Source organism: Bacteroides salyersiae (genome assembly GCF_031172035.1).
Classification (GTDB): Bacteria; Bacteroidota; Bacteroidia; order Bacteroidales; family Bacteroidaceae; genus Bacteroides; species Bacteroides salyersiae.
The window spans coordinates 576,714-634,384 of record NZ_CP133452.1 but is presented as its reverse complement, the minus strand read 5'-3'; the positions used below and the strand labels follow the sequence as shown (position 1 = coordinate 634,384).

Annotated in this window: 46 protein-coding genes and 1 pseudogene (2 of these 47 cut by a window edge); 22 read left to right on the top strand and 25 right to left on the bottom strand. The window is 42.3% G+C overall.

Translation table 11 applies throughout. The features are described from left to right. The 6 genes from RB604_RS02560 to RB604_RS02535 form a co-directional block, all read right to left on the bottom strand. Positions 1 to 1,297: the 5' portion of a coiled-coil domain-containing protein gene (locus RB604_RS02560; protein WP_055293708.1), read on the bottom strand. Its footprint begins 107 nt before the window's first position; 1,297 of the gene's 1,404 nt are visible here — the first part of the coding sequence; its start codon is at positions 1,295 to 1,297; the stop codon falls past the left edge of the window. Positions 1,298 to 1,507: 210 nt separating this feature from the next. Further along, positions 1,508 to 2,464 (bottom strand): DUF8464 domain-containing protein, encoded by a 957-nt coding sequence (locus RB604_RS02555; RefSeq protein WP_055293706.1) that lies wholly within the window; start codon positions 2,462 to 2,464, stop codon positions 1,508 to 1,510. A gap of 232 nt (positions 2,465 to 2,696) precedes the next feature. Further along, a complete protein-coding gene (locus RB604_RS02550; RefSeq protein WP_004291344.1) occupies positions 2,697 to 3,887 on the bottom strand; it encodes a primase-helicase family protein in 1,191 nt (396 codons plus the stop codon). A 4-nt stretch (positions 3,888 to 3,891) separates the two neighbouring features. Continuing rightward, positions 3,892 to 4,206: a helix-turn-helix transcriptional regulator gene (locus RB604_RS02545; protein WP_007763424.1), complete on the bottom strand. Its 315-nt coding sequence runs from the start codon at positions 4,204 to 4,206 to the stop codon at positions 3,892 to 3,894. 169 nt (positions 4,207 to 4,375) lie between these two features. Next, positions 4,376 to 5,317, bottom strand: a complete 942-nt coding sequence (locus RB604_RS02540; RefSeq protein ID WP_055293704.1) for a DUF6043 family protein — start codon at positions 5,315 to 5,317, stop codon at positions 4,376 to 4,378. A gap of 7 nt (positions 5,318 to 5,324) precedes the next feature. Then, positions 5,325 to 6,662 carry a site-specific integrase gene (locus RB604_RS02535; protein WP_004291332.1) on the bottom strand — a complete coding sequence of 446 codons (1,338 nt, stop codon included), beginning with the start codon at positions 6,660 to 6,662 and terminating at the stop codon, positions 5,325 to 5,327. A gap of 450 nt (positions 6,663 to 7,112) precedes the next feature. Here RB604_RS02535 and RB604_RS02530 point away from each other — a divergent pair, with 450 nt between their 5' ends. The 7 genes from RB604_RS02530 to RB604_RS02500 all read left to right on the top strand — a co-directional run bounded on the left by RB604_RS02530 (position 7,113) and on the right by RB604_RS02500 (position 12,791). After that, on the top strand, positions 7,113 to 8,027 hold the full coding sequence (locus RB604_RS02530; RefSeq protein WP_055293702.1) for a hypothetical protein: 915 nt from the start codon (positions 7,113 to 7,115) through the stop codon (positions 8,025 to 8,027). A gap of 125 nt (positions 8,028 to 8,152) precedes the next feature. Further along, entirely contained in the window at positions 8,153 to 8,440 is a 288-nt protein-coding gene (locus tag RB604_RS02525; protein WP_055293700.1) for a helix-turn-helix domain-containing protein, read from the top strand. A 5-nt stretch (positions 8,441 to 8,445) separates the two neighbouring features. After that, complete coding sequence (locus RB604_RS02520) at positions 8,446 to 9,519, top strand: AAA family ATPase (protein ID WP_055293699.1); 1,074 nt, start codon at positions 8,446 to 8,448, stop codon at positions 9,517 to 9,519. 163 nt (positions 9,520 to 9,682) lie between these two features. Beyond that, positions 9,683 to 10,648, top strand: a complete 966-nt coding sequence (locus tag RB604_RS02515) for a toprim domain-containing protein (RefSeq protein ID WP_055293697.1) — start codon at positions 9,683 to 9,685, stop codon at positions 10,646 to 10,648. Between the two features lie 146 nt (positions 10,649 to 10,794). After that, positions 10,795 to 11,178: a MobC family plasmid mobilization relaxosome protein gene (locus RB604_RS02510; protein ID WP_055293695.1), complete on the top strand. Its 384-nt coding sequence runs from the start codon at positions 10,795 to 10,797 to the stop codon at positions 11,176 to 11,178. Next, on the top strand, positions 11,144 to 12,067 hold the full coding sequence (locus RB604_RS02505; RefSeq protein WP_055293693.1) for a relaxase/mobilization nuclease domain-containing protein: 924 nt from the start codon (positions 11,144 to 11,146) through the stop codon (positions 12,065 to 12,067). Before RB604_RS02510 ends, RB604_RS02505 begins: the two co-directional genes overlap by 35 nt. A 4-nt stretch (positions 12,068 to 12,071) precedes the next feature. Continuing rightward, positions 12,072 to 12,791, top strand: a complete 720-nt coding sequence (locus RB604_RS02500; protein WP_007479988.1) for a hypothetical protein — start codon at positions 12,072 to 12,074, stop codon at positions 12,789 to 12,791. A gap of 52 nt (positions 12,792 to 12,843) precedes the next feature. Here the strand turns inward: RB604_RS02500 and RB604_RS02495 are convergent, their stop codons facing one another. The 10 genes and pseudogenes from RB604_RS02495 to RB604_RS02450 form a co-directional block, all read right to left on the bottom strand. Further along, positions 12,844 to 13,176: a helix-turn-helix domain-containing protein gene (locus RB604_RS02495; RefSeq protein WP_005802205.1), complete on the bottom strand. Its 333-nt coding sequence runs from the start codon at positions 13,174 to 13,176 to the stop codon at positions 12,844 to 12,846. 130 nt (positions 13,177 to 13,306) lie between these two features. Further along, positions 13,307 to 13,726 carry an RteC domain-containing protein gene (locus tag RB604_RS02490; protein WP_007479996.1) on the bottom strand — a complete coding sequence of 140 codons (420 nt, stop codon included), beginning with the start codon at positions 13,724 to 13,726 and terminating at the stop codon, positions 13,307 to 13,309. Then, the gene (locus RB604_RS02485) at positions 13,680 to 13,919 is read right to left on the bottom strand and encodes a hypothetical protein (protein ID WP_044093700.1); all 240 of its coding nucleotides are present in this window, start codon (positions 13,917 to 13,919) and stop codon (positions 13,680 to 13,682) included. Before RB604_RS02485 ends, RB604_RS02490 begins: the two co-directional genes overlap by 47 nt. 20 nt (positions 13,920 to 13,939) lie before the next feature. Then, positions 13,940 to 14,935, bottom strand: a complete 996-nt coding sequence (locus tag RB604_RS02480) for a sensor histidine kinase (protein ID WP_007480000.1) — start codon at positions 14,933 to 14,935, stop codon at positions 13,940 to 13,942. A 61-nt stretch (positions 14,936 to 14,996) separates the two neighbouring features. Continuing rightward, entirely contained in the window at positions 14,997 to 15,758 is a 762-nt protein-coding gene (locus RB604_RS02475) for a LytR/AlgR family response regulator transcription factor (RefSeq protein WP_007480001.1), read from the bottom strand. Positions 15,759 to 15,815: 57 nt separating this feature from the next. Next, positions 15,816 to 16,034, bottom strand: coding sequence for a hypothetical protein (locus RB604_RS02470; RefSeq protein WP_044093701.1), 219 nt, complete (start codon positions 16,032 to 16,034; stop codon positions 15,816 to 15,818). A gap of 2 nt (positions 16,035 to 16,036) precedes the next feature. After that, on the bottom strand, positions 16,037 to 16,978 hold the full coding sequence (locus RB604_RS02465) for a DUF6268 family outer membrane beta-barrel protein (RefSeq protein ID WP_007480002.1): 942 nt from the start codon (positions 16,976 to 16,978) through the stop codon (positions 16,037 to 16,039). A gap of 262 nt (positions 16,979 to 17,240) precedes the next feature. Further along, entirely contained in the window at positions 17,241 to 18,380 is a 1,140-nt protein-coding gene (locus tag RB604_RS02460) for a PDDEXK nuclease domain-containing protein (protein ID WP_007480003.1), read from the bottom strand. A 25-nt stretch (positions 18,381 to 18,405) separates the two neighbouring features. After that, the gene (locus RB604_RS02455) at positions 18,406 to 19,629 is read right to left on the bottom strand and encodes a site-specific integrase (RefSeq protein WP_007480004.1); all 1,224 of its coding nucleotides are present in this window, start codon (positions 19,627 to 19,629) and stop codon (positions 18,406 to 18,408) included. Positions 19,630 to 20,002: 373 nt separating this feature from the next. Then, positions 20,003 to 20,176: pseudogene (locus RB604_RS02450) on the bottom strand (transposase); the annotation flags it as partial. Positions 20,177 to 20,221: 45 nt separating this feature from the next. On the opposite strand from RB604_RS02450, the gene RB604_RS02445 reads away from it, so the two are divergent. Beyond that, complete coding sequence (locus RB604_RS02445; protein WP_244881808.1) at positions 20,222 to 20,758, top strand: CPBP family intramembrane glutamic endopeptidase; 537 nt, start codon at positions 20,222 to 20,224, stop codon at positions 20,756 to 20,758. 927 nt (positions 20,759 to 21,685) lie between these two features. Here the strand turns inward: RB604_RS02445 and RB604_RS02440 are convergent. Then, the gene (locus RB604_RS02440; protein WP_055293690.1) at positions 21,686 to 22,174 is read right to left on the bottom strand and encodes a prolyl-tRNA synthetase associated domain-containing protein; all 489 of its coding nucleotides are present in this window, start codon (positions 22,172 to 22,174) and stop codon (positions 21,686 to 21,688) included. Between the two features lie 335 nt (positions 22,175 to 22,509). Here RB604_RS02440 and RB604_RS02435 point away from each other — a divergent pair, with 335 nt between their 5' ends. Next, positions 22,510 to 24,048: a hypothetical protein gene (locus tag RB604_RS02435; protein WP_007480006.1), complete on the top strand. Its 1,539-nt coding sequence runs from the start codon at positions 22,510 to 22,512 to the stop codon at positions 24,046 to 24,048. Positions 24,049 to 24,303: 255 nt separating this feature from the next. Then, positions 24,304 to 24,723: a DUF3836 domain-containing protein gene (locus RB604_RS02430; RefSeq protein ID WP_129647627.1), complete on the top strand. Its 420-nt coding sequence runs from the start codon at positions 24,304 to 24,306 to the stop codon at positions 24,721 to 24,723. 96 nt (positions 24,724 to 24,819) lie between these two features. On the opposite strand, the gene RB604_RS02425 is transcribed toward RB604_RS02430, so the two are convergent. The 6 genes from RB604_RS02425 to RB604_RS02400 all read right to left on the bottom strand — a co-directional run bounded on the left by RB604_RS02425 (position 24,820) and on the right by RB604_RS02400 (position 31,792). Next, the gene (locus tag RB604_RS02425) at positions 24,820 to 25,335 is read right to left on the bottom strand and encodes a DUF3836 domain-containing protein (protein WP_373133404.1); all 516 of its coding nucleotides are present in this window, start codon (positions 25,333 to 25,335) and stop codon (positions 24,820 to 24,822) included. A gap of 125 nt (positions 25,336 to 25,460) precedes the next feature. Continuing rightward, positions 25,461 to 26,816 carry a glycosyltransferase family 39 protein gene (locus RB604_RS02420; protein WP_005928890.1) on the bottom strand — a complete coding sequence of 452 codons (1,356 nt, stop codon included), beginning with the start codon at positions 26,814 to 26,816 and terminating at the stop codon, positions 25,461 to 25,463. Between the two features lie 6 nt (positions 26,817 to 26,822). Beyond that, positions 26,823 to 28,118, bottom strand: coding sequence for a glycosyltransferase family 2 protein (locus RB604_RS02415; protein ID WP_224203505.1), 1,296 nt, complete (start codon positions 28,116 to 28,118; stop codon positions 26,823 to 26,825). Positions 28,119 to 28,229: 111 nt separating this feature from the next. Beyond that, positions 28,230 to 29,858 carry a sigma-70 family RNA polymerase sigma factor gene (locus RB604_RS02410; RefSeq protein ID WP_055293685.1) on the bottom strand — a complete coding sequence of 543 codons (1,629 nt, stop codon included), beginning with the start codon at positions 29,856 to 29,858 and terminating at the stop codon, positions 28,230 to 28,232. A gap of 334 nt (positions 29,859 to 30,192) precedes the next feature. Continuing rightward, positions 30,193 to 31,212 carry an energy transducer TonB gene (locus tag RB604_RS02405; protein WP_055293683.1) on the bottom strand — a complete coding sequence of 340 codons (1,020 nt, stop codon included), beginning with the start codon at positions 31,210 to 31,212 and terminating at the stop codon, positions 30,193 to 30,195. A gap of 22 nt (positions 31,213 to 31,234) precedes the next feature. After that, positions 31,235 to 31,792, bottom strand: a complete 558-nt coding sequence (locus tag RB604_RS02400) for an NUDIX hydrolase (protein WP_044097459.1) — start codon at positions 31,790 to 31,792, stop codon at positions 31,235 to 31,237. Positions 31,793 to 32,010: 218 nt separating this feature from the next. On the opposite strand from RB604_RS02400, the gene RB604_RS02395 reads away from it, so the two are divergent. After that, complete coding sequence (locus RB604_RS02395) at positions 32,011 to 32,697, top strand: energy transducer TonB (protein ID WP_005928904.1); 687 nt, start codon at positions 32,011 to 32,013, stop codon at positions 32,695 to 32,697. A 105-nt stretch (positions 32,698 to 32,802) separates the two neighbouring features. On the opposite strand, the gene RB604_RS02390 is transcribed toward RB604_RS02395, so the two are convergent. Both RB604_RS02390 and RB604_RS02385 read right to left on the bottom strand, forming a co-directional pair. Then, the gene (locus tag RB604_RS02390) at positions 32,803 to 35,400 is read right to left on the bottom strand and encodes a family 43 glycosylhydrolase (RefSeq protein WP_007480012.1); all 2,598 of its coding nucleotides are present in this window, start codon (positions 35,398 to 35,400) and stop codon (positions 32,803 to 32,805) included. Positions 35,401 to 35,697: 297 nt separating this feature from the next. Continuing rightward, positions 35,698 to 36,012, bottom strand: coding sequence for a hypothetical protein (locus RB604_RS02385; protein WP_129647621.1), 315 nt, complete (start codon positions 36,010 to 36,012; stop codon positions 35,698 to 35,700). 88 nt (positions 36,013 to 36,100) lie between these two features. Here RB604_RS02385 and RB604_RS02380 point away from each other — a divergent pair, with 88 nt between their 5' ends. From RB604_RS02380 to RB604_RS02330, 11 genes are all read left to right on the top strand, one after another. After that, positions 36,101 to 37,915: a glycoside hydrolase family 2 protein gene (locus RB604_RS02380; protein WP_007480015.1), complete on the top strand. Its 1,815-nt coding sequence runs from the start codon at positions 36,101 to 36,103 to the stop codon at positions 37,913 to 37,915. 245 nt (positions 37,916 to 38,160) lie between these two features. Next, the gene (locus tag RB604_RS02375; protein ID WP_007480017.1) at positions 38,161 to 40,575 is read left to right on the top strand and encodes a glycoside hydrolase family 2 TIM barrel-domain containing protein; all 2,415 of its coding nucleotides are present in this window, start codon (positions 38,161 to 38,163) and stop codon (positions 40,573 to 40,575) included. 35 nt (positions 40,576 to 40,610) lie between these two features. Continuing rightward, a complete protein-coding gene (locus RB604_RS02370; protein ID WP_007480018.1) occupies positions 40,611 to 42,452 on the top strand; it encodes a glycoside hydrolase family 2 protein in 1,842 nt (613 codons plus the stop codon). A gap of 152 nt (positions 42,453 to 42,604) precedes the next feature. After that, entirely contained in the window at positions 42,605 to 46,765 is a 4,161-nt protein-coding gene (locus RB604_RS02365; RefSeq protein ID WP_007480020.1) for a hybrid sensor histidine kinase/response regulator transcription factor, read from the top strand. Positions 46,766 to 47,148: 383 nt separating this feature from the next. After that, entirely contained in the window at positions 47,149 to 47,685 is a 537-nt protein-coding gene (locus RB604_RS02360; RefSeq protein WP_007480022.1) for an RNA polymerase sigma factor, read from the top strand. A 118-nt stretch (positions 47,686 to 47,803) separates the two neighbouring features. After that, positions 47,804 to 49,285 carry an alpha-L-arabinofuranosidase family protein gene (locus tag RB604_RS02355; RefSeq protein WP_007480024.1) on the top strand — a complete coding sequence of 494 codons (1,482 nt, stop codon included), beginning with the start codon at positions 47,804 to 47,806 and terminating at the stop codon, positions 49,283 to 49,285. Beyond that, positions 49,282 to 50,871 carry a hypothetical protein gene (locus RB604_RS02350; RefSeq protein ID WP_007480025.1) on the top strand — a complete coding sequence of 530 codons (1,590 nt, stop codon included), beginning with the start codon at positions 49,282 to 49,284 and terminating at the stop codon, positions 50,869 to 50,871. Before RB604_RS02355 ends, RB604_RS02350 begins: the two co-directional genes overlap by 4 nt. 7 nt (positions 50,872 to 50,878) lie before the next feature. Beyond that, on the top strand, positions 50,879 to 52,651 hold the full coding sequence (locus RB604_RS02345) for a hypothetical protein (RefSeq protein WP_055293679.1): 1,773 nt from the start codon (positions 50,879 to 50,881) through the stop codon (positions 52,649 to 52,651). A 106-nt stretch (positions 52,652 to 52,757) separates the two neighbouring features. Further along, positions 52,758 to 55,808: a SusC/RagA family TonB-linked outer membrane protein gene (locus RB604_RS02340; RefSeq protein WP_055293677.1), complete on the top strand. Its 3,051-nt coding sequence runs from the start codon at positions 52,758 to 52,760 to the stop codon at positions 55,806 to 55,808. Positions 55,809 to 55,822: 14 nt separating this feature from the next. Further along, the gene (locus RB604_RS02335; RefSeq protein ID WP_007480031.1) at positions 55,823 to 57,364 is read left to right on the top strand and encodes a RagB/SusD family nutrient uptake outer membrane protein; all 1,542 of its coding nucleotides are present in this window, start codon (positions 55,823 to 55,825) and stop codon (positions 57,362 to 57,364) included. A gap of 35 nt (positions 57,365 to 57,399) precedes the next feature. Continuing rightward, positions 57,400 to 57,671, top strand: the 5' portion of a protein-coding gene (locus RB604_RS02330; protein WP_007480033.1) for a glycosyl hydrolase 53 family protein. The gene runs 940 nt beyond the window's last position; 272 of the gene's 1,212 nt are visible here — the first part of the coding sequence; its start codon is at positions 57,400 to 57,402; the stop codon falls past the right edge of the window.

The following is a 57,671-nucleotide window of genomic DNA, read 5'->3' as shown; positions in this document are numbered from 1 at the left end:
TTATAGTTAGCACTAATTTGTTTTCATCAACCGAACTCTTCTCTATCTTGAAAATATCGTTCTTGATTTCAAATCTTCGTTTATGTTCTTCGGAATAGATTTTTCCATTGCATCTGATAGCTTCTTTTTTTGCCAAAAGGCTGTTTACCATATCTTTGGTAAATCCGATGGCATAGCATAGTTTTTCCATTCTCAACATTTCTTTGAGTAATGGAAACCAGTTGAACGCTTTTTCAAGAATGGTGTTCAATCGTGATATTTCCTTGTCTTTGGTTTCAAGCTCTTGATTATGTATTCCTTGCAGGTTACGAATCTGCTTGCCGTGCTGTTCCTGCATTTGTTGCATCTTGGCTCTTAATTCATCAATGCCCTTGTCACGTTTGGCAATTTCATGCCGTAAACTTTCATTGGTTTGTTCCAAATCTTTTAATTTACCACTTCCGAAAAGAGAACCTACACTGCTGGTTATGGCAGTGGCTACATCGGTAGCTGCACTTTTGAGTTTGTCCGTGCGTATCTCTGCTTTTACCTGTTTGAGTTCCTGCTCGGCAAGGCTTACTTGTTGTTCCTTGTGTCGCTTGGTTTCCTCTATACGTTGCAGTTCAGCTTTCTGCTTCTCAATGATGAAGTCGTTTCGTTCCAGATGCTCTTTACCTGTAACAACTTTTGCCTGCCCACGTTCCATCAGGAGAATATCGGAAGCAAGGGTCTGCATGGTTGCCATATCCTCGTCATTGAGCTTTCGGCTCTTTCCGGTTTCATGGTTCATCCAGTCGAAAACGACATGGGCATGATAGTTTGGTTTGAACCATCTGCTCCCGACTTGAAAGCTCTCTTTGTCTTCCGTTTTCGGCTGACCGTTCAGCCAATGCCCTTCGTCTTTGTGCAGGAAAATTTGTAGTGGAGTGATACCCCAGCGTCTTTGACACTCTTTACCGAATTTGCGTACATCAGCCAGTGTGGTATCCGGTCTGATGAGCAATACTCCTTCACGGATGGGTGAACATCCCGCCACCTTGATAATCTTTCCATTCTTTCCCTTGCGTTCCCTTTCCTTTTCCTGCATGGCACGTCCGGTCTTTTCCTTGACCATCCGTTTGATGTTGTCATAGTGCGTCCGCAGTTCGTGAGTGCCGAAGTCGGGATTTGTCCACTGTTCGTTATCGGTGGAAAGTTCGGGAACGACATAGATTCTGGACTCCCCGATATTACACATATACTCGGCAGTCCTTCGGTTGTGTGCCTCGCTCGATGCGATGTTGCAAGGCTTGATATGTATGCTTGATTTTGTTGCCATAGCTTCTTTTCTTTGTTTACGATTGATTATTTTGCTCGCTTTCGCAGAGGGGTTCTTAGGGGTAACCCATAAGCGGAGATTGCAAAGAGAGGGTCACTCTTTGCTCGGGGTTCTCAGGGGTGAAACGCCCTGAGTGGGTTATTAGGGCAAAGCCCTAATCCCCTCGGGAGAGCCCACAACTACGAAAGCGGAGCGTGTAGTTATAGTGGGCTATAACCGAAAGCCGTTTTTCTTTTTCGGTGACTGGTTGCTCACTCCTTTGACGGATTGGACTTGCCTTTTTCTTTCAACCTGTTTCTGTAAGTATTCGTTCAAGTCCTTGCATCCGCTGTAAATCTGTGAAGCGTCATGGATGTATCGGTCTCTGCCGTATTCCTTGCGGATTTGTTGGAGGGCTTCCATGCCTGCATGGTCGTTGTCGAAAAAGCAGTGGATGCGTTCGTAATTGCCCAACGGATAGAGAGCCTTGTTTACATTCGATACTGAGTTCAATACAATGTAGTCCTGCCCGTCCAATTCCGGATAATTCGGGCAGCTCTCTTGTCTCAATGTCAAAAAGGAGAGGTAGTCCATAAATCCCTCGAATATATAACAGGTATTCCTCACTTTTCCCGACTGTCTGATGTGGGAGATTTCCTTTGGGGCGATGCAACCCTTAAAATAGCGGTTGCGAACCTCAAACCCACCCGAACCATTGGGAAAGGCGATGGCAAAGTACCGCTTGCCGTTGTGGGTGAAACGGGCTTCACTACATTCTCTTTTCGCCAGTTCTGTATTTATTCCTCTACCTTGCAAGTAGGCAAGCAGGGCAGGAGATGACAGCGGAACAATCTCCAGATGTTGGAAGCTCGGCTTGGAAGAGCTTTGCTTGCCAAAAGAGAAAGATATCGGGCGCACGTGCGGTGTCTGCTCCGCTATCCGTTTCAAGATGTAAGGTACATGGTCGGTAGCGTACAGATGTGCAGCCAGTGCAATGATGTTTCCGCCCTTTCCCAAACCGAAATCATACCATTGTTCACGTTCGGTATTCACTTTGAACGATGCTTCACTCTCTTCCCTAAACGGAGATTTGTACCAAAGGTTGATACCTTGTTGTTTTACTGGTGAATAACCCAAGCTGTGCAGGTAGTCGGCTATTCGTATGCTTTTAGCTTCTTCTATTGTCATTTTCTTACGGATTTGTAGGTGAATGAAAAAATGATGATTTGATGAATTTGAAATGTAATACGCTGTTAAACAGGATTATATCGATTCATCTTTTTCTCATCAGATTGCTTGCCAAAAGAAAAATGATGTTTTCTTTTTTCATCAGCAATCGTTGTTGATGAGTGTTTGATGAATACATATCTATCTGTAAGGCAATATGTTACTTCCCTTATTCATCATTTCATCAAAATAATTAGATAGCGGTCAGTTGTTCTTTCGTTACCGTATAAAACCGACCAGTTTTCCTTTTCGGCTCATAGTGGCACTCACGATGGGGTGCGAACTCATAAGCGGTGTAGGATAGCGAATTGTGTGCGGAAGTAAGTTTCCATACTTCCTGCACAACTTTCCTCACTTGATACTTTTCAACCTTGACCTGTGAATAGAGTAGCAAGGTTACAAGGTCGTTCAGGCAGAATGATACGCTTTCCACGTTCATGTTCGACATGATGTCAAGCAACAACTCGGTCATTTCTATTTCCAGTCGGTTGCGGTTGCTTCGGATTATTTTCTGCAAGGCTGCGGTATGTGTCAGTCTTGGGTTGAACCACATACGGCTTTCCTGTGTTGTGGATAGTTCCCTTTGGGTCAGGAAATAAAGAAATGCGGGTATTTCTGCTTTTAGCTTTTGCAGAAAGTTGGTATCATCACTCTGCAACGGCATTATCTTCCGCACCCAGTAGCGTGTTTCTCCTGCGTCTATGAGTATGGGCAGATATTCGTTGTTGGAACATAGCACGAACTTGGCAAAGAAAGCAATCTCCGTTCGGTCTTTGCCTTTGGCTTCCACCTTGTAGGTGAAAGTGGTGCTCAGGTTTTTCAATCGTTCGCTGTCTTCCCTGCGGTTGAGCAAAACTTCGTCCACAACGATTAGCAGCTTTCCTGCCCAGTCGGAATTGAACTGGCTGCGGAAATCCTCGTTGGTGTTGAAAGTCACATTATTCTCAAACACGGCTTTCAGAAAGTTCAAGAACGTGCTTTTGCCAGTGTTGCGTTCCTCTGAAACAAGTAGGACAATGGGCAGCTTCTGTGTCGGCTGTAGATACAGCAGTTGCATATAGTCCATACCCAGCTCGTATTGTTCCCCGAAGATGTGCCGCATCAAGGATTGGATGTGGGAGAAGTCCCCCTGTTGCGGTTTATGCTCTATCGGTTCGTAAAGGTTCAGAAACCCCTCAATCTCCTTTTGGTAGTTCAGATGATTGGGAACAGTGCAAAAGCCGTCATACTTGGGGACGGTGGCAAGATAATTCTTTCCATAGTCCTGCCGTAATGTGCTGTTGTTCCATACGACACGTTTCTTCTCATAACCGCCATTGGCGCATGGCTGATTGACTACCTTGTACAAAGTTGTTCCTACGCGCATATATTCTTCCTCCTTCATAGGCTTAGATTAAAGGGTTGTGTTCACCTAAGATTCTCTGAATGTCGGATTGTCGGTATCTGACCTTGTTTCCAACCTTTACAGGCTTCAGATAGTTTTTCTTAGACCAGTGCCAGAGTGTGGTATCACAAACACCGCACATCTTTTTCACTTCCTCTTTGGTTAGATACTTCTCCTTTCTTGCTTCCGCAATGGCGGTAGAAAGTTCATGTTTCGCACGGCTGATTAACTGGTTGGAGAATAATAGCAAATCTTCTCCTGTTACTTCCAACTTGATGTTGCCGTTCCCGTTTTGGATAATTGCCAATAAATCTGTCATAGGCTTCTTGAAACTGCCGGTTGTAAGACTTCCCGTTTCGGCAGTATTATAAACGAAAAGCCACTACCCCGATTAGGATAGTGGCGCAAATATATAATGAAAATCAATCGTAAAACAATGATATTCAATTCGTTAAATTCGTAAAAACGAAAAGCGAATTAAACGAGTTTCAATTGGATAGATAGGCTTTCAATTCCTCGATGGCTTCATGGTCTTCACCAATGTCTTTTACCAGTTTCTTGCTGTTTCCAAGTGGTGAAATGAGATTTCTGTATGCTTTTTGAATGCCTCTTTCGTGGACGATTTCTTGTTCATTGAATTGCTCGTGCAGTGCGTTTCTGAAAGTCTTGATGGGACACTTCCGCATGAAGCGGTATTCCACCAGTGCGATAAACAGCCGTGCTATATCTGTTTCCGTAGCATGGGTTTTTAATCGTGTGCCAATTCTTTCAGTCAGTATGTCATGCCTTTCTATCAGAAGTTCGGGCAACGTGCGTGTGTCGGCTTTGCGCCCTGCGGTCTTTGGCTGTTCTTCCTGCAACATATCTGTTTCTTCCTCGTCCATGTCTTCATCTTCTTCTATTGCCCATTCCACAAGAGAGTTTTCCTCAATGGCTTTCTGTTGCTTCCTGAACACTTGCCAGTCCTCTTTGGTTCTCATGCCATTGGCGATGCTTTTTCTGATAATGAATTTGACCATGCCGGAAACAAGCCATTTGTATAAGGTGGGAATATCCTTTCTTTTGGTCAGTTCCTCACCCTGTTCCACCATGCACTCATAGCTTCGTCCGTAATAGAGCCATGCGAGCATGGCAGGGACAATGCTTCTCTTGTTCTGGGTATGAAACTCATTCACTATCTTCTCGGCAAGGTCTGATTGTAAAAGAACATTTTCCAGTTCCTCGAAATCAGGGTTTCTATCATCGCCTATTCTCTTGCGTGCTGCTTCTTTATATTTCGGTACAAGCCTTACAGCCGTATTGAAAATATTGAAGAACCCTTTGAACTTCTTGTCGTTCATTTCTTCTACAAAATCAGCATATTCATTCGGATGGCTGTCGAGCCATTCCTTTATCAGTCTTTTAAAATTGTCATATTCCTGTTGTCCCATACAAGTATCAGTCTAATAGTTTTACAAGGTCTTTCTTCATTTCTTCGTCAATATCCCTGTATCGTCTGAAAGCTTTGCTTCCCTCCTTGTGTCCCGACAGTGCGGAAACAAGGTTCGGGTCTTTCACTTTTTTATAGATATTGCCGATAAACGTACGTCTTGCCAGATGGCTGCTTGCCACTTCATAAATAGGTCGTTTGATTTCGTTGTGTGTCAACGGGTCTAAGATTGTTACGATGCGGTCAACTCCAGCCAACTTGAATATCTTTTTTATGGCATCATTGTACTTTTGCTCGGATATGAACGGCAACAGTTTTCCCTCATATTCTTTGTAGCGTTCAAGGATTTCTTTCGCTTTGTCGTTAAGTGGAACACGTACCGTAACCGGATTCCCCTCTTTGGTTTTCTTGGGAATATATTCTATGGCTTCATTGACCACATTTAGTTTGGTCATTCGGTACAGGTCGCTCACCCTGCATCCTATCAGTGTCTGAAATATGAATATATCCCTCTGTATTGCCAGTTGTGGGGTGGCAGAAAGGTCTGCATTAAAAATCCTGTCCCTTTCTTCGAGTGTTATATAATAAGGTGTGCCGTATGTACACTCCTCTATCGGAAACTTGTCGAAAGGTCTGTTTGTGGTGCGTTTGTTATCGAAGCACCACAGGAAGAATGTGCGTATTCTTGAAAAACAGTCTATCAGCGTGTTCTTGCTTCTGGGCTGTGGTGTCCTCTTTTCGGGAATGGCTTCATAAATGCTCGGGTAAAGTTCATAATACTGGTATTCGTTCTGAAAGAAATCCCACATATCCCGAAGCGTGTCAGGTGTTACCAAATCCACGTCAAGGATAAAGCCCTTTTGTCCTCTCTTTGTTGCCCTTACATATAGTTCATAACGCAGTAAGGCTCTTTTGACAACCCGGAAATTTTTCTTTCGTACTTCCGACAAAGGGTGTTTGTTTAGAAATTCATCGAATAGTTCTCCAATGGTAGGCTTGATAACCACTTCCTCCGGCAAAAAATATTTTTCAGGATGGTAAAATTTATCAAGTGTTGTTTTTAGCCATTCTTTGTCTATTGCTTCCTTTTCTTGTTGATATACCTTCTCGATATAGGTTTTCAACTGGCGTATCTCTTCATTTATATGGGTACGCATTTCTTCATTGCAGACAGCTTTCGTTTTTACACATTCGTCTTTATCATCCCATAGATTGGGATTGATGGCTAACTGAGTAGGAGCAACGGAGTCTAACTGCCTTCCGTTTCTAAAACGGACATAGATTGTAGCCATGGATTCTGTATCATATCGCTTGGCTGCTTTTTTAATGATAAAGGTTACTTTCATAGACTTTCAGGTTGAATTTTACTCTGCTGCAAATATAGATATTTTCCCCACATTTTCCCCACATCTGCTAAATATTTTGCAATTCGATTAACTTGGATTAAAATTTAATAGGATTGTAACATATTAAAATACAGTGTAATTGCTGCGTTTTTCCGCATTTTTCTTTTTACCCACATTTTCCCCACTTTAATTATTTCAAATGCGGGTCTGGGTACGAATAAACTCTGATAATCGCCTGATTATCAGGGTTTTCTGCTTTTATAGGGCGTACTAAATGTGTACTGAATGACGAATACAAAGAAAAGGTGTACTTTTATAATTTTTCTCCCTGTATCTTTATAATTTCTTAACTCTTATCCTGTCTTTTCTTCCTTATTATTGCCGATGTTTTCGGGAAAAGTGAGATTCTTACCTTATATTTGTAGTAAGAACGTTTAAAGGCACACGATTATGGAAAATCATATAGAAACCAATTTCAGAGAAATACAGAAGATATTAGATAGTTGTATAGCGCATGACTATAAAACTAAAGTAGATGCACTATTTTTAAAACGTGAGTATTTGACGCAAGCCCAGCTAAAGGATTATTTGCGGCAAGAAATTTTTCGTGTGACCGAGGATATTGTAGCTATTCAACAAAAATATCGTGTACTGCAATATATTGTACTGGATATGGATATTCCCGATTTTTTATGGGAAAGCAGTTTCTTTGAGGATTTGAACTCTGATGAAAAAAGAAAGTATATTAGTTTCCGGTGTTCTGATTTCGATATGGATGCATATTTACGTGAGCCATTCTGTTATGATGAACAGCTTCCTTACTTTTCCATCATTATTAATTTTGTCGTACTTTCTAAGTATTTGAACCATCTTCAAGAACAGGAAAGCGAATACTATATAGATACAGTTGCCATCCAAGCACAAGAACAGACCTTGCCAAAAGAAAAAGAAGCGAGTACGGAAAATAAACCAGTTAAGATTGTAGGTAAAAGTAATCCTTTTAAATCCGTACTTACCCAAAAGGAAATCAGTCTGCTTACTGACTGTATCAATGAAGCTCATGTTTTTACTACCACAATAAATGCAAGAATACTTACCGATTTTTTCAACTGTAAACTTGACGGTGTTCTGAAAGTTAATAATACACGTTTGTTTGCCTACCTTATGATGCAGCTTGGCTGCTATAATTATATTGTTTATGAATGGCAGTCTGTCATAGCAAACAATAAACTGATACTGGGAAAGATAAAAGGAGAACCGCTTACACGTACTGACCTGTCGAGTGCGACAGACCAAGCAAAAAACATCTATCCGAAAGGATATGAAATCATAGACAAATACATCGAACAACTGAAAAAAGGTTGAGCATAGATTGAACGCTCAAACAAAGGTCAATTAGATTTCATTTTCAAGCTCTTAACTTTGCCCCCGTTAACAAAAAAAACGAGGGTGCGCACCTTCATATTGTTTCACCTAAATTCCTAAACAATATGGAAAGAGATTTAGAGTTAAGAGTTTCCGAACTCGAAAAGATGTTGTTCCTTTCAAAGAACGTGCTTAGCTTCGATGAAGCGAGCAGGTTCTTGAACCTTTCTAAAAGTTACCTGTACAAGCTGACTTCGGGTAACTTGATACCCCATTACAAGCCGCAGGGCAAAATGCTTTATTTTGAGAAAGCGGAGTTGGAAGCATGGTTACGTCAGAACCCGGTCAAGACGCAGGCGCAGATAGAGCAGGAAGCGCAGAAGTATATCCTTAACCGTCCTCTAAAGAAATAACGGCTATGGAAAATAGAAAAGCGACAGAAGCCGGGCAGGACATCACCATGCAGAAAGAGGATTTCGCAGCCCTTTGGAAAACCATTCATCTAAAGGTGACGGACACTTACGAAGTGCCGCCCGAAATACTCTGGGTGAACGGCTCTACCATTGGCACGCTGGGTAATTTCAGTGCATCCACGGGTAAAGCCAAGAGCAAAAAGACATTCAACATTTCCGCTATCGTTGCGGCAGCGTTGAAGAATGACGAGGTACTGAAGTATTCGGCATACCTGCCACCGAACAAGCGGAAAATCCTCTATGTAGATACCGAGCAGAGCAAATACCATTGCCATAAGGTCATGGAGCGTATTTTGCGCCTTGCCGGATTGCCTACCGACAAGGACAGGGACGATTTTGTTTTCATCGTGCTAAGGGAGCAGACCCCCGACAAGCGGAAACAGATTATCGGCTATATGCTTGAAAATATGCCCGATGTGGGGTTACTCATCATTGACGGAATCCGTGACTTGATGTATGACATCAACAGCCCCAGCGAATCAACCGACCTAATCAACCTCTTGATGCGCTGGTCAAGCGGATATAACCTGCATATCCATACCGTACTGCATTTGAACAAGGGGGATGACAACACAAGGGGGCATATCGGTACGGAACTGAACAACAAGGCTGAAACCGTCCTGCAAATCACGAAAAGCCAGCAGGACGGCAACATAAGCGAGGTAAAGGCGATGCACATACGTGACCGGGAGTTTGACCCGTTCGCATTCCGTATCAATGACAACGCTTTGCCCGAAATCGTGGACGGTTATGTATTCCAACAACCTAAGCAGGACAGGAACTTTCCGCTTACGGAACTGACCGAACAGCAACACCGGGAAGCGTTGGAGAACGGTTTCGGCAAGCAGGTGGTACAAGGCTATTCCAATGTCATAGCGGCATTGAAACAGGGTTATGCGAGTATCGGTTACGAGCGTGGACGCAATGTCCTTGTGTCACTTAACAAGTTCCTTGTGAACAAGCGCATGATTGTGAAAGAGGGCAAGGGCTACCGCTATAATCCCGATTTCCATTATTAAAAGTCAGTTTGGTTTAGTCCGGGTGTATATACAAGAGGAATGGACTTACTATTTCCCAGTATCGAAACAAGCAGGTTTAGTATGGTACGGGTATATATATAACGGACTAAACAGGACTGGCGCACTTTTCAACTATTTTTTAATCCCCAAAAAAGAAAATGTTATGAATATCGAAGATGTGAAACAAATACCCATCGCAGACTATCTGCACAGTTTAGGCTACTCTCCTGTCAAGCAGCAGGGCAACGGCTTATGGTACAAATCACCGTTAAGGGAGGAACACGAACCGTCTTTCAAGGTGAATACTGACCGCAACCTTTGGTATGACTTTGGCGCAGGCAAGGGCGGCAACATCATCGCATTGGCAAAGGAACTCTATTGCTCCGACAGCCTGCCATACCTTTTAAACCGGATAGCGGAACAGACACCGCACGTCCGCCCGGTCAGTTTTTCTTTTCCCCAGCGTAGGACAGAACCGAGTTTCCAACATTTGGAAGTCCGTGACCTTACCCATCCGGCATTGCTCCGTTACTTGCAGGGACGGGGTATCAATGTCGAGCTGGCAAAAAGAGAATGTAAGGAACTCCATTTTACCAATAACGGCAGACCGTTCTTTGCTATCGGTTTCCCGAACATGGCAGGAGGTTACGAGGTTCGCAATTCCTTTTTCAAAGGCTGCATCGCCCCGAAAGACATCACCCATATACGGCAGCAGGGAGAGCCGAGAGAGAAGTGTTTGGTATTCGAGGGTTTTATGGACTATCTTTCTTTCCTCACGCTCCGGATGAAGAACTGCCCGACCATGCCCGACCTTGACAGGCAGGATTATGTCATACTCAACTCTACTGTCAATGTGCCGAAAGCCATTGACGTGCTGTACCCGTATGAACGCATCCACTGTATGCTTGACAATGACGAGACGGGGTATAAGGCGACACAGGCTATTACGTTGGAATATACCTACCGTGTGCGTGACTTCTCGGATAATTACAGGGGTTATTCGGACTTGAACGATTACCTGTGCGGCAGGAAGCAGGAACAGAAGAACAGCACCAGCCAAGCGCAGGAGATAAAGCAGGAAACCGGACAACGTGCCGCCCCAAGACAGAAAAGGGGCAGGGGCATTTAGTCCGGCAGGATTGCCAGCGGCAGGCGGTTTGATTTGGAGAGCAAGGTTATGTTTCGGTAAACCGAAACTACCTTGCTTTGCTCACCGCAAAGAAAATTTCTCCCGTTGGTCGCAATTTTTAAGACACCATTTAAACGTAAAAACCTATGACGAATGTAAAGGATAAGCCGGGGGGACGTCCGGCAAAGAAACGGATAGAGAAGCAGCAACGGGTAGTCAGCACGAAGCTGACCGAGTTGCAGTATTACGTCATCAGGAAGCGAGCCGGGGAAGCCGGGCTGCGTGTCAGTGAGTATGTCCGGCAGGCGGTTGTTTCGGCAGAGGTCATACCCCGGCTGAACAGGCAGGATGCGGACACCATTCGCAAGCTGGCAGGGGAAGCCAACAACATCAACCAGTTGGCGCATCGGGCAAATGCCGGAGGTTTCGCACTGGTGGCGGTGGAATTGGTGAAACTCAAAAACAGGATTGTCGAAATTATAAACCAGTTGTCGGATGATTGGAAAAATAAAAAAGGGAAGCGGGTTTAAGGGTTGCGTGAACTATGTGTTGGGCAAGGAACAAGCGGCTTTGCTCCATGCGGACGGGGTACTGACAGAAAGCCGGGGAGATATAATCCGCAGCTTCTGTATGCAGACCGGGATGAATCCCGACTTGAAAAAGCCAGTCGGACATATTGCGTTGAGCTATTCGGCAGTAGATGCACCCAAATTGACAGACGAGAAGATGATACAGCTTGCGCAGGAATATATGCGTGAAATGAAAATCACCGATACACAGTATATCATCGTGCGCCATCAAGACCGGGAGCATCCACATGTGCATATCGTATTCAACCGTATTGACAACAACGGCAAAACCATTTCGGACAAGAATGATATGTACCGTAACGAGCAGGTATGCAAGAAGCTGAAAGCCAAGCACGGGCTTTATTTCGCTGGTGGAAAAGAACAGGTGAAGCAGCACCGCTTGAAAGAGCCGGACAAATCGAAATACGAGATTTACAACGCTGTAAAGAATGAAATCGGGAAATCCCGAAACTGGCAGCAGTTACAGGAGCGGTTAGCGGAAAAGGGTATCACTATTCGGTTCAAGTACAAGGGGCAGACAGGCGAGATACAAGGCGTTTCCTTTTCCAAAGGCGAATACACGTTCAAGGGTTCGGAGATAGACCGTAATTTCAGTTTCTCCAAACTGGATAAGTGTTTTGGGGATGTAGGGCAGACGACAGTCGGAAGCAATAAGCAGACGGTTACCGCACCTGTTCAGAAATCAGTATCGGCACCCGACAAAGCGGATAATTCTTTTATTGTAGGTTTAGGCGGTTTGTTTTCCGGTTTGTCAGCCCCGGCTGATGAAATGCCCGATGATTCCTTTTTGAGGAAGAAGAAGAAAAAGAAAAAACAACTTAAATTGTAAATACATGGAGGAAAATTTGATTTTAGAGGGGCTTCTCTCAATGGTTACTGAACTGAAAGAGAAGCAGGAAGCACAGGTAACGCCAGCCAGTCGGGAGGAAACTCTTGAAAGGCTGAACGCAATCGAACAGGCATTGTCGGAACTACACAGCAACCCTGCTGTTCCCGAAAAGGATTTGCAGGCTATCCGAAGCCAGCTTGACGAGATAAGGAACAGGATGCAAGGTCAGCAGAAACATATCGAGGACACTAAGAAAATAGTATTGGAAACCTACCGTTGTTTCAAGGTAATGATTGACGCTTTGGGCTCTTGCAAGACGGACAAAGAGGAAGTTACGCCCTTACCGCTCTATCAACAGATTTACAACAAAGTAGCTTCTTGGATTCGTCCGGGATTGTTTCTTTTTTCGGCAGTGCTGATTATCTGTTCCGCTTCCATATTCTTGAATGTCCGTTTGGCTGAACGTATGCAGCAGTTGCAGGACAACGATATGAAATACCGCTATTTGCTGATGCAAGGACAGGCAGACGGGGAAACTTTTGATATACTGGAAAACAAGTTCAAGTGGCAACGGGATAACGGTTTTATCCGAAGTCTGACCGATTCAGTGATGGATTTTGAATACCGCATCCAAAAGCAGGCGGAAACACTGGAACGTGCAAGGCTGTTGAACGAGCAAGCCGAACAGCTAAAGAAAGAAGCCGATAAGCTGGGCAAGCCATAAACAGGGAAAGCCGGAACGGATGAAGCACATTCACCGTTCCAACTTTTCAGATTCACTTCTTTTTCTTCGTACAGTGTTCTTTCTCGAACTGGCGTAGCGTGGTAATGCTGAACCTTTCCTTGATGAACTCCCGGACATCGGAAGCCTTGTAATACACTTTTCCGCTGATTGTGAAGTACGGCAGCGCACCGATAGCCCGGTAGCGTTGCAGGGTTTTGATACTTACTTTGAACAGCAGGCACAAGTCCTGATTATCCAATAGGTTGTCATCTTCGGGCAGTACCCTGTCTGCATTGCGTAGTACCCGTACATCCTTGCAGAGTTCTTCCAGTTTGGCGTACAGCTTCTGCATCCATTCACCAAATTCGTCATTCTCTATATACATAATTGCTTCATGTTTCAGATTATACATTCTTGTTTGTCAATCGATTGATGAAGCAAAGTTCTAAAAACGGATGCAAAGAAATTACAGGGGAACTAATGGAATCCTCTATAAATAAATCATAAGTTGTTGATTATCTGTATCCTTTCTTGTCATGTTCTTTTTTGATTAGGTCTGCCAGTCCATTAAGAAATTCAGTAAGTTTGCCCGGCTTCCGTTTTATCACGTCCTCATGCTTTTGGTGGCAGTCGCTTATTCTGATGTTGAAAAGCCATTCAAAGGCTTTCGCCAAGTCCACCAAATAAGCAGGTTTACCGTTCTGATAAACGATGTCTTTGGAGAGGAACAGACCGCTTACCATTTCCATGATGTTGATAAGGGTTGTTTTATCAGCGAGATAGAGAGGGGAAATGTTTTGTCTTTCAAGCCGTTGTTTGAGTTGTTCCGGATACTTGATGCGCCATTCGATAAGGCGTATTTCAGTGTTCAAAAGTCCTATTGCTTCATCAATAAGATGCAAATAGGGCATTTTTTTCTTGCTCAAACCGTACACGGTACGATTTAAGACGGTACAAGCCAAAAGAAAAATAACGTAGTAATATGCTGTAATTCTGCTCGTTGATACTGAAATTGGTGACATGAATAGCTAATTCTTCAATAGCTTCTGTCAGTTCGGATGCAGAAACTTTACGCTGTGAGTATTCCGACAATAACCGGAAAAACCTCTGATTAAAAATCATATCCATCTGAGATTATTTACAATCGTCTAAATATAAGGTAGTTTTACAATAAAATTAGTTTTTATTTCTGTTATAAGTACCTCTTTGTCATATAAAGAATATTGTTTCCTTAAGTTGTTCAATCCCATACCATTTTTTGTCACATAGCTACGTAGCTGTATATTGTTGGAAACTGTTACTCCACCCTTATTTATAGTTATATAAATAATTAATGGTGATTTAGAAGTACTTATATTGTGTTTTAAAGCGTTTTCTACCAACATCTGTAAACTTGCCGGAATAATAGCTTTATCTTGATGTTTCTTATCATTTTCAATGAAAACCTGTAATGTATCCCCAAAACGTATCTGTTCTAAATATAAATAAGAATCGACAAATTGTAATTCTTCTTGTAACGTTACTGTTGGTCGGTCATGTGTAGTCAGCAGATACCGATAAACATTGGATAATTTTTTAGTAAATAGATTTGTTTTTTCAGCATCTTGATATGCAAGAGAAGAAAGAACATTTAGACTATTAAATAGGAAATGAGGGTTTATTTGATTTTTTAATGCTTCAAACTGATAGATAGCTTTTTCTTTCTCAATGATATTTAATTTGTTTTCATTTTCAATCTGCCGCTTATTGTAAAAGAATAATTCAATAAATAAAACAATAATACTATTCCATAAAATCATTGGTAATACTTGATATAGTATATCAAATTTACCGGGAAAAATAAGAAGTAAAACATAATTTACAACTATGGATAACGTACCTATTAATAATGCCGTTAATATGAAATCAATGATAACAGAGTGGGAAGCACTGTATTTAGAATTGTTTTTTTGAAGAATGCTGATAACCTTATAATCAATAGCCCCAATTATTAGGCATATAGGCATATTTAGAAAGAAATTAGACAAAATATTTTCTATTTTATAAGAGCTACTATTTGCTAATAATGAAAATGTAGAAATACATAGAAATAGTGATATTGCTATAAGTGATATGAATAATATTATCGACTTTCTTTTTCCCATAAACTGTGATATTATAATAATTATCAATACAAAAGATAAAGTTAAATTTTCATGTCTATAATTACGACTTAACATCATCAATCCAGTTTAAAAAATCACTAACACGGTTACGACTAACTAAAACTTCATGGGGACATTCCGGCAGGAAGTATAGTTTCAGTCGGCTTCCAAAATATTTTGAACTTTTTTGTATAGACTTGATATTGGCAATACAATTTCTTGAAACACGGAAAAACATATTTCTATCCAACATACATTCTAACTGTTCCAATGAATAGTTTATTATATATCTACGATTAGAAAACAGATGTAAATAGATGTATTTTTCTTCACTGTAGAAAAAGGCTATATCAGCAGTTTCAACATATTGGAAAGAGTCACCAATTTGTATCAAAAAACGATTCTTCTTGTTGTTAGATAAATATGTTTCTTCCAATTTTTTATATTCGGGCATTGTACAATTCAAATAGTTCCTTCGTTCAAATTTGCATAATGCCGCATCCAGTTCTTTTTCATCAATAGGTTTTAATAAATAGTCTATACTATTCACTTTAAAAGCCTTTAATGCGTATTCATCATAAGCTGTCGTAAAAATAACAGGAATTTCTATAGGACATTGTTCAAATATCTCAAAGCTAATTCCATCCGATAATCGTATATCAACAATCATCAAATCAATATTTCCCTGTTTTAGAAATCCGACTGCCTGCTCCACACTCTCTGCCCAGCCAATCATTTGATAATCGGCTCTTAGTGCCTGCATCATACGCTTTATTTCTTCATAAGCAAAACGCTCATCTTCTACTAACAAATATTTCATCATATCTATTTTTCCCTTGTTGAACTATACTATCCTCAAAAATACAATATATTGGGATTACTATTTAAGTTCTTCTGCATAAATATCTATAATTTTAAGCATTGCTACAATTTCATGTGCTGTAAGTCCAGTACATTCAATTCTTAAAATTTTTTCCCAATCTTCAAAATCCACATTCCAATGGCTTATTCGTGAACATTTATTCAAAATACTTCCGATTCGTTTTAAATCTGTCTTTTTGGATATGGACGTTCTAAATATGAACAGTAGATTATCCATAGTTAAAAACCATAACGAAAGCCAGCCATTACATGAAAGGCTCTATCGAAATTCCACTTTTCATTATTTCCCTTGAAGCTATTGGCAAAACCTTTCCAGCTTCTATCTGCGATTTTTACACTATGATAAATATCTGCTCCTATACCTAAATATATAAAAGATTTCTCCTTTATCTTAAACTCTGGACGTAAATAAGACCTTAATCGTGTTGAACCATAAATTTTAGACTCTCCGTCTTTCTTTATTACAGAGGATATTCCATCCATATCGTATGGCACTAAACTTAATTTAAACCTGTCTGTCAAAATTCTTGTTACAGACACTTTTAAACGGTTGGCTACCTCTACATCAATTTCGTATTTTCCTGTTGTTTTCCACTTCAAAAAAGTCATAGGCATAATAATGGGTGCACCGTATGAATTTGTTAAACCTGCTCCAATGCCAATATCTAAATTATCTCTTATTTTATATGCAAAAATTACTGCACCATTAGCTAAAATACTTTTGAATGATACATGGTTAGGTGAAGAATATACGCCAGCCCCAAGTGAAGCAATCAAATACCATTTATCGGAAATAGGACGTCGATGTGAAATATTAAAACTACAGTTAAGGATATTCTTAGGGTTTATATCCAGAGCTTCATCTTTATTATTCAAAACAGAATATACGCAGTTTATAGTGGCAGACCACGCTACTACTTGTCCTTTTTCATTCCTTTTCACAGAAAGAGGTAGCGTATATCTTCCTGAAATTTGAAATAAATCGCCTGAACCATGCTTTTTATCATCTTTATCCAATAAGTTTCTCTGTGGCGTATATCCTGTTTCTATAAAGCCTTGTGCTGAAAGATTGTGAGGGATAACGGTACACAATAACAATATCAGTTGTAATTTTGATACTGATAGTAATAATTTTCTCTTGCTTAAATTGAATGAAACCATACTTTAACTATTAAAATGTTTGTGCAAAAATAAGTATGGGTAAATTATAGAACAATGTAATTCAGATGAGTCGCAGAATAAGCAGGATGAAGTTTAGAATCAAACGGATGAAATGCAAAGATTTGTTTCGATTGGCAAAGTTTAGTTTGTGTTACTTTATATATCCAAGCTGAACTAAACTTATTTGTATAAAAAGCAAAACTGGCGAAAGAAAAAGCCTGTTTCTCTTTTCTCCAGTTTTGTTTTTGACATACTTTGTATTTTAATAGCTTGAGGAAGAAATGAACTCTTTTATTTCTTCTTCTGTTGGAAGTTCTATCCTATACTTCTGTACAAAGATATTTGGGTCTAATCCGGCAGTGGCATACTTTACTAATGTATCTCCCTTTTCAGTGCAAAGCAGAATACCGATAGGTGGATTATCATCCGGCTGCATCACTTCCGCTTTGAAATAGTTCAGATACATATTTAGTTGCGAAGCATACTCATGGTGGAACTTGTCTATCTTCAATTCTACAATAACATGACATTTCAAAATACGATGATAGAACACAAGGTCGGCAAAGAAATAATCTTCATCAATCAAGATGCGTTTTTGCCGGGCTTCAAAGCAGAAGCCATGTCCCATTTCCAATAGGAAGCGTTGCAAGTTGTCAAGAATGGATTGTTCCAAATCGTTTTCCGTCACTAATGCACGTTCATTCAACCCTAAGAACTCCAAAGTAACAGGTGTATTGATAACATCTTTAGGTTGTAATAAGGTTGCTTGTTGCTGGACTAAAGCGGAGAGGGCTTCTTTGTTTTTGGATAGTCCGCTACGTTCGTAATATAAAGATGCGATTTGTCGCTCCAACTCCTTTACAGACCAGCAGCCACGAATGGTTTCCATTTCATAGAAAGCACGTTTTACCGGATTCTCAATTCCCGATATAGTGTTTAAATGGGTGGAAGATAATCTATTGAATAATCTATCAGCCGGAATCATCCATGTTTCGGTTTGTGGGTATTCTGTTGATAGTTTCCAAATGCCATTTTCAGATTCGGCGGTCACCAACCGCCGAATTGGTTCAGTGAATTCAGCGGTCAATGACTGCCGAATTTGAATTTGTGATGCAATGTATTGTGTAACAGGTTCTTTTAGTTGTGGATAAACGAGGTACAGCCGCCTAAATTCACGGAATCTACGTTCATTCAGACCTTTTGTTTTCAGTCGTTGTTCCAGTTTTTTCAACAATTGTTCACCGTAGGCGGCACGGTCTTCTCCGTTCTGCTCAAACTCCACAATATAGCACCCCATAAGCCAGTTACGGGAAGTAAGGGCAAGGTTTACAGCGTGTGCGGCTTGTGCCTGCAACGTGTTCTGTATCGTGCTGATATGTTTTACTAATGCTTCAAAGTTCATAGTTACAAAGATAAGTCTTTTATGGTTAAAACTTTAGTTCGGGCAAGCTGTTTATTGCTTCCTCTTTCAATTTATCCACCGCACGGGTGTATTTTTCCGTATGTTTCAATCCGCTATGACCTAAAAGGCTGGCTACGGTTTTGATATTTGCCCCATTGTTCAGAATGTTCACGGCAAACGAATGTCGGGCACAATGCCAGCTTATATGTTTGTCTATTCCGGCTCTTTTTACCCAACGCTTTACAGACTTACAGCAGCTTTCGTATGAGGGCAAATCAAATATCAAGCAATCTTTGTCTGCCGGAGCTTCACCAATAATGGATAACAGACCGTCATTCAGAGGGATAACCACACCGCTGCTGGCTGAATGTCCCTTAGTCTTGTTTTGCTCGAACTTCAATAATCTATTGGCATAGTCCACGTTCTTATAAGTAAGGTCTTTCACATCGCAGAAGCGCAGACCGCAATACAGGCAAAAGATGAAAGCCCGTCTGACTGTCGGATTTTCATTATCATAATGGCAAGCCACCAGCTTTTGTATTTCTTCGGGAGAAAGTACATCTTTCCGAAGAATCTGACTATCCACTTTGCAGGTAACGCCTTTGCAGGGGTCTTTCAGCATAACATCATGGTCTATCGCATAGCGAATAACTTTCTTGAAACGCTGGAAAATGCTTTTAGCACCCTCGCCCACACTTCGAGATTGCAGATAGGCTACAAACTGTTCCATCATTTCTTTAGTAATGAATTCCGGTTTGATACTAAACTCATTCATTGGGTATTGCTCTTTTAAGAAGTCCTTAAAACGGCTAAGCGCAATTTGTACCATGCGAATATCTTTCTTGGTATAACTGTTGATATAGGCTTGGAAATAGTCTAAGAAATTGACTGTTCTATCTTTTTTCAACCGATAGCCCAACATACTTTCTTTAAACTCCTGCTCACGCTCCGCACGTATGCGCATGGCGAGTTCCAAAGTTTCTTTGTTCTGCTGGCGTTCCGCAGGGGTACGGGGCTTATCTATCAGATACAGACTAAGGTTTTCTTTTCGCCTGTTGTGCTTTACTGCAAACTTGGGCTTACCTTGCATCTTTCCACTATCATAGTACACTTGATTGCCGTTTTCATCTAATACGGGCTTTTCCTCTCTACCTAAATAATACTCTAAGTAAAGGCTGATTCTACCATCCGAGAGCTTATTTTGCTCTAACTTGGGGTTTTCTTTCGTTTTATTTTCTAACTTTGCCATTGTTTAGAGGTTTTATCCCGATTTAGGTACCATAACCGGGTGATTACGCTAAATAGTTGATTTTCTTTTGTTTTCCGATATCGCAAAGGTACAAAAGAAAATGATATTTCAAAGTGTACTAAAAGTGTACTGAATAACGGAAAATGGGCAAAATATGGCAAAAATAGAGAAAATAGGAAATATGCAAATTATTGATAATAAGGAAGATAAATTCTTTTGTTTTCCTATGATTTCTATGCCTTGTACCGGGTCTGGGTACTGAAGCGGAGAAAGTTGAAAAACTCTCTCCGTTTTTCTTTTCTACCCCTCGTAACTTGTTGGTTTGCTGATAGATTAAATGGGATCAACGTAAAAACCTGAGGGATTTTCTTTTTTAAGCATACAACATTTTCAGTCTATATAAAAAGAAAGCCTTATCTTTTACGCCTCTGAACTGTGCCCTAAACGCTTTGATCTTAGCATTGAACGATTCCGCCGCTGCATTGGTTGCCCTCCTTTCAAAGAAATTGATAATATTCAGATAGTGAGTCTGAATGGATCGTGCCAAAAACTTTTCCAAACAATAGGATTAGATAAAGGGTTCTTTACAGGAGTGAAATTAGCTCTGTTGAGTGTTTCGCCTATGCTCCTATATTCTCTCATTTGGGGAACTTGGGATGATTCTATTTCTCTTATGAAGTTATTCAATATAGTGGTTATAGGCGCTTTTTTTGAGGAGCTTTTTTTTCGAGGATTTCTGTTAGGACAGCTTTTTAGATATGCAAAATGGGGATTCATTCTTGCCGGTTTAATTGTTACTGTGATTTTTGGATGTGGACATTTATACGAAGGGACTGATATTGTATCTTCTATAATGGCAGGACTCGTTACCGGATTGGGAAGTCTGCTCTTCGGCTGGATATTTATAGAGTGTAAGTATAATCTGTGGTGTAGCATCTTTTTGCATATGTTTATGAATTTCGCGTGGAGTTCTTTTGCTATTGCTGATAATGAGGCTGTTGGGGATATCACGACTAATGTTTTTCGTATTTTAACGGTAGTAATGGCAATAATGTGGATTGTTATTTATAAAAGAAAAAACAATATTCCATATTATATAACGAAAGTAACTCTATGGACTAACAAATAATCTGACATTAGAGAATAAATTAAAAAACTGACAGACAGAAGGAAATACATTCTCTTTCCCAGTTCGTTTAGTCCTTTAGTCTTCAATTACTTCCCGACTTTTTTGAAAGTTGTTTACCGTAGGATGGGATCTATCTTATAGCTTATTATTTTCGTAATATTCCTTGTTGCCGTTCTTGTTCAAAACGGGCTACTCTTGTTTGCCTAAATAATATTCAAATAGAGACTTATCCTCTGTCTAAAAGTTTATTTTACTCTAATTTTGGGAGTCTTTCGTTTTATTTTCTATGGTTTGTTGATTACCTACCATCATATACATACAAGTGAAATACATCCCAAGGTTAAAATACGAAACTTCTGAGTGCTTCAAAAATATTATGGCAAAAAATTTTCATTTTGTTTGTTGGAGAGCGTCATTTAGTAATGATAAAAAATAACTTAGTATACATTAGGACGTTAGAAGAAACGTACAACTGAAGTTGTTAATTTGATAAGTACAGGCAGGAACTGTTTTTGGAACCGATGAGAGGCATTCCATACAGAAATACAGATGTAGATGATACTAAATGTTGTATATCAGCGACTTAGTTGTTCGTTTTGTAACCAAATAAACCGATATTCTTAGCTTGTAAGAATACGTGTTTAATGCTGTGTTAAACGCGTGTTCTTGTCAGCAGGAATAGGCTCCTTTGCAAACAAAGAACCTATGTTTTGTGGAGAAAGGAACGATATGTTGAAAACGGGAATTAACAATGTTAAAATCCGACGTGGGATATTCCCACTGTATACTATTTGATGATCCGTGAAAACTATTTACGTTTTTCTGTGAATGGTTGTAAGATTAATCGTTCTGTTTCTATGTAATTCATTATTTCCTTCTTTATTGTGCAAGCAAAATTCTCTGTAAAAAAACATCGAAAGTGAATGCTTAATCCGTATCTATTTCTTCAAAATCTGCGTGACCGATTGCAGGAAGGAAAATGTCTAATATATCTTTTGTTTTTAATTTTAGACTGTAAGTGTTTTCGCATGGGTGGCAACCTATATAGTCAGTTCTCATGATTTCTTTATCTATCAGTAGCTTTACTTTATTCGTATTGTCATAAATAAGCCCAAGAATACTAACAGCTCCGGGTGTTGTGGAAAGAAGTCTTTTCATGTCTTCATCGGAAGCGAAAGAAAGATGTGAACTATCTATTTGTTTAGCGATGCTTTTCGCTGATAATTTTTTGTTCTCCGAAAGTAGAAGTAGAAAATATTCTTTTTGTTTGTTTACCAAAAACAGATTCTTGCATGGTGTAACGTTTAACTTTTGTGCTATCATCGTGCCTTCCTCCATTGTCATAATGGGAGAATGTTCAAGGCTTGTGTAATCAATGCCTAACTTGTCGAGTGTATGATAGATTTCTGGTTTCATTTATAGCTCTGCGTTTACTTTTATTTTCTTAAAGGTTATGGATGTCATGTGTCATGAAAACGTTCAAGTTTTGCAAATATAATAAAAATGCAATTTGTCATAAATAACTTTTCTGAAATAGTCTTCAGCACGATGTACTTTCTCCATAGGACTTTCAATTTTTTGTTTTCTTGAGTACATAGTCTCTTTGAGCGATTGTGTGCAGAGTTGTTTTATGCGATGCTTTAAAATCTCGTAGAAATACAGGATGTTTTGTTTTCTTCGCAATCTTTGTTATATTTGAATGTGATTAAACTATTATCTATCAATTTATTATACTAACCAAAAGTTAAACGATGGAGACAGTAAGGACTTTCTCAATTGGAGCAGTCGTTGTTGCTGCACTCTCTTTGTATTCGCAAATTACAACACGGACACTTCACCGAAATTTAAAGCGGGCTCTCTTTCTTGTTTTTACTTTACACTTTTCCGTATTGGCCTATTGCCAGACTTATCCCTATGTCCGACATGATGTATTACCAAAGGATCATGTCTATCTCCGTGAGCCTCCCGGTATGGATCAGCCTGTAACGGATACGGTCGGTTCCGGGCCTGTAAATACCCTGTATATGATTGATAACAGTGATCCTAAATGGGTAAAAGTTGAAATTATAAAAACGATAGTAGTAGATGAATATAAGGGGATTCAAGATTATGAGGCCGTTTTTGTGCCACGGTATGCCGAGAGGGCAAGCTTTGAAGCAGCGACAGCGTGCGAGTATAAAGTGACCGAAGGAAAGGAGATTCTGCTTCGAGAACGTCCGAATATACAAAGTAAAGTGGCTGATACGCTGAAGTCCAATGCTGTTTTTCAAGTTATGGGGCCCCGTTCCCGGCAATGGGTGGAAGTCGGTGTGACAAAGTATGTGCATAAGTATAACCGCAGAGGAAAAATTACGGGGGTTGATAAGGTCGACTATACTTATTATATGACACAAAAAGATTTTAGCAGCAGTACTTATGCTAATGAAGTCGATCTTTCTGATTATGAGCCCGATCTGATAGAAAAATTTGGTGTAATACAAGAGAAGATTACCAAAACGGTTACCAGAACAATAGGCAGGCATATAGATAGTGAGGTTTGGTTCCCGTGGTTGGTGCTGGGCGGAATAGTGCTTTATTTTTTACTTTCTCTCCTGTTGACAAATACTCCCAGGCTTGCATTAGCGGTAAAATATCTGATACTTACGTTTGTTTTCCTGATTGAGGTGGTCTATATTGCCCTGTTAGGAAATGACTTTTGGTTCTGTGAACCCGAGCAGGTCGGATGGCTCAAAGCTATATTGTTTACCCTTGTGACGCTTGGGGTGGTTTTTGTGGAATTTAATCTGTTCTTCAGCTTATTGGCTGAAATGAAAACCGAAAGCCGTGATTTTAATACTTCGATCGGAGTTATACTTTTCACAGTTATTGCTCTTGTCATGTTCGTTTATGCGTTATTTTCGGGTGGGTTGAGTGATGAGGAAAATATGTGGCTGATCTACGCTTTACTCGGAACACAAGTGCTACAAGTAATAATCTCGGCAGTGCAGTTAAGGCGTTATCCGCTATTTGCGTTAATGGTGATCCTATTCATTCCTTTGGGTACGTTCGCTATTCTTCTTACGGCTTTGAGTGTATTTAAGTTTCTTGTCTTTTTTGCTATTATCGGCCTGGTTCTCGGAGGAATTGCCAACGGACGGACGGGGCGTCCCAAAAGCGGATATGGTTCTGAAGGCTGGGAGTTGGCAAAAAACTGTCTTCATTATATCCCGAGTGGTAGCGGGTACCGGCTTAAACATGGAGAGGGGTGTTCGCTGGTATATAATGGTAAATGTGAGTTTGGCAGAATGTAGTTTCACAGAACGATGCTTGCAGAGAAGAATGTTATTTCAACGTTATTTTTACGTTAACGTGGCATATTTCATCTCCATTGTTCGTTTCTGTGCGGACACCTGTTCGGAAACGAACGTATCCTTAAAATAAATATTTTCTGATAATCAGTGTTTTATGATTTTGGCACAGCTCTTGACTATATAAAAGCGAAGGCGGCTGATAAAAACCTCCGCCGATAGTCAAAGAAAATAATAACAATAAAAAAAATAACGATTATGAAGACAAATGTATTTTTCAAAGCAGTGGTAATGGTAGCAGTGGTAATGGCAAGTGTAATGAGTGCAAATGCAGGTAATCCCACCAATTATGTGAAGAATGATGAGATGAACGGTGAGCAGTTGGTAGTTAAAACGATCTATCGGAATGAAGACGGTCATCTGTTCCGCCACCTCCGCTACACGTATACTTATGATTCCGAGAACCGGGTGGTCTGTAAGGAAGCTGCCAAGTGGGACAGTGTAAAAGCATGCTGGACTCCTTATTTCAAACTGAATGTGTCCTATCATTCCGATGCCGTAGAAATGAATTATGCCCTCTGGAATACAAAGAGCAATTCTTTCGATAAGAATACGGAAAAGAGCACTTATGATTTGAATAGCGATGGTATGACCCGTCTTCTGGCAAGTACGAAATAAGAGAATACGAAACGGGTACATATGTAATACGGCTGTGAGGGGCAAACCTTTCGCAGCCGTATTTTTTGTTAGAGTTTTTATAGAGAGAGAATTTATTTATTTGTCGGCCATCAGGGCGTTGTTTCCATAAAGGATGGCGTGTTCTTTCGCTAAATTCCAGTTATTTTCTTTCTTATTCCACTCGTAGCTCAGATAATTAAAGCCTTGTCCGGTATTCGTAGTCTGATACACGGCTTTGGCTCTGGAATCGGAGTATGCCCCTGTTTTGTTATCCCATGCGGTGTATTCGATGCTTGTTTCCTGCGCATTGTACGTAATATTCAGGCAATATTGCTTTTCGAAAACTTTTGTGATCTCATTCCATTTCAGAACCTCTTTCTGCGATACATTTCCTTTATTGTCATAGGTATAGTTGTACTTCAGATATTGTTGGAGATACTTTTCGTTTTCCACTGTATATACGGTCTGACTTTCTACTTTTTCTCCGTCTGTAGTGGTGTTATAAGCAAACTGGGTGAGATTTCCGTTACTGAATGCATTGAATACGGTTGTCATTACGATTACTACTGATACTACTAAAGCTTTCATATGGCTCTTGTTTTTATGGTTTATATTCGATTTTTGTTTCTTTCGATGTTGCAAAGATAGGATAGCCTTGTATCATAGTATGTTATCGTAACGTTATCTTTACGTTAATGTTTTTCTTCATATATCTCCGGAATATTGCTTTGTTTTGGTTATTCCAGTTTTTTCAAAATTTGCCTGATCCAATTGTTCGACATGGCGTAAAACCAGGCCATAGGTACAAAACAAAACAGGAATCGTTTAGCCGAATATGCCAGAACATTTTGGATACTGTCCCACTTGTAGTCGATTTGGTAGAGAGCAATCATATATAAAGCAGACGAAATTAGGATCATCATCAGTATCGGGAGATTATCTCTCTTTTTTATTAAATACCAACTGTTCAGTATGAGTGATAGTGATAGGAAAGTAAAGGTCCAACCGTAATAAGTCGTATTCATAAAATGTAGTTTCATGTATTGCCAGATGATACCGGCTTTGTCCGCATCCCAATAAGGGTGAAGTATTGCGATGCTTTCTGCATATAAATTGGCCAGCTTCTCAAAAAGTATCCATAATAAAGCTGGAATGAAAGAAAAAAGTACAGGCATCGGACTTTTCCATGTTTTCTTTATTATTGCATCTATCGTAATAACGAATAATGCAGCCAGAATAAACACGATTCCATCCGTGCGGGTCCAGATATTCAGCCCCAGTGATAAGGCACCGAGATATAAGTCTTTTTTTTCTCTGTATTTAAACCAGATAGCTATATAAATAATTCCCAATGATGCACTGACGGCATGAATGACATTCGTGGCTGACAGTGATGAAAAGGCAAACATCTCCGGGGTAATCATCATGAAAAATACGGCAATGGCGGAACCTGTCTTGTTTATGACGCGTTTCATGCAGCCATAGAATGCTATCAGAAAGGACAGGTATATCAATGCCGGAATAAGTTTTGAGGTTTCCGCTCCCAATAGATATACGAATGCATAGCTTAATTGGACCATCGGTGCATATACGATATAGCTTCCTGCATTGTGAATTTGTGGCATATAATCTGCCTGGAATAAACTTAATCCTTTCAATGTATGTTCCTGTGCTATTACATAGCCTATGGTGTCGAATCCGGCAAGGCTGTCCCTATCGTAGGTCGGGAAATAGATGCATTTGGAAAAATTCATATATTCCAGATACACAATAAGCGCAATGAAGAAGAGCCAGATAAGATTATAATCAGATAATTTGAAAGAAAGGGGTTGCTTGTAGTATGCCATAAGCTCTTCTTTCCGCAGATATAGCGGAACCGATAAGATGATAATCAGAAAGAGACCGGCTGTCAATATACTTGTGGCGGTTAGTGGAATCCCCGACAGATCAATCAGAGCCATCATCATGGTTTCCAGTCCCAGTCCGACGGGAAAGGCAAGGCCTGCTTTTTCACTTGTAGAAAACCGGATCGAAATAAGATGGATCGTGAGAAATCCTATTATGAATAGGATAATTATTCCTAAGATAAGCATATGTTATTATTTGGTTTGAGGTTTTAGAGGTAATACGCCGTGCTGAAATTCTGTATCGACCGGATAAGGCAATTTTTCCATTCCTTTTCCGTTTACGATGGCAACATGGGTTATTTCATTCTTATATTTGCCGGTTTTCCGTTCACTTTCCAATATTAATTTACGGGGATACAGGAAACGGGTGGCGTAGATTTTGTTATCGATGTTTTGGGTGAATGGGCTGCCTTTCTCACGGAAATCTTTTGAGTCGGGATAAAGAATAACGGCATTTTCCGGTGTTGCCTGTTTAAGGTATAAGAGATATTCATAGCTGGTGCCGAGTTTCATCTGCATTTTCTGTTCAAAAGTCAGTTTGGGATACTTTTTGATTGTTTCCATATTGCCCCTGAGTAAGTTAAAATACACCCAGTGATATCCGGGTTGTTTGGAGAATGCATAAAATACTAAAAGTGCGGCAAGGATTAAAAAGGATACATTTTTTAGAAGCCTTCTTCTGTTTGTCACAGGCCGTGATTGGTAAGCGGTGTTTGCTTTACGCATGTTTCTGTATTGCATCGGTTGCCACTTGTTGTGGAATCGGAATTTGAATAGAATGCAGATTGCTTCAACCCCATCACACCATTTAATCTTTTTTCCCTCTTGCTTGGAACGTGGATAATAATTTATCGGAACTTCTTTTATAGCGTAGCCGCATCTGCGTGCCTTTGCGGTAATTTCGGGACAGAATCCGAACCGGTCATAGGTAAGCGGGATAGATTTCAACACAGATGCATCGAACATTTTGTAGCAAGTAGGTTCATCGGTAATTTTGCAGGAGAAAAGCAGACTTGTAATCAAGGAAATCAGTCTGCCGCCCCAATAGAAACTGTGATACGAATATTTATTATTTCTGTTTAAGAGTCTGGAGCCGTACACGATCTTGTACTTTCCCGATAAAATAGGTTGCAATAAGATTGAATAATCATTGGGATCGTATTCTAAATCGGCATCTTGTACGATGATAATCTCGCCTGTGGCATTGGTAATTCCGGTTCGTACGGCATATCCTTTTCCTCTGTTTTCTTTGAGCCTGATATATTTGATGTACATCTCGGAATGCGATTTCATTACCTGTGCCACTTTCTCGTCTGTGTGATCGGTAGAGCAATCATCGATGATGATGATTTCTTTTTTAATGGTTTCGGGTAAATCCACACGTATGATCTTTTCTAAAATTCCGACGATTGTTTTAGATTCGTTGTAAGCAGGTATCAGTATCGAGAGTTTTTTAATGCTATTCTTCGCTTGCTTTTTATTTTTCATGGTATACGCATTCATTCTTTTTTATTATCTATAAGTAAGATAATCTTTCCGGCAAAAGACTGCATGCCCAAATGATTTTACGGAGAATTTCTTTCTTTTTTATTCAACTCTTTACCAGCTAAAACGTATCCCGATAGGGATGGTGAAGGTCACCGGATGTTCTTTTCGGATGGTGCGTAGTCCGCTTCCGTCGGGAATGTAATAATTGAGAGTAGGCTCTACGTAAAAGCTGGTGTGAGGAGTGAAATGATATTGCGCACCCACACTTGCATTGATCGACCATTGGAGAGGTACGCTCAGTGAACGGTTGTCAATGTTGACTGATGCGCTGTCCATCATGTGCGAAAAGGTGTGGAGCGTTCCTTTCAGAGGAATATCTACCTGTATGCCGGCCGTAGAGTAGAATGAAAGTTTTTTGAAATTTCCCCAACGGTAGGAGGCACGTAGTGGAATGCCTATATAATGGAGCTTTTGTTTTTCCTGGATGCGGTATTCTTCTCCCGTACTGAAGTCCGATTTCAAAAAGGTATATTGCAATCCCGTTTCGAGACTCCAACGACTGTTTAGCTTTTTATTTATGGCAAGTCCGATTGTAATCGGAGAATCATGATGTTGGTATTCTACAATCCTTCCCTGATTGTTTTCGGCAATTTTCATCAGGGTAAGCGAGTCTCCTAAAGTTCCCTCTTGGTAACGGGTGTTCAGATAAGCATAATATTCTTCCCAAGTGCCTACTTGTTGGGGGAAGTCTGCACCTACTTCATCATCATGAGGGGTCGCGATCAATTTGTATAGATTCTGTGCTAATTGCGGGCCTACCGATCCTGCTAACATAAGTTTCCATTTCCCGGTTTTCCGGGTACGCTGGTGGGGTACAATCTTTTCTATCGGATATGTACCGGAGATCGTTGCGTCCGGTAATTTCGAATCGGACGATGGTAAAGGTATGCTTGCCGTAAGTTCACTTATAGGCAGGGTAGATGGAAGTGGCTCAGTATATACCGGCGGAGGAGTAATGGCCATATCGGGTAGTTGCCGGTATTTATCTTTGTGGCGAACAGGCTGTTCCGAGGAATCTGTCTGTTTGGTCTCCTGCTTTTTCTCTGCTTTTGTTTGGCGTATTACCAATTTCGACAGACAGTTTTGTTTTTTCCAATGATCATGAAAGTTGAACAATGGAATGAAGAACAGTAACAACAGGATGAGAATCAAGCGGTAATTGACGATCATCTTTTTTAGCAGGGCTTTTGCGCGATGCAGTTGAGAAGATGATGAATGAGGGGCTATATTCAGTAGATCGCCTATTTCTTTGTGGGATAATCCTTCGAGCACTGCCAGTTTGAAAACTTTTGAGTATCCTTCCGGCAAGCGTTCCACCAGTTCCATCATTCGGTCGTACGATATGAACTCCGTCACTAAAGGATTGTCTGCCGGTTCGTCTTCTTCGCACATTTCGGATAAAGGAACGGTGTAAGTAGAATTACTTTGATTGAGATACCGGAGTACTGTGTTCTTCATTATGACTCCCATCCAGCTTTCCAGCCTTTCAGGATTACGCAAAGAGCCGATAGAACTAAAAATAACAATGAAACCATCATGAAGCAGGTCTTGTGCAATTTGCTTGTCGGGCACATAACGAAGGCATATCTTCATCATCTTCCCCGAATAAGTATTGTAGAGCGAGTTTAGAGCCTGCTCATCTCCTTTTTTGCACAAATCTACAAAATCAGTTCTATCCATGTATGTATCACGACAATATTATAAATATGATACATAAAAATAGTAAAGACTGCATAAACCGGATAAATTTAACATTATAAAACGATCGGTCTTTTTGTAACAGTATGAAGTTGAGGAAAAATGTTGGTTATATATAATTACAAATGTTGAATATTAATTGAAATGTATAATTAGTTGATAAATAATGGATTATAATCTTTACTTTTTCGACATGGAGTTTCGATCTATTTCTCGTAGAGTTTCGGACTGTTCCTCGTAGAGGAACGGTTCGAAACTCTACGAGAAACAAATTTGTAACATTGCTTCTTGATGATAAATTGTGACGTTTTAGCTGTTACTGTTTTTGTGCTACCGATGGTCTGAAAGGTATATAGAGCACATAGTTGCATGCCACCGGTCGGCTTTCTGACATTGCCGGCAGATATTTGGGCATGCCCTTGACTATTCTCAGTGCCTCTTCTGCGAATTCCGGATGCGAGTATTGCAAGATATGTGCATTTGTCACATTACCTTCCCTGCTTACTGTAAACTGGCAGAGGGCATATCCTTTGATTGATTTCTCCAGTAGAGAAGGCGGGTAGGTCATGTGCTTTGCCGCATAAGTTTCCGGAGTACCCTCCGGAAATTGCGGTATCGCTTCCAGTTCTTTTCCGGATTCGATACTTTGCCACAGCCCGGCAGGAAAGATACCCGAATATTTCGGTTGTTTGTATTCATCGGGAAATGCTTTGTTTCGGTCGCGCAAATCTTTTAGCAATGTTTGAGTGTCTTTTATAATCATACTTTCCGGAACCTCTTTTCCTGTGGATAAGGCATAGGCCGATTCGCAGATCTGCACCAGACGGCCCATCAGCGTAGCACTATCCGGTGACCATTTTTTTCCTGTCATTACTTTTCCCTTATCGTTTGTGGCGCTAAAATAATAAGTGGTTCCGTCCAGTCCGGTGGTCGAACCGTCCATATCTTGTATCTGCCCGGTGGTTAGTTGCAGAAGTTCACCAAATGCCTGATAGAGTGCTTTGCTTATTGCCACGGATTTCCTGTTTACTTTAATTTGGTTCCTTTCTGCTTGCCAGCTATTTTGCGACAGTGTGTTCGAAACAAGGTAATATTTGCCACCTTGTACTTCTGTCGATACGGTGTATTCCGGTGAGAAAGAGGGCAAGGCGGTATATTGTGCGTAAGGCTGTTTGGTCAGTCCGGTGTTCAATAGCGAGAATACGTTGCAATAATATCCGCTTAATTCGTCTTTATATTTGGTGTAATCCTTTATAGGTTCCAGATAGTCGATTTGTCCCATCACCCGGCATGACAGCAGGAAAAGCAGGAGTAGAATCGTCGTTGTTTTTTTCATATCCGATGTTAGTTGAGAATGTTTAGATGAGCCGCTTTTCTGCCATGTATCTCCAGAGCGGGGCGGCGTGCAGTGATTGCATTATTTCATTGTTCAATAGTAGTTGTTTCACCTCTTCCAGTGTGAGCAGGTGTACCGTCAGGTCTTCCGTATCTTCCAGATGCTGTGGGGCTATGGGTTCCACGTCAGTTGCTAAAAAACAATAGGTAACGTTGGTATGTGTACTGGGATTGGGCGACAGTACCATGTATTCCTGCCAGTTTCCGTTTCCATATCCGGTCTCTTCCAGCAGTTCGCGTTGTGCGGAGACCAGCGGTGAAGCGTCTTCTGTTTCGCATACTCCGGCGCACAATTCATAGCAGGTCCGGGCAATTCCCGGTCGGTACTGGCGTACAAAGATAAAACGGTCGTCGCGGGTTATTGCGATCATGTTTACCCAGTCGGGATATTCGAGGATATAATATTCCGGTATGCGGTTGCCGTTGGGCAATTCCATGTCGTCACGGCGTACGGTGAGCCACGGACGGCGGAAAATATATTCACTGCTGAGGGTTTTCCAGACAGAATCTTTTGTCTTCATAAAATCAAAGTTTGGTACATCTGTAGGCAAAGATACTACTTTTAGCTTAATTTTAAGAAAATAACGCACTTATTTCTTAAATAATCATTTGAGAATGAACAGTCTATCGGTAAAAATGCTATATTCACAGTAAATAAAAAAGCGCGTTAAGTAATCTGAGCAAGAGATAGTATATACTATATATATTTTCTATTATTAATTACTTAAATTCATTTTTTATGGAAGTAAAGAAATCCAAAAGAGCAGCGATTGAGAACCAACGCGGTACTTGGTTGCTTATGGGTTTTGTAGTAGTGCTTGCTTTCATGTTCGTTACGTTCGAATGGACACAGCATGACATCAAAGTTGCTACCGGCTCGCTCGCCGATGAACCCGTTTTCGTTGAGACACTTCTCCCTATCACGTATCCCGAAGAGAAGCTGGAACCACCGCCCCCACCGGTTGTAAAAGTGGCAGAATTGCTCAATATAGTGGATGATGATGATCTGGAAGCAGATGCAGTGGTTTTGGGATTTGATGATTTTGAAGATCCGGTTGAAATAAAATACAGACCGGTTGTTGTAGAAACAGAAAACGAGCCAGTCGAAGATGAAATTCTTGTTACGGCCGAAAAGATGCCGGAATTTCCGGGTGGAAATGGGGCTTTGTTACAGTACCTTAACAAGAATATTAAGTATCCTGTTGTCCCCCAGGAACAGGGGATCCAAGGGAGGGTGATTATTCAATTTGTGGTTGACAAAGACGGAACGATTACCGATCCTGTGGTAGTGCGCAGTGTAGATCCTTATCTGGATAAAGAGGCGCTTCGTGTGATTAAAGCAATGCCGAAATGGAAACCGGGTATTCAGGGAGCCAGATCGGTTAGAGTGAAATACACAGTGCCTGTTACTTTTAGATTGCAGTAAGATCTTTTAATTGATTGGATGAATAAGCCGGCCCGGTTGTAAACGAGCCGGCTTTTTCGTGTTTTTTCCGGTAGCGGGCAACCGGTCGTTTTAATCTTCTGGCTTTTATCTCTTCTTATACACTTTGGCAAAGTCCAGATGCATTTTGTTCTGGTCTCCCCTTGTCGTAATTTTTATGGTATGCCTTCCGTAGGGCAACATGGGCGATTGATAGACTTTGTATTGATCTATCACTTCGTTGTTATCGAATCTCACTTTGAAATACTCGTACGGGCTGCCGTCGATCGAAATGTATGCTTTGTCTCCGGTGCCGATCCGGCCGTAAAGTTCTACCTGATTGCCGACAAATGTAAATTCGGCATAGTCGCTTTGGCGAGTGGAGCTGTGCAGGGTCCGCTTGTGCGCTTCCGGATCATCCGATACCGTCTTCCAATGCTCTCCGGTGTAGATGAAACGGTGTTCGCCTTGGGTTACCGCATCGTCGACAGTAGCCACTAACTGGGGTGCGGGGCCATGATTGATGATCTCGGCGTTTTTTAGGGTGAAGGTGCAGGCGGCACCTTCTACTTCGATTGTATGTTTCCCATAGCTTAATGCCGGACTTGCATAGACCAGTGCATTTGAAATGTTTCCCGTGCGGGCGGTGAAGTCGGCAGGCTGGTTTTGCTTTACCCCGTCGATGTATACGGTTTCTTTACCCCAGGCAGATTTTTTATCTCCGTACAGCCGTATTTGCGTACCTTTGAATTTGAGCGACACCCGGTCTTTTCCTTTCTTGAATTTACTCACATAGTAATTTTCCCCCGGTCCGTAGATGTTGAACTCGAAAATGCAGGCTCTCACTTTATCTTCCACCGGTTTACCATCGTGTATTCGGTGGTCTCCTTCGATATTGCCGATAAACAATTTCATATAGCGGGCCTTTACTCTTTTTTCATCTTTCTTGGGAGAGTTCCGGTCGCGGCTGTTCCGATGGTCGGCATAGTTTTCCCATCTCTTTCCGTCCTTAGAATACTCGATTCTGTATTCATAATATCTTGTGGGAAACTCCACAAATACCTCTGTCCTGTTGATCTCTTTAACGGCACCCAAATCGGCGCATAGCCATTGCTCCTCTCCAGCAAGAGAGTTGGCTACCCATTGGGTGACATTGTTCTGGTCGAAAGCTAAAGTTGCCAATTCACTGTTTTCCGAAGCGGTGGCGGTGACGTCGTAGGCAGCGGATAAATTCTCTTCCCAGTCGAGTTTGGGACTCATATATTTGTTCTTTACGCCGTCATAGGACGGAATGACCTCCTGAATAGTGCCATTGGCATTGAATGTGAGTTGCTCGATGCCGACCTGGCGTCCCGACTCGTTCACAGGGTTGTATGGAGTGATGTTCTGAGAATAACCTTGACGGTGATGTAGCAAATAGACATTTCCATCCGTGTTGGTGAAAATCATTCCATGCCCCGGTCCTCTTAGTTGCCGGCTTGGAGCCGGTTGGGCAATATGGAAATCTTCTCCGTAGGGGCCGTAGATGTTTGTACTCATCCGGTAGACGGTGTTATAGTATTCCCCTCCCATTTCCGAGTAGGTGAGGTAATAGATGCCGTCTTTTTTATAGAGGGAAGCGGCTTCGGAGGCGTGTTCGCCGTCACCGTCTTTGGTCATCACGATAGTGGGTTCTTTCACAAAGCCACACATGTAGTCTGCATCCGCAGGGTCGGTAATAAGTTCTCCGACGTATATCACCGAGGAGATTCCTTTTTGTCCCGGTCCGTTGAACGTCAGGTAGTATTTGCCGTCGTCATCGCGGAACACGTCGGCATCGTGCATTCCTTTATAGTTCCAGGCAGCTTTGGTGTGGATGGCATCTGCATTATCGTTTAGTCCGGCCCCCCGCACCGCTTTCCACGGTCCCTCCGGAGAGTCGGAGACGGCAACATGGGTTCCCGTTATGTCCCGTTGATAATAGAGATAAAATTTTCCGTCGGGCCCTTGAATGGCCATGGGAGCCCAAAGCCAATTGTCGTTGCTTGGAAACTGGTCCGGGTAGGTGAATGTTTTAAATTCCCAGTTGACAAAGTCTTTCGATTTCCACACCCCGAACGGACCGTTGTCGGCGAAAAATTTCACGTATTGGTCGGTTGAAGAGTAGAAATAGTAAACGCCGTTATGAATCAGCAAGTGGGTATCTGCGAAATAGCCGGGCACGAGTGGATTGCCTGCGCCTTTGTCCCATGGAGAAGTCGAAACGTCTGCGGGGGGTGGTAGCTTTCTGTTTTCCGGCCTTGCACCGTTATAAGGGCCGACGTTGACCTGCAGAACTGCTTTTAGGTTTTGAGGGTTTGTAAGGTCCGGATGTGATGTGTCGTCAATGAGAGGTGTCCCATAAATTTCGTAGACACCCGGTTTGTGCGAGCGGTAGAAACTGGCCGGCCTTTGGTCTCCCTCGAAAGTTCCCCTGTTCCAGACTACCGGGACAGATTGCTTTGTTCCGTCGTTTAAGATGGCTTCTATGTGGGAAGGAAGATAACCTTCTGTTTCATTGTTCTCGATGACGAATCCATACGGCACCTCCACTTTAAGTAACTTTGTAAAGGCTTCTATTGTTCTCTGGTCTGCTCCTTTGCCGGGAGCCGCATATGCGTGCAGGTGAATTAGTAAGCCGAGCAATAAATAGACAGGTCCTATACTTATGCAGAAACTTTTTTTCATTTTAATCAGTTAATTGTATTTTCAATCAATGCTACTCGTATATGGTTCTTTTCTTTGGTTTGTTTTAATACTGCAAAGTATGGTTTTTCCGTTACGAGAGTATTGCTGTTTAACTTAAATTGTGATTTTAAGCACTTTCAACGTTTGTATTCGGTTTGTTTTCTATCCCCTCCACTGTATTCCCCCTTTCCTGTTTGATTGCTCTATTCATCGGACCTGCAGGAAGGAAATGGTGGCGGAAGAAAAATGAAACGACGTGAAGGTAACCCTAAGCACGGTGCCGGTCTCCTTTGAGCACTATCCATACAGCCGGTAAGCACCGTGCTTATCCCTCCTAAGCACCATCCTTAGGAGGGGTTTGCACGGTGCATAGAAAGGCGGAGCGTTTTTCACCCTCTGTTGCCGGTGGATAGGAGTACTGTTATTCGTGTTTGCCGGTCGGTTGGCGGGCATGATGTTTATATCATTTCTACCCCTTTCAAAATGGCTGGAAAGGCGTTTTGAAGAAATCTCCTCCCTTTTTGAAGATTTTTTATCCCTCAAAAAATCTCTTTGTTTTTGCTGCTTCCCCTTTTGCACAAATAATAATCCTTTTGTATTATTCAAAGCCATATCTTTGCGTTGGTTCATTTCGATGGTTTTTTATGAGAGTTGCTGCATGGCAAAAACTATGATGTTATATTTTAAATAGAATACAGATATGAAAAAAGAAATCTTATTAATCTTTTCTTTATTATTAAGTATCAACATATCCGCGCAGTGGAAACCCCAAGGCGAAGAGATGAAAACAGTCTGGGGAGAAGCATTGAATCCCGATGCCGTGTGGCAGGAGTATCCGCGTCCGATTATGGAACGGGGCGACTGGAAAAACCTCAATGGACTTTGGGATTACGCCATCCTCCCTAAAGGAAAAACCGAGCCTGCCGCTTTTGACGGTAAAATACTGGTTCCTTTCTGTGTAGAGTCGAGCCTTTCAGGAGTAATGAAAAGAATCGATGAAAATCAGGAACTTTGGTACAAACGGGAATTTTCCGTTCCTTCCCAATGGAAAGGGAAAAATATCAAATTGAACTTTGAGGCGGTAGATTGGAAAGCGGACGTCTACGTCAATGATATAATGATCGGTACGCATACCGGCGGATTTACCCCTTTCTCTTTTGATATTACTCCTTATTTGAAGGATAAAGGAAATCAGAAGCTGGTGGTAAAGGTATGGGATCCTACCACTGCTTCTTTCCAGCCCGTGGGAAAACAGATGATTCAGAATCATCTCATATGGTACACTCCGGTAAGCGGTATCTGGCAGACGGTGTGGATGGAGCCGGTCAGGGAACAGCACATCGAGCAAGTGGCAACAGTGCCCGATATTGATAAGGAAACGCTGACGGTGAAGACTCGGACCACTGGTTCGAAAGCCGCCTATGTGGAAGCAATACTCAAGGACGGCAAGAAGATTGTGGCCAGTGGTAAAGCGGTTGCCGGAAGCGAGATTTTGCTTTCTGTGAAATCTCCTAAACTATGGGATACCCACAACCCGTACCTCTATGACCTCGAAGTAGTGTTGTATAATAATGGTAAGGAAACCGACCGTATAAAATCTTATGCTGCCATGCGTAAGGTATCTGCCCAAAGGGATAAAGACGGTTTCATGCGTTTTCAGCTCAACAACAAAGACATTTTTCATTTTGGTCCTCTCGACCAAGGATGGTGGCCCGACGGGTTGTATACTCCGCCATCGGACGAAGCAATGCTGTATGACGTGCAGAAAACAAAAGAGCTCGGCTTCAATCTGATCCGTAAGCACATAAAGGTAGAGCCTGCCCGGTGGTACACCTATTGTGACCGGATGGGAATCCTTGTTTGGCAGGATATGCCGAGTGGAGACGCCTATCCAAAGTGGGAACCTTTCGTGTATAACGGTGGCGAAGAAGTGAAACGTTCGGCCGAATCCGATGCCACTTATCGCAAGGAGTGGAAAGAGATCATGGACCATCTGATGCCTTATCCCTGTATTCAGGTATGGACACCCTTCAATGAGGCATGGGGGCAGTATGACACGGAAACTATTGCCGAATGGACAAAGAAATACGATCCCACCCGTTTGGTGAATCCGGCAAGTGGCGGCAACCACAGGGCGTGTGGCGATATACTCGATATACACCATTATCCCGACCCGAAATTGCCGTTATTCGATTTGCAGCGTATCAATGTGGTGGGAGAATATGGCGGCATACTTCGTACCATCGAGACCCATTTGTGGAAAGCGGAAAAAGAGGACGCCTATTGGGACAACAAGAAAATAACGACCGAACAGCAGGCCACGGATACCTATCTGGAATACAACGAAATGTTGAAAGCGCTCATAGCTAAAGGACTTTCGGCTGCCGTGTACACACAGACCTCAGATGTGGAAGTGGAAGTAAACGGATTGATGACCTATGACCGGAAGGTGAATAAGTTTGATGAGTCCAGAATTACCCAATCGAACATGCAGATATCCAATTGGTTTAAATAGCGGGCGAATAACGATAGTTGATTTTTTAGAGGGAAACGTTTTTAGGGGAATAAAGAGGGCGGTCATGGCTCCTGGTTTTTTAGGTTAAGATAGGAAGATGTTTTCAGTTTTTGGGATATGATAACTCCGGCAATTGATGAAGGTTGCCGGAGGTCATTTCCCCTTTTTCCGGAGTCAGCTGTTTTGCTACTGTAAAAAGCGATGTTGATGCACGATAAATACTCCAACCATTAGATTTATAAGTTATGATGAAAAAGATAATAGTATATGTATGCGCATGTTTGCTTCTTGTTTCCTGCGGCAATTTTACATCGGAGAACACGAGAAGCAGGCAACTCCTCGATTCCGGATGGAAGTTTTACCGTGGAGAAGCTAATGCCGAGCAGCCCGGTTTTGACGACAGTTCCTGGCGTACCGTCGATCTGCCGCACGATTTTAGTATAGAAGATATTCCGGGAACCGGATCACCCTTTTCACCCGATGCCGTGTCGGGCATCAACGGTGGATTTACGGAAGGGGGCATCGGATGGTATCGCAAAAACATCTTCGTCCCCTCCTCGCAAAAAGACAAAAACTTCGAATTGTATTTCGAAGGAGCTTATATGAACACCGATGTCTGGATCAACGGCCGACATCTGGGCAATCATCCTTATGGATACACCCCGTTTGTGTATGATATAACCGACTATCTCGCCTACGATCAGGACAATGTGATTGCTGTACAGGTGAAAAATGAGGGCAATAACAGCCGTTGGTATGCCGGATCAGGTCTTTATCGCCACGTGTGGCTTACAGTAACCAATCCGTTGCACATCATTACTCACGGCACTTATATTACTACACCCACAGTGACCCGCGAAATGGCGGAGGTGGTTGTGGAAACCTCCATTGTAAACAACTATCCGTCGGGAAACGATGTTGTGATCGAGACGGTTATTACCGATGATGCAGGTAACCGGGTGGCTTCCATAAAAGCCGACAAGAAAATCAATGCCGGCAATACCGATGTATTCACTCAGAAGACGGAAATCGAGTCGCCGCAACTTTGGTCGCCCGATACCCCTTATCTGTATAATGTGACTACCCGGATTTATGCGAATAACCATCTGGAAGACGAATATAAAAGTACTTTTGGAATCCGTTCCGTATCCGTGGATGCTCAAAAAGGGCTTCTTCTCAACGGTGTGCCTCTGAAACTGAAAGGCGGATGTGTCCATCACGACAACGGGCCTTTGGGAGCGAAGGCTTACGATCGGGCCGAAGAACGTAAAGTGGAGTTGATGAAAGCGAATGGATACAATGCCGTGCGTGCCTCCCATAACCCACCTTCGACTGCTTTTCTTAATGCCTGCGACCGGTTGGGGCTGCTTGTTATCGACGAAGCTTTCGATATGTGGGAGCACGGTAAGAATCCGCAGGATTATCATCTTTATTATAAAACGAATTGGAGAAAAGATGTTGAGGTTATGCTGAAAAGGGATCGCAACCACCCTTCTGTTATCATGTGGAGCATTGGAAATGAAATTCCCGCCATGCAGATGGAAGAGGTGGTCAATAATGCCCGGATGATGACCAGCTACATCCATGAGTTAGAGCCTACCCGTCCTGTGACGGCAGGACTCAACAATCTGGGTGAAGAACTAAACGCCTTTATGGAGGTTCTCGACGTGTGCGGCTATAATTATGCCGTAGGCGGATATGCTGTCGGGAAATATGCAATGGACATCCGTAATCATCCGAAACGTGTGATATATGGCTCCGAGTCTTATGCTTTCGATGCCTGTGATGCCTGGGCGGATGTAGAGGCCAATACGGCTGTGATAGGCGATTTCATATGGACGGCGATAGACTATATCGGTGAGGCCAGCATCGGTTGGCACGGGTATCCGCAAAGTAACAGCGTATATCCCTGGACGCTTGCCTACTGCGGGGATATCGACATTTGTGGCTGGAAACGTCCCCAATCTTACTATCGGGATGCATTCTGGTCGGATGAACCGGTCGTTTCTTTGTTTGTCCATTCTCCCGTTTCATCCTTTGAACCTTTGAAGCGCGAACGCATTAATTGGAGTCGTTGGCATTATAAAGACCTTGTGGCCAAATGGAACTGGCCCGGGTTTGAAAATAAATCTTTGAAGGTGGAAAGCTATTCGTCGTGTGACAGTGTCGAACTCTTCTTGAACAACCAATCTTTGGGAATGAAAGAAACGGGACGGAAGTGTAAATACATGGCAACATGGCAGGTTCCTTATGCACCGGGCGAGCTAAAAGCCGTAGGTTATAAAGCCGGGAAAAAGGTATTTTCTGCATTGGAAACCAATGCTGTAGCGTCCCATTTAAAATTATCGGCAGACCGGAATGCAATATTTGCGGATAATCAGGATTTAAGTTATGTGACAGTAGAGCTTCGTGATGATTACGACAGGCTTGACATCGATGCGGAGAATTTGATTGACTTCGAGGTGAAAGGTCCTGCGGTGATAGCCGGCGTGGGAAATGCGAATCCGGTCAGTCTCGAAAGTTATACCCAACCCCGGAGAAAAGCATGGAGAGGGAAGTGCTTGGTAATTCTGAAATCGACCGCAGATGCCGGAGAAATCACTCTGACGGCAACGACTCCCGGCATGGAAGCAGCCAAAATCACCATTGAAAGTAAGTAAGCAATCAGATTAAGAAAATATAAACCGATCGTATCATGAATCATAGAACCCAATATATCGCATTCGTTTTGTTTTGTCTGCTGGCAGGTACTGTTCAGGCAAAAAAGTGGGGTGTTAAAAATGCTCCGTTGCTCACACCATGGAGCGAAAATATAGATCCGCAAAATGTTCTTCCCGAATATCCCCGCCCCATGATGGTACGGGATGAGTGGAGGAACCTGAATGGTATCTGGGAATTTCAACAAGGGTTCGAAGGGGATAAAGTACCATTCAACAAACGCCTTTCGGATGAAATACTGGTGCCTTTCCCATGGGAGTCACCTTTGTCGGGGATACGGCAACAATTCTCCTCTTTCAGGGGATGGTACAGAAAAAAGGTTGCGATACCTCAAAACTGGAGCGGACAACGGGTGCTTCTTCATTTCGGAGCTGTCGATTGGGAGGCTGCGGTCTACGTCAACGGGCACTGTTTGGGGAAGCATCAGGGAGGTTTCGATGCGTTTAGTTTCGATATAACCAAATACCTCGTTCCGAAAGGCGAACAGGAAATTATTGTTTCCGTCTACGACCCCACCGATACCAAGCCGATTGCCATCGGCAAGCAATGGCGTCCGTGGTACGACGATCCGCAATGGTGCCTTTACACTCCGAACTCCGGCATATGGCAGACGGTGTGGCTGGAAGCAGTACCCGAAACCTACATAACCGATATAAAAATTATTCCTGATCTTGATAAGAGCCGGTTTGATGTAAAAGTGACCTCTTCTGAAGTGAGTAAGTGTCCGGTACGTGTCAATTTCAAAGCGGAAGATGTGGTGGTTGCCACTGCCGTGGGAGAGACCCTTAGGGATATTCCAGTGCATGTGTCCGTTCCCCGTCTCTGGTCACCTGCCGATCCTTATCTGTATGATGTGAAGATAGAGCTTCTGGATGAAGATAAAAAGGTGGTCGACCGCATCGAAAGTTATGCGGGAATGCGTAAAATATCTGTGGAAGTATTCGATAAGATACCTCGGCTCTGTCTGAACGGTGAACCGCTTTACCAGCATGGCCCTCTCGATCAGGGATATTGGCCTGATGGCATCTTTACTGCACCGTCCGACGACGCTTTGCGGTGGGATATCGAAAACATAAAGGATTGGGGATTTAATATGATACGCAAACATATGAAGATAGAACCCCAACGGTGGTATTACCATTGCGATAAGCTCGGTATATTGGTATGGCAAGACATGCCTTGCAGCAATGGAGACCTTACACGTTCTGAGACGGATAAGGTGCAATTTGAGACGGAACTGAGTAATATGGTGTATCAACATTGGAGTCACCCCAGTATTATCATGTGGACCGTATTTAATGAGCATTGGGGATTGTACGATGTGGACAGGCTCACGGAAAACGTAATGTCGCTTGATCCTTCGCGGCTGGTAATGGGCAACAGTGGGATCGATGCAAAAACTCCCCATGTGGATTATGAGGTAGGGCATATCAAAGATAATCATTCTTATTTGCCGCCAACACTTCCTCTGATAAGCAGCAAGCGTGCCACGGTGAATGGCGAATATGGCGCTTTGGGCTATTTCGTGCCCCGTCACTCTTGGAGCGATAATGGCAAGTACATGCATGATTATTACAAAGATCAACCGGACAAGAAGCTTGCCGCTACCAATGAGTATGTGGAGTTCATGGATAAAATTTACGGCTATATCGCTAAAGGACTTAGTGCCACTGTCTATACTCAATGGACGGATGTGGAGAATGAGGTAAACGGGCTTTATACATACGACCGTAAAATCATTAAGCTGGATAAAGAGCGGGTGAAGTCTGCCAATATGAAATGTTACCAGATTCCGTTGGCCCCTGCGCCTAGTAAATAACCGGTTTCCATCGGTTTGGTGGTAGAAAAATACCGGTAGTCTCTCCGGTTACCTGATACTATTTTTTTATCCGGGAGTTAAAAAAATATCAGAGAATGATTATTTTATTAATTTTGTTCTTGTAAATATGCATACGAAATAGAATTTATCAGATGAGAACACGCTTGTTATGCCTTCTTTTCCTGTTTCTTTGGATGGAAACCGGTCTCTTTGCCGCCCGGAATGTTCGGTTGCGATATGAAAGCATCTCTATCCCGCAGGGATTTTCTACACCGGAAATCTATTGTACTTTTCAGGATAAAGAAGGATATATCTGGTTTGGAAGTGGAGACGGTCTCTGTCGCTGGGATGGGTATCAGATACGTACTTTTAAGTCTGATTACCGTCATCCCGATTTGCTGACACATAATTGGGTGAACTGTATCGCCGAGGATGCCGAACAGAACCTATGGATAGGAACTCAATTCGGACTGGATATATTGAACAAGAAGACGGGGCGGATCCGCCATTTTGCCAAAGGGAAATTGACGAACCAAACGGTGTGTGCGATATTGGTGACCAGGAACAATGATATCTATGTCGGCACGAACTTTGGGCTGAACAAATACATCCCGGAGACCGACAGTTTCCAGCACTATTATTCGGGCAGCAGTGGCAATTCCATTTGTGGTAACGACATCAAGACACTTCTGGAAGACGATCGGGGCGATATCTGGATCGGAACATGGGTCGACGGCCTTTGCCGGTATTCCGTACGCGAAAACCTTTTTATCTCTTATCCCCGTGTGAACGAACGTAACTCGGTGTACTCTTTGTTTCAAGACCGGGATAAAAACATCTGGATCGGTTCGTGGGAGTGTGGACTGACACGGATCGTGAATGCTCATACTCCCGATAAGTGTCAATACGTAACCTATGAATATGATCCCGGAAAATCCGGCAGCTTGTCCAATAACACCGTCTATTCCATTTCACAGGATAATCTCTACGGATATATCTGGGTGGGTACGCCCAATGGGTTGAATGTGTTGACCGACATAAATAGGAAAGATGCCTTTTTGCGTTATGACAGGCAGAGTGGCCGTGAGTTCAGTGATTACGAACTTTCTTCTATTTATCGGGATCGGTCGGGCATCATGTGGTTGGGATTCAATGGTTCGGGGGTGAAAAAGGTGCAACTCTCTCCGAACCGGATACAAAACTATTCGTTGGCCAACCTGCCCGAACAGTATCACACCAATTCTGTCTTTTCCCTGTTCGAATATCCCGATGATATCTTCTGGTTGGGAACTAAGCTGAACGGCATTGTGAAATATGACCGAAAATCGGATAAGTACATACATTTCCCCAGCTATGCGAATAATGACGAACTGAACCGACAGATCAAGACCATCTCCTCCTTTCATCGTTTTAAAAATGACGACCGTATATGGGCTACCTCCTTCTATTCGGGAATTTACATCATCCGCACGGAGGGCGAGAAGGATACTTCCGTACAGAACCTTTGTTTGAAGAACACTCCGAGCCTTGTCAGCGATTGCATATCGACACTATTTATGGACAAAGACAATAACCTCTGGGTGGGAGCCCGTGGTATAAACGTGTTCAATGATAAGGACAGTTTGATCATTTATGATATTGAAGACCACAATACCTATAATAAGAAAGGCATTCAGACAGATAGCCGCACATCGGTCCTTTCGATTATACAGGATAAGAAAGACAGGATATGGCTGGGTACCGAAAACAACGGTGTCTATCAGGCTACTATACACAAGAACGATCTTTCCAGTATCCGGTTTACTCTCTATAACCGTGAGAATGGGAAGATAAACAATAATAATATTCAGCAGGTTTTTGAAGACCGGAACGGTGTTATCTGGGCCGGAACCAAAGGCGGCGGCTTAAGCCGGTATAATCCTGATAAAGATTTGTTCGAAATCATCGGCAATGTGTCTGAGATTCCGGGTGATGTGATAATGAATATCCTTGAAGATAATTTTGATAACCTCTGGCTAAGTACGAACCATGGCCTGGTACGTTATAATGCAAATTTGCCGAAAGAACAGCAGATCAAGATATTTACATCGAGCGACGGACTCGAGGATAATGTTTTCAACCGGGGGGCATTCTACAAGAACCGACATGGCGAAATGTTCTTCGGGGGATACGGTGGTTTCAACTCTTTCTATCCCGAGCGTATTAAAGATGACAGGTATATCCCCAACGTGGTGATCACCGATATTAAGATTTTTAATAAATCGATCGAAGAACTTCCGTCCGAAGATCGTCTGAAGATGTCGGACAATCTTCCCAATTATTCCGACATGATACGTTTGTTTCCCGATCAGTATAACTTTAGAATTGAGTTCTCCGCACTCTCGTTTTCGAATGCGGAGAAAAACCGTTATTCGTTTATGCTGAAGGGCTTTGATACGGAATGGCAATATGTGGATGCTAACCATCGCTATGCCAATTACAACAATCTGTCTCCGGGAAAATATCTGTTTTGTGTGAAGGCATCCAATGAGAGTGGCTTTTGGAACGATCAGCCCAAAGAGTTGATCATTGAAATATTACCCGCTTTCTACCAGACCTGGTGGGCCAAATTGATTTATGTGTTTATAGTCATCGGTTTGATTTATCTGGCCTATCACGTATTGTCGAACCGGATGAAAGTGGCCAATGCACTTAAAATTCAGGAGATGGAACATGCCAAGATAGACGAGCTGAACCAAAGTAAACTAAAATTTTTCACCAATATTTCCCATGAGTTGCTCACACCACTAACCGTGTTGTCCTGTGCGGTGGACCAGTTGAGGAAGACCTATCCTGACAAGGATGACACCTTCGAGACAATGAAACGGAACATCAACCGTTTGATGCGCCTTCTACAGCAGATACTCGAATTCCGTAAGGCGGAGACCGGAAACCTTAAACTTAAGGTGTCTTACGGTGATGTCGCGCAGTTTATCATCTCCTTATGCAACGATCATTTTAAACCTCTTTCGGACAGTAAGCAGATCGACCTGCAGGTCGAGTCCTTTCCCGAATCAATTTATGGATGGTTTGATCCGGACAAACTCGATAAGATCATTTATAATCTCTTGTCCAACGCCTTTAAATATAATTTTGAGGGCGGGAGCATTCATGTCATTATTCAGGGAGTGATAAAGAGGGAGGAGAGCGAGTATGACTCGGTCATCATACGGGTGAATAATACCGGACAGGGAATTGCTCCGGAAGCTATTCCAAATCTTTTCAAACGTTTTTACGAGGGTGAGTATCGGAAGTTTAAGACAAAAGGTACGGGTATCGGGCTCTCTCTCACCAAGGATCTGGTGGATTTGCATCAGGGTGGCGAGATCAGTGTGAAAAGTCAGGTAAACAAATACACTGAATTCACTGTGACTTTACCGCTGTTGAAGAGTAGCTTTACTGCTGATCAGATTGACGACGGGCATGTGACTCCCCAATCTCAGGATGCACTTGTCCCTGTTGAGACGAGACCGGACGTTACTGTCCGGGATCATGATAAGCCGACGTTGCTCGTAATAGAAGACAATCCAGAACTGCTGCACATTATTTGTAACTCGCTTGAAAAAGATTACAATGTATTTTCCGCAGTAGACGGACAGGAGGGATTGAAACTGGCCATTGAGAATAATCCCGATCTCGTGGTGTCGGACATAATGATGCCCGGTATCAGCGGATACGAGGTATGCAAAACGTTGAAGGGAGATATTAAGACCTGTCATATTCCCGTTATTCTGCTGACAGCTAAGATTGGTAAGGAATCGCAGATCGAAGGATTTGAAGCCGGTGCCGATATTTACATAACCAAGCCTTTTGAATTTGAAGTGCTGGAAGCCCAGATTCGCAGTTTGATAAACAATCGCAACCGCATGGTGGAGAGGTTTCGGGGTAATATAGACTTTCAAGAGGTCGTTTCGGAATTTACCAGTCTCGACGAACAGTTCTTGAAGAAAGCCATCAGGCTGATAGAAAATAACATATCCAACCCGGACTTTAACTTGACTGCCTTTCAGGAAGAAATGTGCGTGACCAGTTCCATGCTTTACCGCAAATTCAAGGCACTGACGGGGATGCCGCCATTGGAGTTTATCCGTAAGATAAGGCTCGAAGCGGCTGTCGAAATAATGAAGAGAAAGAAATGCAGTACTTCGGAAATCGCTTATGCTGTAGGGTACAACGATCCGAAATATTTTAGCAATAGCTTCAAGAAAGTATATGGGATGCTACCATCCGAATACATGGAGAAGTACCACTCCGGTTCCGAAAAGAAAAGTTAAGAATAACTGCCGGGACATTCCCGTCCCTATGGAGAGCCTGTTTAAAATTTCCTTAAAAGAACATAGTTGAGCGAATTTTAAACAGGCTCTATTCGTTTTTTGTCCCTTTCCACTTGCTTGGAATACATTGCTCCGGCAGGTGATGTTTTTTCTACTTACCCCTCTCAAATAACCCTGTAAGCCCTCTTTGAATCTTTTAAACCGCTATTTGAAAATAATTTCATCCATAAAAAACGGCCTTCAAAACCCTTCCATCCATTTTGCAAGAATACTCATCCTCAAGATGAAAAGATCGAACTAACTTTGTCTATCGCTTTTTAAGAGATTTGTTTTTGTTCCTTACTATTTGCCTTTAAACAGATAACCATTAAAAGAAAATACATATGAAGACGAATGAAGAGATATTACTTGGAGTGAAAAGGGGAGATGCTTCCGATTTTGAATTATTGTATGCCAGGTACAAGGAGAAACTGCACAACTTTATACTTGCCGTCTCGAACTACGATTATTATCTGACCGAAGAGGTTGTACAGATAACCTTTGTTAAAATTTGGGAAACGAGAGAAAGAATTGATATGGACAAATCTTTTGGTTCGTACATTACTACTATTGCCCGGAACACGCTAATGACTTATTACAATCACAGAAAAACAGAACGGGCCTATTGCAGTAAGTTTACTAATGAATCTCTTTCTACCTACGAGACGGAAGAGGCCGTGGTCAGCCGTCTTACTCTGGAACATGTGAATAAGATCATAAAGCTGATTCCCCCGGCACGTCAACGGATATTTGTGATGAGCAAGAAGTATGGTTATAGCAATAAAGCCATTGCGCAAAGGCTCACTCTATCGGAAAACACGGTTGAGTCGCAGCTGACAAAAGCACATCTATTTATGAGACGCTATAAAAATGTGATCTGACCGGCTTTGATTTTTCACTGGAAATGCTCTGGTTCGATGATGGCAGACCACAATGCGCCCGTGTGTTGTGGGCGGGCATAATAGTTATAACATAGGGTATAAATATAAAAATAGAATTATGGGGAAAAAAATATACGGTTTTATCCTTTTTGTTTATCTTTGTATTGCGGTGAGCGCTGGAGAATTCAGAAAAGGGAGAGAGAGTAATACTATAAACATAATAACAATCAATACGTCCCGGGTAATCAATCGTTTCGAACAAAATCCAATTGGACTAAATCTGAACTATTTTATTGATAACGATAAAGTGAGTAATCCTTCAATCTCTCTTGCCGACGCCATTAAAAGAATGGGAGTCAGGTATTTGAGATATCCCGGAGGTGATAAGTCCGATAATAATTTATTTTCTGTTCCGCCTTACGAGAAAGCAATCCCCAGTCTGTCTCGTAAGGGAAAAGGCACTTCTATGGGGCGTGAAGCCTTTCTTACGGATAATGAATCGGCCTTTAAGTTCGAACCGTTAAATTTCGATGATTTTATGAGTTTGTGTCAGGAGACATCTTGTGAACCGATTATTGTCGTTCCTTGTGATAGCCGTAAAAACAGTTATTCCGAAGCGACTTATCTCAGCACCCGCGAGCAGCTGATAGAGCACGCGGCCGAATGGGTACGGTATGCCAATAAAAAACACCATTATAACGTCAAATATTGGATGGTAGGTAACGAGAGCTGGCATCCTTCCGTGATGTATGGAGGGTATAGTGCAGATGATTACGGAGAAGATGTCCGCGATTTTTCGGATGCTATGAAAGCGGTGGATCCCACGATAAAAATCATTCCCAATGTCGCTTCCGATGTGGAAGCCGTTACAAAATCGGTTTTTGAAAAAGCAGGCGGCAAATTTGATATGCTGTGCATCAGCAATTATCCGATACGTACCTATAAGAACGGGTACGAAGATTGGGTGGCTAAAACCCGTGATCTGATATTTCCGTTCAGGGGGGTACTGGAACAGATAAAAAAATACTCTTCTACTCCGGAGCAGGAGAATCTTAAAATAATTGTAGCCGAATACGGACCGTTTGATTGGTGGGATGGTTGGGGTGCCAATGCGGATATGGGACATGCCATGTGCAACTTTGACATTCTGGGTAAGCTGCTGGAACAACCAAAAATGGCGGCGGGATGCTTTTGGAATACCCGTTGGATGCTCGAACCGAATCCGTGGCCCGGGTTCAATGCATTCGATAATAATAATAACTTTCATCCGATTGCTTATTCAGTGTCTTTCTGGGCAAATCATCTTTATCCGGAAATGGTGGAATGTTCCACAGACCTGAATACCTTGATTGCCTACTCGACATATAGCAGAGATGAAAAAGCGGCATATGTTTATCTCATCAATCAGGGTAGTGACGAAGCACGTTTCGAACTCAATTTGGAAGGGTGGCAAATTAGTGCTGTCACGCGTTTGGCCTGTATGGTGGGAAAATCCAGTGACGATCTTGAACCAGAAATATTTACCATGCCGGTTAAGGAATCGCAACCTTCGAAAGTACCGGCTTATTCCATATCAATTTATAAAATAAACATAGTATGAAAAGGACATTTTTATTTTTCATTTACATTTTTCTGTACGTTGCCAGTCTCTTTTCGGGGGAGATTGTAGTTGGTTCGCTTGTTGTAAATCGATTGGATGGCAATCCGTTGGGAATCAATATCAACACCTACGTAGATGATGATAAAACTACCAAAGCACCGAAGAAGCTGAGTGCGGCATTACGAGAAATGGGAGTGAGGTATCTGCGCTATCCGGGTGGTGATAAAGCGGATCATATCTTGTTTTCTGTTCCACCGTACCACGTGGCGAAGCCTACGCCCGCCCGTCAGGGAAAAGGAGCGGAGTATTTGCGGGAGGGATTCTTGAATGCAACGGAAACTGATTTTAAGTACGATCCCTTGGATTTTGACGAGTTTATGACTGTCTGTCGTGAAGCCGGTTGCGAACCGGTGATAGTGGTTCCGGCAGATTTATATAAACTGGTGAAAAACATGAAGACCGGCGAACCGCTTTACGACTATAAAGGAGAAGCGTTGGAGGTTGAGAAGAACAGGGAATTTCTGATAGAACATGCTGCGGCATGGGTCTATTATGCCAATGTGAAGAAGAATTACAATGTGAAGTACTGGATTATTGCCAATGAGACCGAAGTTGCTTATTATGATGGCTATGTGGAAGATGTACCGGGTGATTTTCCGGGAAAGAAAGGGACTGTTGCCTGTACTCCCGAAGACTATGCCCGGTTGTTAATCGATTTTTCGGCGGCAATGAAAGAGGTATGCCCGTCTATCGAGATCATATCAAATGGTGCTGCCTGGAGTGTTGAGAGTTACTTGAAAATTCCCGGTGTGGTAGAGGCCATCGACCACATCTGTACGAGCAACTATCCTTTGATGAGCTATCCGGAAGGTTCGAATTATGAAACGTGGGCACAAAAAAAGTATAAAAATGGGGTGATGACAGGCCCTATGGATGAAATTCTGGCCAAGATCAATGCCAATGCCAAAGCTAAAGAGAAAGGGCTGGATGTTTGGGCATCGGAGTTCAATGCCATGTATGGCAGTTGGGAAGGAGGCTTTGATTTGGGACACGCGTTGGCCAATATCGATATAATCGGGCAGATACTCCAGAATCCGCGTTTTGGTAAGCTGTTTTTTTGGAATACGCATTGGGGAGGAGGTTTTTCCGGTACGGGCGAGTTACCTATGTTTGGCGCTTATGACGGTCTGTTCCCCAACAATGAAATGTCTCCCAAAGGTTTCTCCGTCTCTATGGTGGCCAACCACTTGTTTCCGCAGATCGTCCAGACAAGGATCAGTGGTACTTATGACGGCGTGATGGCTTATGCCAGCCGGAGCGAAGATAACAAGGAGGTTTATTTGTATGTTATCAACACGAAAGACACCGACGAAAATATGGATTTGAAAATAACCAACCGTAAGATCAAAGAGATAAAGCGTGTGTCCGAAATGTACGGTGATACTCCCACTAAGGGCGACTGGTATCCCGGATGGGATTATAAAAAGGACATGCCGGTAATGACGCATCAGGCAGAGACGGTTGAAGGAGAGAGCCTGTCTCTCAAGAAATACTCGGCTTCCGTATATCATATCACATTAGAATAAGATTCATATGAAAATAACAGATATAGCAAAAAATATGGCGTGTATGCTTCTTTTGGCGTATGCTGCCACAGTAGCTGCACAGGAAAATACAGCGAGCTTTCTCTATCGTCTGAACGGCGATTTTAACGACGGTACCTTTTCATCCGGTAATCAAACTACCATTCAGTATTGGAAAAAAAACTCGGAAAGTAGCTCCATATATACGATGGTTTCAGAGGGAAAAAAGATTCTGAAATTTGCGATTGCAGGCACTTTGGAGACGTCTTTATTTTTGCCTGCCGGAAATTATACCCTTCGGATGAATGTTCCGGCATTCAGAAGAAGCGGTTCTCTTGGAACAGTAGGTGGAGAGGATATGGGCTTTTGGGTACGTGTAAAACGTGGATCTGAATATTTGGACAGTGACATGTCGGATGGAATGTCCGATGGCTTGTTTGTTCCGAAATCGGCTGTAAACACGGGGGAGATCGTACGGAGTGTTACGGTAAGGATTCCTGAATCGGGTGAATACACCATCGAGATGAAGGCTTCTTCCAGTTGCAACATCGATATTGACTGGATAGAACTTACTGCCGGTGAATTGGAATATAGCAATAACTATAATGTTTATAATTCATGTTTTAAAACCATTCCGGTGAATCCCTATTTCTTTTATGATCTGAAAGGATGGGAAGTCCGGGATGGAAATGCGTGGAGTGGTACTCCGACCAATACTTTCTGTGGTGAGTTGAGTAATCCGATACAATTCGATTCGAGTAATCTTTTGTTTTCGGATCATAAACTGACGGCCATCGTACAGAAACTGACGAAAGTTCCGGCGGGAGACTATCTATTGAAATTTGATTGTGCGGGGATGGCAGATGAAGCCGATGTTAAGCTTAGTTCGGTCACATCCGGTTTAGTAGATCACTCCTTTTTTGAGTCGATGAGCTTGAAACAGCAGTCTTTTTCATATAACGTGACGTTGCCGTCGGAGGCTAATTTGGAATTGGTGTTTAGTATTTTACCTGCCGAGGGGATGGATGTCCGCCTTTCGAATATTGAGCTTGTTAAGGTGAATACCGGTATCTATAATGCTGATTTTTCCAATCCGTATCTCGGGTGGCATTTTGAAGAGAATGTAGCGCGTGAGAATAGTGCTAGCTCTGCCGAGAAGGGATATTATATGACTCTTTATCCTTATGATGGAGAGCATAATGAGGTGAAAGCGAGCCAATATGTCACAGGGATAGCTCCGGGTGCTTATCAGCTGGAATGTCTGTTGGCGACCGAGTCCGGAGCATCCGGTCAGGATGTATTTCGAGTAAAAATAGAGACCGGCAATCCCGATAACGATCGGGAACTGTCTGTGAATCTGGGTGACCTGTCTGCATATCCGGTTGAATATACTAATGGTGCGTATCGTTGGTATAAAGTATCTACGTTGCCTTTCCCTGTTATGGCGGTGTCCGACTTGGTCAAGATTTCATTCTTCAGTAATTCGGGAATGAAAGTAATGGTGGATGACGTGGCTCTAAAGTATTCGGGAGGTGTTTCGGTGAATGAAACAACGCGTAATGCGTTTACTTACCTGATAAACGGTAATTATCTGATTGTTGATAAACTGGAGGATGGTTCTACTGTCCGACTGTACACCACGGATGGCATCCTACTCTACGAGAGTGGTCGCAATGCGGCAGGGGGGATTCGGATTGAATTGCCGGGTGGACAGCGGATGTTTTTACTTGAGGTAAGATCCGCGAATCAGGCACCGGTCACAGTTAAGCTCCTTCGGGAATAGAGGTTAATTAGTACTAAAAAAGGAACAGGCGATAACGGAAAATAATCCTTAACAAGTATGAACTATAACTAAGAAAGAATACGGTTAATATAAAAATGATGATACGATGAAAAGCAAATTAAAATTTGTCTTGCTATTTGTAATGTTGAGCTTTATGTTCTCATTATCAGCACAGAATCTAAGTGTATCTGGAGTGGTATATGATGACTTGGGAGAAACGTTACCGAGTGCGTCGGTACGTGTAAAAGGTACAGACAAGGGAACGGTGACCGATATGGACGGTAAGTTCACGGTTCGGGTGCCCATGAATGCCACTCTGGAAATTTCTTTTATGGGGTATGCAACTAAAAGAGTGAAAGTGACGGGAGGAAAGACCCTTAAAATAACTTTGGAACCCGATGCCATGCAGTTGGACGAGGTTGTTGCAATTGGATACGCCGGAGTCAAGAAGTCCGATTTGACAGGTAGTGTGCAATCCATCAAAACGGAGAATCTGACCATGAGCAGTGCGAGTAATGCTGCACAGATGTTGCAAGGGCGTGCTACGGGCTTGTATGTGAACAGTGCGAATATGGATCCGGGAGCCATACCGACAATGACCTTGCGTGGGCAGGGATCGTTTGCGGGAAATGGAGATCCGTTGGTCATCATTGATGGCTTCCCGATGGATGATTTAGGGGCGCTGAACCGTATAAATCCTAATGATATAGTGCAGATGGATGTTTTGAAAGATGCTTCGGCAGCGGCTATATATGGTTCGAGAGGAGCTAACGGAGTTATCATTGTAACCACAAAGACCGGACGTGAGGGCAAATTGAAAATAGAGTATTCTGGAAAAATTTATACACAGACCATTGCTAAAGATGCGAATATGATGAACTCTGAAGAGTACACCCGTTTTTATCATGATCTGGCTAAAGATCCTACTTTTGCGCATACATATCGTACCGGTTTTAATGGCGAATATTATGCATATCCAATTGAATATTACTACCAAGGATTACTGGCAGACACAAGTTGGAAAGATGAAGTCTTGAATAAGAATTTGAATCAGGAACATAATCTGTCAGTATCGGGGGGCAGTTCTGATTTTAAATACAGGGCTTCCGGAAATTTTTTTGATGGGAATGCTTTGGTAGGGCCTGCTGATTACCGGCGTTATAATTTTGCTACGAAATTAGTGTATGAAAAGAATAAGTTGTATCTCAACGTCGACATGAATTATACGCAGGAACTGCGGAATAATGTGAAACCGGATTATTATAATGCTTTGCGTTTCCCTCCGGTCGTGCCTATCTATGACAGCGAAGGGAAGCCCTCCAAATATCCGATTGAAAGTATGGGATGGATGGACGAGACAAACCCGTTCAGTTACCGGCAATTGAATAAAAATAATTCGGAGGAGAATACTTTCAGAATGTTTGCATCGGCTAAATATAATTTGTTGAAAGGGCTGTATCTGGAAGGAAGATTTGGCTATGAACGCAGGTTTAATGAGAATTTTTGGGATCAGCAACCTTATGACACCGTAGTGGGTAAAAACAAAGCTGGCATTCAGCAGGAAAACTGGTCGAATCTGTTGAACGACTGGATTTTGAATTATGCCGTCACATTCAAGGGACATTCGATTTCGGTCTTGGCCGGAACTTCTTTCCAGAAATACAGGTGGAGAATGCTGAATGCCAACAATTCGGAATTTCCCAGTAGTGATATTAGCTATTATCAGCTACAAGCCGGTATAGGTGTGGATTATGGATTTAACAGCGGTTGGACAGAAAGGGCTACTCAGGCTTTTTTCGGGCGGTTGAATTATGATTATAAGGGTCGGTATCTGGCTACTGTAAATTTCCGTGCAGATGCCGCCACTCAATTTGGTGAAAATAATAAATGGGGATATTTTCCGTCTTTCGCTTTTGCTTGGAAAGTGGATAGAGAGAGTTTTTTCAATAGCTCTAATCCTTATGTGAATACTTTGAAATTGAAGGTTGGGTATGGACTCGCCGGAAATTCGGATGTCCCTAACGGAAGAACGCAGAGCCTGTTGAATTATAGGCGTGCAACTATGGGTGACGGTGTTGTGAATGGAGTAGAGTGGAATGGAGACTATATACCCAATCCGGATTTGCATTGGGAAAAATCGGCAACGGCTAATTTTGGGGTAGAAGCTGGTAACTCTTTCTTTTATTTTGATCTGAATTACTATATAAAGAATTCAAGTGATTTGCTGATGGAAAGACAGATGCCGCATGAAACCGGATTTAAAAAATATACGATCAATAAAGGCAAAATGCTTAATAAGGGACTTGAGATGAAGTTGGACTTTTACCTCGATTTCTTTAACAGGCAGTTGCAGTGGAAGCCCAGTGTATGGTTCTCCATAAACAAGAATGAGGTGAAGGATATAGATGGGGATGAAATTTTATGGAATAGTCTGTATTATGGTACGGAAAAAGGGTATGCAGGTATTCGTAAAGCCGGTACACCGTACAATGCCATGTATGGATATATTTTTGATGGAATATGGAGCACGGAAGAGGTGTATGTGGCCAGTGTGTATGGAGCGAAACCGGGTGATCCTAAATTCAAGGACATTAACGGATATGATAAAGACGGAAACGTGGTAGCTGGAAGAGACGGGAAACTGGATGAGGCGGACAAGGTGTATCTGGGAAATGGCAGTCCTAAATATCTGGGTGGTTTTTCAAGTTCGTTACGCTATAAGGGAATCGAATTGAGCTTTATGATTGAAGCGGTTCTCGATAAAAAGGTTGCCAATTTAAACCGGATCACTATGACGGGACCGGAATTCGAGTGGTATGGCAACTTGTCACGTGAGGCGTTGGACAGATGGACGCCTGAACATCAAAATACGGATGTACCGAGCCTGACGCGTGTTACCGATCCTAAGCTGTATTTAAGTACATGGTGTATTCAGGATGCTTCGTTTGTCAGAATGAGAGATTTGACTTTGTCCTATCTGATACCTCTGAAGAAAGGCTTTTTTATAGAGGAACTGAAGGTCTTTTCTTCTGTAACCAATCTTTTCACAATCACGAAATATAAGGGTATAAACCCGGATGTGCAATACATTGACGGACGTGGGAATATGAATCCTTTTACTCGTACGATTACTTTTGGTATTAATCTTTCACTTTAACTAACTATTGTCATATGAAAAATATAATATATACAATATTGGTTCTTAACGTACTGTTTTGTACGGGCTGTACGGATCAACTTGAAGAAACGATTTATGGAAAATTTCCGGAAGAGGAGTATTGGAAAACGGAATCGGAATTATTAACCGGACTTGCTTCCGCCTACGGGCGGTTGGTGATTCCTTGGGACGCTCCTTTTTCGCTGGAAGTTTTCAAAATAGAGGAGTGTGCGTCGGATTATGCCGTGGGTGCAGGCGAATGGGGAGATTATACCGGCTGGTCGTCTATATTTCCGGGAGCTATTAATAATGTGTATGACTATCTGTGGTCATCGATTAGCTATTGTAACAAGGTGATTGACAAATCAGAAGAAGGATTTCAGAAGACACAGGCAGGAGAACCCGGTTATAGTATCTCTAAAGAGGTGAAGGAGCAGATTATTGTGGAATCCCGCGCAGTCAGGGTTTTTTGCTATTTCAATCTTTGTACGTGGTTCGGTGGTGTACCTATTGTTACCAGTTCAACCGATCACAGGCCCATTATACCCAAACAGACTCAGGATTCTGTGTATCGGTTTATGGAAAATGAGCTGAAAGAGGTTATCCCGTTTCTGCCCACAAAAAGCGAACGGATGAATATGACAAAAGATTATGGTCGGGTGACAAAAGGAGGTGCAGAGGCTTTCCTTGCACGTATCTATCTGGAACAAAAAAAGTGGCAGGAGTGTGCTGATTTGACTACGAAACTGTATGAAGACAATCAGAGAACGAGGGAGTATGGCCTTGAAGGAAATTATGCCGATATATTTTCATTGCAAAACGAAGGGTATAGCAACTCGGAGATTATGTGGGCTTTACCGGCTGCAGGTTGTATAAATGGTAAAGCTGTGTCGGGAATGGTTTTGCATGCACAACTTTCAAGACCTAAAAAAGATGAGGAAGGTCAGCCGGATTCCGGTTATTTTCCCAATAATTACAACTGGGGAGACATGAGTGTGAAGCGTGATTTCTACAACACTTTCGACAAAAACGACAAGCGGAGGGAATTACTGGTTACTGTGTTTACCGATTTGAAAACCGGACGTCTGATTGACTGGTTGGCAGAATCGGAATGGAACAAACCCATTATGAATAAATACCCGGCGGACCCCTCGACGGATGGTAGTGTTTCCGGAAACGATTTCATAATCATCAGATGGGCGGATGTTTTGCTGATGAGAGCGGAAGCATTAAATGAATTGGGTGATGCCGGTGAAGCCGTCGATATGGTGAATTTGGTTCGAAACAGAGCCGGATTGAGAGAACTGGATGCCACTGCGGATTTTGGCAATGATAAAAAGAAGATCAGCGATCATATTTATAACGAGCGACGGTGGGAGTTTTATTTTGAATGTCAGGGCAGACGCACGATGAAGAGATTTAATAAGTTGGTCGACCACATTGCCAGGACTTCGGGAGATGCAGGAACGAATGTGGCCCGGTATCTGTATTTACCTTTCCCGGCGGTAGCAATGACTGCCAATCCCGGACTCACTCAAAACAGTGGCTATAAATAATTGAATGATAAAGAAATGTTTAAACAGTTATATCTATGAAACCATTTGATAAATATATATTTTTTCTGATAGCCGGGTTTATATTACTTCTTATATCGTCCTGTTATGAGCCCGATGTGGAAGAGGTTTTGCGTCCGGGAGCTGTCATTCAGGATGATAAATACTATTTAGGTACAAGCTTGAGCTATGCTTCTTATCTGGAACGTAACGCCACGGACGGGCAGTATTTTAAAAATGAGAACGGAGAGCGTGAATCACCTTTTGAATCGGTGAAAAAACATGGTGGGAATATTGTGCGTCTTTCTGT

What these genes read in the sequence shown, in the direction of transcription:
- RB604_RS02555 (WP_055293706.1), bottom strand. Translation starts at nt 2,464, where the DNA reads ATGACAATAGAAGAAGCTAAAAGCATACGAATAGCCGACTACCTGCAC.
- RB604_RS02550 (WP_004291344.1), bottom strand. Translation starts at nt 3,887, where the DNA reads ATGAAGGAGGAAGAATATATGCGCGTAGGAACAACTTTGTACAAGGTA.
- RB604_RS02545 (WP_007763424.1), bottom strand. Translation starts at nt 4,206, where the DNA reads ATGACAGATTTATTGGCAATTATCCAAAACGGGAACGGCAACATCAAG.
- RB604_RS02540 (WP_055293704.1), bottom strand. Translation starts at nt 5,317, where the DNA reads ATGGGACAACAGGAATATGACAATTTTAAAAGACTGATAAAGGAATGG.
- RB604_RS02535 (WP_004291332.1), bottom strand. Translation starts at nt 6,662, where the DNA reads ATGAAAGTAACCTTTATCATTAAAAAAGCAGCCAAGCGATATGATACA.
- RB604_RS02530 (WP_055293702.1), top strand. Translation starts at nt 7,113, where the DNA reads ATGGAAAATCATATAGAAACCAATTTCAGAGAAATACAGAAGATATTA.
- RB604_RS02525 (WP_055293700.1), top strand. Translation starts at nt 8,153, where the DNA reads ATGGAAAGAGATTTAGAGTTAAGAGTTTCCGAACTCGAAAAGATGTTG.
- RB604_RS02520 (WP_055293699.1), top strand. Translation starts at nt 8,446, where the DNA reads ATGGAAAATAGAAAAGCGACAGAAGCCGGGCAGGACATCACCATGCAG.
- RB604_RS02515 (WP_055293697.1), top strand. Translation starts at nt 9,683, where the DNA reads ATGAATATCGAAGATGTGAAACAAATACCCATCGCAGACTATCTGCAC.
- RB604_RS02510 (WP_055293695.1), top strand. Translation starts at nt 10,795, where the DNA reads ATGACGAATGTAAAGGATAAGCCGGGGGGACGTCCGGCAAAGAAACGG.
- RB604_RS02505 (WP_055293693.1), top strand. Translation starts at nt 11,144, where the DNA reads ATGATTGGAAAAATAAAAAAGGGAAGCGGGTTTAAGGGTTGCGTGAAC.
- RB604_RS02500 (WP_007479988.1), top strand. Translation starts at nt 12,072, where the DNA reads ATGGAGGAAAATTTGATTTTAGAGGGGCTTCTCTCAATGGTTACTGAA.
- RB604_RS02495 (WP_005802205.1), bottom strand. Translation starts at nt 13,176, where the DNA reads ATGTATATAGAGAATGACGAATTTGGTGAATGGATGCAGAAGCTGTAC.
- RB604_RS02485 (WP_044093700.1), bottom strand. Translation starts at nt 13,919, where the DNA reads ATGGATATGATTTTTAATCAGAGGTTTTTCCGGTTATTGTCGGAATAC.
- RB604_RS02480 (WP_007480000.1), bottom strand. Translation starts at nt 14,935, where the DNA reads ATGGGAAAAAGAAAGTCGATAATATTATTCATATCACTTATAGCAATA.
- RB604_RS02475 (WP_007480001.1), bottom strand. Translation starts at nt 15,758, where the DNA reads ATGATGAAATATTTGTTAGTAGAAGATGAGCGTTTTGCTTATGAAGAA.
- RB604_RS02470 (WP_044093701.1), bottom strand. Translation starts at nt 16,034, where the DNA reads ATGGATAATCTACTGTTCATATTTAGAACGTCCATATCCAAAAAGACA.
- RB604_RS02465 (WP_007480002.1), bottom strand. Translation starts at nt 16,978, where the DNA reads ATGGTTTCATTCAATTTAAGCAAGAGAAAATTATTACTATCAGTATCA.
- RB604_RS02460 (WP_007480003.1), bottom strand. Translation starts at nt 18,380, where the DNA reads ATGAACTTTGAAGCATTAGTAAAACATATCAGCACGATACAGAACACG.
- RB604_RS02455 (WP_007480004.1), bottom strand. Translation starts at nt 19,629, where the DNA reads ATGGCAAAGTTAGAAAATAAAACGAAAGAAAACCCCAAGTTAGAGCAA.
- RB604_RS02440 (WP_055293690.1), bottom strand. Translation starts at nt 22,174, where the DNA reads ATGAAACCAGAAATCTATCATACACTCGACAAGTTAGGCATTGATTAC.
- RB604_RS02435 (WP_007480006.1), top strand. Translation starts at nt 22,510, where the DNA reads ATGGAGACAGTAAGGACTTTCTCAATTGGAGCAGTCGTTGTTGCTGCA.
- RB604_RS02430 (WP_129647627.1), top strand. Translation starts at nt 24,304, where the DNA reads ATGAAGACAAATGTATTTTTCAAAGCAGTGGTAATGGTAGCAGTGGTA.
- RB604_RS02420 (WP_005928890.1), bottom strand. Translation starts at nt 26,816, where the DNA reads ATGCTTATCTTAGGAATAATTATCCTATTCATAATAGGATTTCTCACG.
- RB604_RS02415 (WP_224203505.1), bottom strand. Translation starts at nt 28,118, where the DNA reads ATGAAAAATAAAAAGCAAGCGAAGAATAGCATTAAAAAACTCTCGATA.
- RB604_RS02410 (WP_055293685.1), bottom strand. Translation starts at nt 29,858, where the DNA reads ATGGATAGAACTGATTTTGTAGATTTGTGCAAAAAAGGAGATGAGCAG.
- RB604_RS02405 (WP_055293683.1), bottom strand. Translation starts at nt 31,212, where the DNA reads ATGAAAAAAACAACGACGATTCTACTCCTGCTTTTCCTGCTGTCATGC.
- RB604_RS02400 (WP_044097459.1), bottom strand. Translation starts at nt 31,792, where the DNA reads ATGAAGACAAAAGATTCTGTCTGGAAAACCCTCAGCAGTGAATATATT.
- RB604_RS02395 (WP_005928904.1), top strand. Translation starts at nt 32,011, where the DNA reads ATGGAAGTAAAGAAATCCAAAAGAGCAGCGATTGAGAACCAACGCGGT.
- RB604_RS02390 (WP_007480012.1), bottom strand. Translation starts at nt 35,400, where the DNA reads ATGAAAAAAAGTTTCTGCATAAGTATAGGACCTGTCTATTTATTGCTC.
- RB604_RS02385 (WP_129647621.1), bottom strand. Translation starts at nt 36,012, where the DNA reads ATGGCTTTGAATAATACAAAAGGATTATTATTTGTGCAAAAGGGGAAG.
- RB604_RS02380 (WP_007480015.1), top strand. Translation starts at nt 36,101, where the DNA reads ATGAAAAAAGAAATCTTATTAATCTTTTCTTTATTATTAAGTATCAAC.
- RB604_RS02375 (WP_007480017.1), top strand. Translation starts at nt 38,161, where the DNA reads ATGATGAAAAAGATAATAGTATATGTATGCGCATGTTTGCTTCTTGTT.
- RB604_RS02370 (WP_007480018.1), top strand. Translation starts at nt 40,611, where the DNA reads ATGAATCATAGAACCCAATATATCGCATTCGTTTTGTTTTGTCTGCTG.
- RB604_RS02365 (WP_007480020.1), top strand. Translation starts at nt 42,605, where the DNA reads ATGAGAACACGCTTGTTATGCCTTCTTTTCCTGTTTCTTTGGATGGAA.
- RB604_RS02360 (WP_007480022.1), top strand. Translation starts at nt 47,149, where the DNA reads ATGAAGACGAATGAAGAGATATTACTTGGAGTGAAAAGGGGAGATGCT.
- RB604_RS02355 (WP_007480024.1), top strand. Translation starts at nt 47,804, where the DNA reads ATGGGGAAAAAAATATACGGTTTTATCCTTTTTGTTTATCTTTGTATT.
- RB604_RS02350 (WP_007480025.1), top strand. Translation starts at nt 49,282, where the DNA reads ATGAAAAGGACATTTTTATTTTTCATTTACATTTTTCTGTACGTTGCC.
- RB604_RS02345 (WP_055293679.1), top strand. Translation starts at nt 50,879, where the DNA reads ATGAAAATAACAGATATAGCAAAAAATATGGCGTGTATGCTTCTTTTG.
- RB604_RS02340 (WP_055293677.1), top strand. Translation starts at nt 52,758, where the DNA reads ATGAAAAGCAAATTAAAATTTGTCTTGCTATTTGTAATGTTGAGCTTT.
- RB604_RS02335 (WP_007480031.1), top strand. Translation starts at nt 55,823, where the DNA reads ATGAAAAATATAATATATACAATATTGGTTCTTAACGTACTGTTTTGT.